The following is a 57,671-nucleotide window of genomic DNA, read 5'->3' on the forward strand; positions in this document are numbered from 1 at the left end:
GCTTTTTTCCTTGCTTGAATCAAAAAACAAACGGCACAGGGCTTTTCCCATGCCGTTTCGCTTTTCATTTTTATTCCCGGTTTTGTCTTGGAGTTTAACTTAATGACATTGACCGGAAACGGCCTCCCTTTTTGTGTCGCTTTGTTTGGGCCAATTGAGCCCGCAGTTCTCAAGGGCCAATCCCGAGCCTTCTTGACTCGCTCGGGATTGAGCCCGCAGCTGTGAAAGGGCCAATCCCGAGCTTCCTTGACTCGCTCGGGATTGAACCCACAGCTCTACAAGGGCCAATCCCGAGCCTTCCCTGACTCGCTTGGGATTGAGCCCACAGCTCTCAAGGGCCAATCGCGAGCGAGTCAGAGAAGCGAGGGATTGAACCCGCAGTTATGCTCTTAGACTAGGTATCGCCCTGATCGGTTAATATAATAGGGCCGTTCTCTGTGATCGCCACGGTGTGTTCGTACTGGGCGCACAAGCTGCCATCGATCGTCCGGACCGTCCAGCCATCGTCTTCGATTCGGCCTTGATAGGATCCCAGCGTTAACATAGGTTCAATCGTTATGACCATGCCTGGTTTCAGGCGCACTCCTTTGCCAGGGATACCGTAATGCAAGACGACTGGTTCTTCATGCATCGAGCTGCCTATTCCATGCCCTGTGAAATCACGGACAACTCCGAACCCATGCATCTCTGCATAGGACTGAATGGCGTGCCCCACATCCCCTAAGCGATTACCTGCAACAGCTTGGGCAATACCTAGATACATGCTTTGTTTGGTCACTTGCAGCAGCTTTTTTGCTTGTTCGGACACTTTCCCAACTTCATAGGACCATGCCGAATCGGCTAACCAGCCGTCTTTGTTCACAACCATATCAATGGTTACGATATCCCCGTCCTTCAACTGCTGGGATCCAGGAAAACCATGACAGATGACTTCATTGACGGATGCACAAGTTGCGTAGGGGTATCCGTGGAAGCCTTTTTGTTCAGGGGTTGCGCCATGATTCAGCATGAATTGCTCGGCAAAGCGGTCGATCTCAGCTGTAGTAACTCCAGGACGAATTCGGGAACGCAATTCACGATGGCAAGCGGCCAGAATCTGGCCTGCAACACGCATAGCTTCTATTTGGGCTTTCGATTTCAGTGTGGTCATACAAAACCTCTTTTCAATAGATGTTCCTCTGCTGTTGTAAGGAATAGGCAGAGCGTTTTTTTTACAGTATACTAGTTGCATGCCAAATATGCGAGAGGTAGAAGAATCTTGAGAAAACCGAAACTATTCGAGCTAGACCTAGTCAGAGCTGTAGCCATCGCAGCTGTATTGATTATCCATGGGACGGCATCCGCCACGGTGGATATTCCTGCAACAAGCCGATCTCAGCTACTATACGACATTGTGAACAAGCTAAGCAATTTCGCTGTGCCGCTATTCCTTATTTTGAGCGGTTTGGTACTGTTCTACAGCTACATGGACACTTGGAAGGTCAAGAATATATGGACGTTTTATCGTAAAAGACTGCAGTATATTCTTATTCCTTACTTGATCTGGTCGTTCTTTTATTATGTGTTCTATCCAGCGATTACGCCTGGGTGGGGGATTGAGATCAAGTGGCTTGATTTCCTGGATAAACTCCGTTGGGCGGAGACGAGTTATCACCTCTATTTCATGATAATTATTATGCAGTTCTATGCGTTATTCCCGCTTGTTGTGACATTGGCCAAGTATTGGAAGCTCTTTCGCAACTATTTATGGGTGTTCGGGATTCTGATCCAAGGCGCTGCCTTTGCATACAATCTCTATGTGGAGCCCATCGCTCATCGGGATGCGCACTTCCTGACTTACATAGCCTTGTTCTTTATAGGCGGCTCACTGGGCATTCATTATGCGAAGATCATGGAATGGCTGAATCGCAACATCTGGTGGGTTCCTGCTGCAACAGTAGCTACCGGGTTCCTATTCTTCCTGCTGCTTTTTGCGGCTCGTCAGGGTATTAATTACGGTGCTTACTCGTATGAGGTGTTGTTTAATCTGTACCCTGTAGGGATTGCTCTTAGTTCGATCTGGATTGGACGTCGGTTGTTAACTTCCGCACCTCGGACCAGTCGAATTTTATCTTCAATGGGAGCCGCTTCATTCGGGATCTATTTTATTCATCCCGCGCTATTAGCGTACTGGGCGATGACTATTCAAGCCGGACCGCTCAGCGCTGCCTACCATGGAGAAGTATTCGGCGGACTAATCCTTCTGTTCACAGTGCCCTGGTTAATCGTCCTCGCCTTAAAGAAAGTACCCGGGAATTGGATCTTGTTAGGGAAGTAAGGGAAGTGGATTAAGCTTCTTAACGAGAGCTGGATATGCTGAACGAGAAACAGCCCCTGCATCCACATGATTCATTGTGGTGAAGGGGCTGTTTCTCGTTGGTGCTTGTAAATCAGTTCATTTTGGATTTCAGTTTGACCGTTTGGATCGTTTGTGCCGTAAAGCCCAAGTACAAACCAATTACACCGATAATGAGATGCATAACATTTTCAGCATTCTCCATGTGCATGAGTCCGAGCATATTCGGCACCATGATCCCGATAATCCCTAAAGCTACATACACTAGACCTAACACTTTGGCGAATTTCACCGCAGTATCTTCCGTCCTCATCGCCGCCAATCCAGCTGCTCCAACGACCAAGTGGATAATATTATGGGTGATGTCAAAATGAATCAAACCGAACAGCTCATGCGTAAAAAAGCCAATAATGCCAAGCAACACAAATAATACACCCACCAAACCCGCAAACGGCTTAACCATGTCCCCTACCTCCTCAATGGATTGTCCTTTACACTAGTGCCACTTGTTGTTCTACTCTATCCATATGAACCTGTCCGAGAAAAAAGTACAAGGTTATAAAAGTCCGTCTAAAGCAAGTTTCAAGTAATAAGCACGTAAACTCATTGAGGAGAATAAGCCTTCATAGGGTTCATTACTCTAGATAGGTATTACTGGATGCTTTTATTCAGGATATAATTCACATCTTGCAGCAGCATCTGGACAAATGATGAGTCGATAGCCTTCCCGTCTTGTGCTTTCAGTTGATTTACAAAAGCCTTCAAGGCATTTTCCAGTTTTTCAGCATCGTTCTGCACTTCCACAGCGTGCTGCACCTTGGCAGATAAACTTTGCAAGATCCCATCCTTGCTGATCCAGCCTTTTTCGGCTCCTTCTTTCAGCACCTCCAAAAGGTGGGTTGAGTCTATATCGATGACAAGATGGAATTCCCGAACCGATTCGTTACCGGCGCGGTCAACCGCTGCAACCCGAATGATGTGATCGCCTACTGCAAGTTCCAGTGGTGAAATTGTAAAGGCAGCATCGCGTGAGAGCCCATCCAAGGTGACGCTAAGAGAAGATACACCGGTAATGATATCATCCGCGTAGACGTTCATTGTTACCGTGTCGCTGTGCCACGCTCGAGTTGGACCGCTAAGCGTGATTTGCGGCGCTGTCATATCCACCGTTACGGCGGCCGTAGCCGTAAAACCGCCTTCCTCAGTTACGGCGGTAACCGTCGTACGCCCGTCGCTGACTGCCGTAACCGTGCCGTCTTCATTGACGGAGGCGACGTCCGGATTGGCAGATGTCCAGCGAACCTCTCGGTTCGGCGCAGTGTCCGGAAGCACCCGTGCTGTCAGCTTCATCTCCTGATCAAGGCCGGTTAGCAGGAGCTCAGTGCGATCCAGCTCGATGCCAGTCACCGGAGGGGGGACGGAATCATCGACCCAACGGAACAGTTGATAGCCCATATTGAAGTAGATATTTCCATAGGAGTCTGCAGTAGCGTTCCTGAAATCACTGACGCCATTATACAGTATGGTTACATTTTTCGTAGTTGTATCTATTTTGAAAAGATGGGTTTTAATCGTACCGAATATCGTATTGCTTCCGGCTCTTCCTAAAACTAAGGATCCATCTTTTTCAACAGCAGCTGTCGGTCCATAGCTAACGTTTGCAAATTTTTGAGCATGATATTCGATCGTGTTCGTAGCTGGATTGAAGATGAACAAATATCCTTCCGACAATCCCCAGATTTTATGATCAGTCCCCACGATGAGCGCCGTAATAGCTTGTGAGGATACCGGCATCGTATAGGTCGTGTAAGCACCGGTTGCTACATTTAGTTGGACTAACTTCGCTTCCGTTTCCGATGGAGTCGTATTTTTGCCGCCGGCTATTGATGAGCCCGCATATACATACCCGTTATGGTAAGCGACAGAAATTATGCTTTGATTAGGAACAATATCTCTAAAAACCTGAGTGGTGTCCGTCAAAGTGTCATAAATAGAGAGGGCGCCCTTTGACTGTCCAGACGCAGGTACTGTGCCTATGAATATCTTGTTATCCCCTTGAGCCATCCCGTAGGGGCGTTCCTGTAAATGTGTCGTACCCAAGTCTAGAAACTTAGTCGGTTTCCATGGCTGGGTAAAATCGTTTTTATAGATACCAGCATTAGGGTAGCCCCCCATGTAGAGATGGTTGCCTTGTGAGACCATGCCTTCTATTTGGGGAACGCCGTACAGCATCTTGTTTTGATCACTGCGCATGGTTGTATATTCGGCCAGATTACCTGAAAGAAAGCCGCCAGCATAAATTTTCTCATTGGGCCCCGTCCCCATTGAATTAATGTCCGTAGGAACGCCTTGAAGACCGGATATTAGCATGCTGCTGAAATTTTTCGTCGTTGGATTGTATTTAGACAGCATGATAGTGCCTGAAGCGTGGCTGACGAAGACAAGCGATTCTCCCGGATAATTGACTTGATCGTCCAAGGTGGCGAATCCCCACGCATAGCCGTTTGAAGAGCTAGGTACTGGATTGTTGTCCGGACCGAGGACAGCTTCAATCGTCTTCGTATTCACATCGTATGACTTTAAGCCTTGGTAGGAATGGTAAACTTTTCCATCTTTAATAGGTGACACTCCGAACGAATGCATAGGGAATTCCGCATCCACAATAGTCGTGATGGTGCCGTCCGGATTATCTGACACGTCTAACACAATTCCTTTATTTTGCGGGACGACCCGGGCAAACACTTTACCGCCCTCGTAGTTCAACTTATCGACGGCAGTATTAGCATCTGCGATGGTGGAAGGAAGCAGGTTGTCGTTGCGCTGTCCCCCAACGTTTTCAAGTCTTGTAATTTGAGCTTTTACACCCCCGGTCCCTGCGTAGAGTACGTTGTTGGGAGCGTCGAATGCAACGGAGTATGTATATTCGGATCCGGCAAAGAACGGCTTAGGTGCAAATGTGAAGAAACCCGCACCGGGTTCATATTTGAACACACCGGACTTCGGAAATGTACCGCCGTATACTTTACCCGCTTGATCGCTTGCGGCAAGCCCGAGAATATAAGTGGCGTCTGGTATCGCCCTGCCCAGCAAGATAGGCGCTGCTGTACCAGGCGTGTATTGATACAAATATCCTTTCGGATATGTACCCATATAAACTTTGTTATCAATAGTTGTAGCGGCAGAATGCGCATAAGTCCCCCCCGGCATATCCATGAGCTTCTGAACGGTCCCCATGTTGATGTCCACTTCCGCCATCTTGGAAGTAATGCCAGTAGATCCGCTTACCCCTAAGTAAAAGGCAGGCTTCCCATTGCCATCCAACGCCAGAGTCGCACTTCGTATTGCCGTATTATAGACGACAGGTCCCACATTTGTAAGACGATCTGAGACCAAGATATCATCCCAGTAAACCGTGCCCATGTTGCCTGCGTTACTATAGAGCAAGACCGCTACATAAGCTGTTCCAGCCGGTGCAACCCCTCCGGTTTGCAGGTAGGACCACTTATTAGTAGGAGAACTCTTGCTGACAAATGTAGAAGTGAGCAGTGTTTTCGAGCTGTTGTAAAAGCGAAGATACAAGTCAGCACTTCCGCTGGAAATATATGCCCACGAATAGGAATAATAGCTTCTACCTGCAGTAGCAGGCAAGTAGTCGCTTTGAATTCCGAACGAACCCGTAATTGAAGTGTCCTCAATCTTGATGCTTTTATTACCTGTATGACTCTGTTCTGTAGAGACAGTAATTCCGCCAGCACCTATGTTTTGTGTCCAATTCGCCTTATCGGACTCGAAACTGTAGTTTGGTATGAGCATATCTGCGGCTTGCGCTGGAAGAAGGGGTACAAAGGTAACAAGTAAAAATATAATGCAAAGTATTTTCTTGAGCATTAAACTAATCCTCCTCTTGATTAATAGGCATGCACAGCATGGAACCAAAAATAAGTGATCTCTTCTCCTTTCTGTTGAAAACGTTTTCATAACAAGGTAAATTATACCAATGCAAAGCCGAGGAAGTGAGTCAATATTTAAAATATATAGGCCATTTCGTTACCGGCGCTTCAGATAACACGATACGCAAAGCACAGACATCACTTAACAGTAGGACATGAAGACGGATTTTCCGCTTTAGAGCACCGCCATGCAGCGGTTCGCGGGCTGTAGCGCGGAATTTCCGCTTTAGAGCACCGCCATGCAGCGGTTCGCGAGCTGTAGCGCGGAATTTCCGCTTTAGAGCACCACCAAGCAGCGGTTCGCGGGCTGTAGCGCGGAATTTCCGCTTTAGAGCACCGCCGAGCAGCGTTTCGCGAGTTGTATAGCGGATTTTCCGCAAAAAAAACCTGGCCGGATGGTTCTACGGTCAGGTCCTGGAGGTTGAAGACGGAATATTCCGTTCCAATCTAATCTCGACTCTGGATAACTAAAAGGAGGCCCTCGCTCACTTCGATTCGTCCAATAGGCTCTTGCAGGATGTTGCTGATGCCAAGCGATTGTCCAATCGAAAGTGTTGCTTTTAACAATGGATACTGAAAACCAATCAAGGTGATACCGAAAACTTCGAGCGTTAGCGGCAGCAAAGAAATATGGGTGAAGTCGCCGCGCTGAATAGTAGAGGAGCCTCTGCCGATGATCCGCACTTCATTGTTGGCATCCACGATGCGGCAAGGAATTCTCCGATCCAGGCCTTTGCGAAGCAAATGAACATTCGCCAGCGAATGATCGAACCTGCTTCCCAGGGCACCGAATATAACAATCTCTAACGGAGGTTTCGATTCTGGAAACCAGTCTAGCGCTCGTGAGAACGCCATCTCGGTATCGGTCCAATCCTTCATAACCGGATCGCAATCTTCGAAGCTGCTGCTCGCTCCACGAACAAGCTCGAGCTCCTCAGCTGTGACCGAATCGAAATCCCCTAGCGCGAGATCCGGCGTAAATCCGTTTTGAACCAGGAACAGCGCTCCGCGATCTGCTCCGATCAGAATATCTTCGGACCTAACTTCGCTTAACGCCCACTCCCCGAGTGTACCGCCTGTAAAAATCAGAATGCGTTTATAATCACTCGCTGATGGAACCCCGGCACGGACTGCCGCACCTTGGCTAACAGAAACCGAGCCCATCCCATGTACACCCAGACTGCTCCGCCCAGATACTGATCCTGACACTCCACCGGACCCTATCTGCTCCTTATCACCCTCAACAACTGCTTCAGGATGTGATCGGGTCGTCCTTGACTCTGCCACAGCTACACAATCCCGGACATTAGCTTGCAACGTCCTGACTTCCTCGTTCTTCATCTTCTCCTGGCCACTGAATAGATCCAGCCCTTCTTCGACCTCGACCCATCCATTACTCGACAGCCGGCTTTTGCTCATGGTCGACATATCGCGCTTCCCCCCATTCAAGGTTCGCTTGACCTTGGGTCAAGTCCGTCATCCACGCTGTGAAGCGATCACGCTCCGCATACAACGGCAAACAGACCAGCGTCACCTTATCGGTGAACTGCGTGTCGCCCATCAGCATTTGCCGATTGCGCAGCTCGTTCTCTATCTTGCCTAGCCAAGTGTAATCGACCGCTACAAGCACCTCTTGATGCAGCACCCGATAGATCGGCTCACCCGAGACAAGCCCTTCCACCGTTGCGTCTGTATAGGCCCGAACCAATCCGCCAGCGCCAAGCATGATTCCCCCAAAATAACGAGTCACAACAACGACCACATTTTTCATCTGTTGATGCTTCATCACTTCCAAGATGGGTTTGCCTGCTGTTCCGCTAGGCTCTCCATCATCAGATGCTTTCTGGAATTGGTCCTTGTCGCCGATCAAATAAGCTGAACAGTTATGGGAAGCGGACCAGTGCTCCTTCTTGATCCGCTCGATGAATGCTACGGCCTCATCCTCTGACTCTACCGGCATGACATGCCCGATAAAACGAGACTTCTTAATGACGATCTCCGCCGAATTAGGGCGTTTAATCGTGCGATAAAGCTCCAACATCGGCGTAACACCGCCCTTTCTATCCCATGCTAACTGCTCTATTTGCCATCGCCTAGTCTTGCTTCCAGCTCCGCTTTTTCCTTCTCGAAGCCGGGTTTGCCTAGCAGTGCGAACATGTTCTTTTTATACGCTTCTACACCAGGTTGATCGAATGGATTAACACCTAACAGGTAGCCGCTGATGCCGCAAGCTTTTTCGAAGAAATAAACCATATATCCGAATGAATACGGCGACATATCCGCAATGGTAACGATTAGGTTCGGCACGCCTCCGTCCGTATGGGCAAGCATGGTGCCTTGGAACGCTTTTTTGTTCACGTAATCCATCGTTTTTCCTGCCAAGAAGTTGAGCCCATCCAGGTTATCCGCGTCTGTACCAATCTCGATCTGCTCTGACACTTCCGCCACCTGAATGATCGTCTCGAACAAGTTGCGTGCGCCTTCCTGCACGAACTGACCCATGGAATGCAGGTCTGCTGAGAAGTCTACAGCTGCCGGGAACAAGCCTTTGTTGTCTTTCCCTTCGCTCTCGCCATATAGCTGCTTCCACCATTCCGATACATAATGAAGGGAAGGCTCGTAATTAACCAGGATCTCAATCGCTTTACCTTTGCGGTGAAGGGCATTACGAACAGCTGCATACTGATAGCATTCATTCTTGCTGAGATCAGGCTCAGAATAAGCCTCAGCCGCGTCTTGCGCCCCTTGCATCATCGAGGCGATGTCAATGCCTGCCGTAGCGATAGGCAACAGACCTACTGCTGTAAGCACGGAATACCGCCCGCCCACATCATCGGGGATAACGAAGGTTTCATAACCTTCTGCATCTGCAAGCTTTTTCAAAGCGCCCTTGGCACGGTCGGTTGTGGCATAAATTCTGCTGCGTACACCTTCCTTACCATATTTCTTCTCGAGCAAATCACGGAAAATTCTGAAGGCTACAGCCGGCTCGGTAGTCGTCCCAGATTTGGAAATGACATTGACGGAGAAGTCTTTACCTTCAATGAGCTGAAGCAGATGAGTTACGTATGTAGAGCTGATATTGTTACCTACGAAATAAACAGCAGGGGTAGTCCTTTGCTCAGGTGAGAGCATATTATAAAAGGAATGGGTCAGCATTTCCAAAGCAGCGCGAGCCCCCAAATAAGAGCCCCCGATCCCAATCACGATCAGAACTTCAGAATCTGCTTGGATCCGCTTGGCCGCGTTACCAATTCTAGCAAATTCTTCCTTGTCGTAAGCAGTCGGCAAATCGATCCAGCCCAAGTAGTCGGAGCCAGCGCCCGTCCCCTTGTGAAGCTGCTCGTGAGCCAATCGAACCGGTCCTGCGAAATAGTCTATTTCGTGCTGCTGTACGAAGTCCAGTGCCTTGCTGTAGTCAAAATGAAGCTTCTGCGTCATATAAAATCCCCTTTCGATTTTTTCAAAACTAGCATACTTGAATTAACGGGCCAAAACAAGTAAAGTGAAAGGATTCACACGGTGTAGTGGAAATGCTACAATAGTGACTGGAAAACTTATTAGATCGTGAAGACGCTTCACAAGTATATTAGAGGTGAGCGAGATGAAGAAAATTGGCTTTATCGGCCTTGGGACGATGGGAGCTCCAATGGCAGCAAATTTGCTGAGAAAAGGATATTCCATAACCGTATATAACCGTTCACTGGAAAAAGCAGAAGAGCTAGTCGGTCTAGGCGCTTCAGTAGCAGGAACCCCAGCAGATGCGGCACGTAACGCGGATGTTCTTATTACCATGTTGACCAATGATAACGCAATCCGTCAAGTTTTCTATGATGCATACGGGATCCTGGAAGGACTCCGATCAGGGATGACGATCATCGACTGCAGCACGATCTCTCCCCACACCAGCAAAACCTTATACGCAGAGTTGGCTGAGAACGGAGTGCGGTTCCTTGATGCCCCTGTAACCGGGAGCAAGCCTGCGGCGATTAGCGGTTCGCTTGTGTTCATGGTTGGCGGCGACGAAGAAGTGTTAGAAGAGCAGACGGACGTATTTGAAGCAATGGGCAGTAAAATCATTTATATGGGCTCAGCAGGATCAGGCTCTTACGCCAAGCTGGCTCATAATACAATTGTAGGCATTAATGCCATTGGATTTATTGAAGGTCTGTCGCTTGCAGCAAAGGCCAATATCCATCTCGACAAATTCTTGGATATCGTTCTGGCTGGAGCCGCATCCAGCAGACAAGCTGAATTGAAAGGTCCTAAGATTCTAGCAAGAGATTTCGACGTGCAGTTCTCCATGCAGTTGATGCACAAGGATCTGCGTATTGCAACCCAATTGACTGATCAACTGCAACTGACAACTCCTATGCTCGGCATGGCCAAGAACGTATTCGAGATGGGGCTCAGCAAAGGATTAGGAGACAAGGATCTATGCGCAGTCGCACAGCTCTATGAGGAATGGATGGGAGCCGCAATACAGCGTCAGGAAGCTCCTGCCTCGGAAGCGATTCTGCAAGCTGAGAAACCTTTCGTAGAGCGTCGTAAAAGCATTCGTCTGCCCATGGAGATCCCTTTATTGTTATCCGTCTATCAATGGGAGCAAGAAGGCGCATTCTCCGGTCAGAACATTGAAGGCTACTTATTCGATCTATCCGAGAATGGACTGCAGATTGCGAGCACGTTCCCGCTTGCACAGGATATGTTCGTAGTCATCCATTTCCCGCAGCAAGCTGATCTACCGCCGATAACGGGCCGGATCATCCGTATTTTCGCCGAGGGTGACATCTTCCATTACGGATGCCTCTTGTCAGGACTTCCCCCTTCTACCAGAATCAAGCTCGAGGAATACATCCAGAGCCAGCTTCAGCACCAAGAAGAGGAAGGTTCGGAGGGAGAGCGGGAACAATAATCGTGTTATACAAGTCCAGCGATGGCCTTGTGGACGGAAGGAATTCCGATCTGCAAGGCTATCGCTGGTTTTCATGCGTTCATGAAATTGGAGCACTAATCTGCGAACTTCCCTTCTAGCCGAAAGAACAACAGTAATCCGTAACGGTCTTCACATCAAGCTTGAACGTGGTATTAGCTGCTACCTCGAACTGAGTACCTGCTCCGTAGGACTTCCACTCGCTATCACCTGGCAATAACACAAGAAGCTCACCTGAATAAAATTCCATGATTTCTTTTGAATCCGTGGAGAACTGGAATTGGCCGGGCAGCATAACTCCAAGTGTTTTCTTCGACCCATCCGGGAATATAAGAGTACGGCTTGTTACTTTTCCATCAAAATACACATTTGCTTTGTGCAACACCGTTACATTGTCAAATTGAGACATGAGGACGATTCTCCTTTAATAGATATAGGCTGGGTTAGAATCATATATAAGACACCTTCGAATAAAGGCCGCTGCTTACAGCAGCGCCTTTACCTTGGAAACTACATTATCTACAGTGAAACCATATTCAGCGATGATCTTGTCGCCAGGCGCGGAAGCCCCGAAGGTATTGATTCCAAGTATAGCACCGCCATCGCCTACATAGCGCTCCCAACCAAGCGGATACGCCATCTCTACTGCCAGACGAGGCTTGACCTCAGGCAGAATGACGGAATCTTTGTATTCTTGCGATTGCTTCTCGAACAGCTCCCAGCTCGGCATGCTGACTACGCGGACTTGGATGCCCTCAGCGGCAAGCTTCTTCTGTGCACCAATCGCTAATTGAACCTCAGAGCCGGTAGCCAGAATCTGCGCTTGCGGCTTGCCGTTCTCGGCATCCGACAGCACATAAGCGCCGCGATGGAGGTTCGCATATGCCAGCTCGTCTGTACCTGGCAGAACCGGCAAGTTCTGACGCGTCAACACGAGCGCGAACGGTGTGTCATTGTGGCTAATCGCATAATGCCACGCTGCTGATGTCTCGTTCGCATCACCAGGACGAAGCACGGTCATACCTGGAATAACGCGCAATGCAGGCAATTGCTCGATCGGCTCATGCGTCGGTCCATCTTCGCCAACTCCAATGGAATCATGCGTCAAGACGAAGATTGCAGGCAGCTTCATCAGAGCAGCGAGACGAACAGCAGGGCGCAGGTAGTCAGAGAATACGAAGAAAGTACCGCCGAATGCGCGCAATCCGCCATGAAGCATCATTCCGTTAAGTGCGCAGCCCATGGCGAACTCTCGAACACCGAACCAGATATTGCGACCGCTGTAGTTCGCAGCGCTGTAGTTGCCGCCGTCTTTGATCATGGTATTGTTGGAGCTGGCCAAGTCAGCCGATCCGCCGACCAACTGCGGAAGACGCTTAGCGATTGCATTCAAGGCATTACCCGAGGAAGCGCGAGTCGCAAGAGGCTTGTCTGCTGGCGTATACTTCGGCAGGTCTGCGTCCCATCCTTCTGGCAATCGACCGTTAACAGCATCGTCGAACTGCTTCGCAAGCTCAGGATAAGCCGCGCTATATTCAGCAACCAGCTGCTTCCAAGCTGCTTCAGCCTGCTCTCCGTTGCTCTTCACTTTGCCGTATTGCGCATATACTTCATCCGGCACCAGGAAATCTGGCGATTCCGGCCAGCCATAGAATTGCTTCGTTAACAGGGTCTCTTCTTTACCAAGCGGGGAGCCGTGAGGTCCGACGTGGCCACCCTTACCGCCTTTATTCGGGCTTCCGAAACCAATTGTTGTCTTAACTTCAATTAATGTAGGGCGAGTAGTATCCGCTTTGGCTTCGCTAATCGCACGATCTATGGCAACCAGATCATTCTGCTCTTCAACACGAATCACCTGCCAGCCATATGACTCGAAGCGCTGTTGGACATTCTCGGAAAAAGACATATTGAGATCGCCATCCAGCGAGATATCATTGGAATCGTACAATACGATCAACTTGCCTAACTTCAGATGTCCCGCAAGAGACACAGCTTCGGAGCTTACGCCTTCCATCATATCGCCATCGCCGCAAATAACATATGTGCAGTGGTCGATTACTTTATATTGATCCCGATTGTAGGTCTCCGCTAAATGAGCCTCTGCCATCGCCATCCCTACAGCCATACCCATACCTTGTCCCAGAGGACCTGTCGTAGCATCAACACCCGCTGTGTGGCCGAATTCCGGATGACCTGGCGTGCGGCTACCCCATTGGCGGAAGCTCTTCAGATCGTCAATCGTAACATCGTACCCGCACAAGTGCAAAAGACTGTACAAGAGCATGGAGCCATGACCTGCCGACAGAACAAACCGATCACGATTGATCCAGCTAGGGTTGGAAGGATTGTGATTCATTTGCTGTGTCCACAGCACATAAGCCATAGGGGCCGCGCCCATAACGATTCCCGGATGTCCGGAGTTCGCTTTCTCGATAGCATCGATCGCAAGCGTGCGTATCGTGTTGACCGACAGTTGATCGATCGTTGAATTAATTGGTGACATGATTTGTCCTCCTATAATTTATTGCTGTATGGCTTTTCTTGCTGCCCAGCCTCCGGGCCGTAACGATCGAATCCGCCCGTGGGTGCTTGCATTATTGTAACATTTGCTTTCTCGCTTTGCTACTGTACATCCGTGAAATTATCAACTCGATTCCGCTTGCAGCTTCACAGCACATCCTGCATGTGCTGCAGCCATTGCGATTGACGATAAACTCCAGGGCTTACCCCAATCCTTTCGCGAAACATTCTTATAAAATAGTTGTCATCTGAATAGCCTACTCGAGCGCCAATTTCACCTACTGTGAGCCCTGATTGACGCAGTAATCGCTTCGCTTCTTCTATTCGCAGGTAATGCTGATATTTCAGAGGGCTCATCCCCGTATGGCGCTTCAGACATCTAGCTGCGTAATCGAGATTATAGTGGAGGGTGTGCTCAAGCGCTTGCGCATCAAAAGGCTCGGTGTAAGTACGCTGCAAGGCCACTTTCATCTCTTCACAGATTCTCATGGAGCGGGAAACCTTCTCATGCTTCAGGCCGACTTGAAGTCTTACCAACATCTCAGCCAGCTTCGCTTGCAGATAAGCGGCATTCTCCTGACACAACGTCCTGTGCAAAGCAACCATTTCATCCAAAAGCGGTCGAATACTGATCAAGTCGATACTCGCATACTTAGGCAAATACAAGTGCTGCTCGGTCGGGGCAATGTCCTGATCTGTCCCTTGCGGCAGGATCGCTGACCATGGGATCGAATTGGAATCGATGGATCGGCAGGGCAGGCTATGTTTGAGATGCACCCAGTAGACCTCCGTCAGCTCCTTGCAGGGATGATGCCCCCAATGCTGCAGCCCAGGCTCAAGCAGCAATAATTCCCCCGGCTTCACTTCATAAGGTTGTCCTTCCTCTGTCATGTACAGGGTACCTTTTACCACAATAAGCAGATCAAATACTTCAAAAGCGCGTCTGAAATGTTGACTGCCAGGCCTCCATATACTATGCCCCACAGTCAGTAAAGAAGGAAACGGGGGGATGAATAGCTCCAATACTTGCATGCAAACCTCCAAAAGTTATGAAGTGCGATGTTAGATTTAGGTCGATAATGTGCTATTAGTAGTCGGTTTATTCCCTATTGTAGCAAGTTCAACCCCTTTATTGTAGACACATAAGTAAAAATAAAAGGTACAAGGAGCGATCAACGAAATGCGTTTTCGCCAAGTCCATCTCGACTTCCACACATCAGAGGCTATCCCAGGAATCGGTCAGCATTTCTCCAAACAACAGTTTCAGGACATGCTTCAGCAAGCCGCAGTGGATTCCATAACCGTATTCTCCAAATGCCATCATGGTTGGGCTTATCATCCTTCGGAAGCCAATGAGCAGCACCCGCACTTATCCATAGATTTGTTGGGGGAGATGATTGCTGCAGCCCATGAGATTGATGTCAAAACACCCGTGTATTTATCAGCAGGCCTTGATGAGAAATTAGCTCGACGCCATCCGGAATGGCTGATCCGAAGTGCCGATGACCGTACACGCTGGGTGGATAGCTTCATGAAGCCGGGGTATCACGAGTTCTGCCTGAACTCCCCTTACCTCGATTTGCTCATTAACCAGGTAGAAGAGGTCGTAACGAACTATGATGCAGATGGGATCTTCCTCGATATCGTAGGCGTGCGAGAGTGTTATTGCCATACTTGTGTAGCTCAGCTGCGGGCAGAAGGGTTCGATCCTCGCGATAAAGCAGCTTCGCGGCTTCTCCATGAGCGGACTTATTCCAATTACACCGCACGTGTTCGTGAAGCTATTGACCGCATTAAGCCGGGCCTCCCCGTGTTCCATAATGGCGGGCATATCCGCTGTGGACGCCGTGATCTAGCAGCAATGAACACACATCTCGAGCTGGAATCGCTGCCGACTGGGGGCTGGGGGTATGATCACTTTCCTTTCTCTGCTCGATACGCGCAGGGACTAGGCATGCCTTTCCTCGGTATGACGGGCAAGTTCCATACTACATGGGGCGAATTCGGAGGGTTCAAACACCCGAATGCCCTAAAGTATGAAACCGCCTTGAGTATCGCTAACGGCGCTCGCTGCTCCATCGGGGATCAATTGCATCCTTCCGGAATAATGGATGAGACGACCTATCGGCTGATTGGTGCGGCATACCGCGAAGTCGAAAGGAAGGAAGAATGGTGCTCTGATGTCACATCGGTCGCCGATATTGGGCTATTGGGTATTGAAGCCTTGCAATCATCAATCGGGAATGAAGCAAGCCGAGTGGGCATGTCAGATGCTGGCGCAGTGCGGATGCTGCTCGAGGGCAAATTCCTGTTCGACGTACTCGATTGGAAGAGTGATCTTGAACGATACAAGGTGTTGATCCTGCCGGACTACATTACGATCACGGCTGCTCTTCGTGATAGGCTTAATCGCTATCTCGCTGCTGGGGGCAAGGTGTTGGCGACAGGGCAATCCGGGATGTATTCGGAGGATGTCACACATAGTGACAGAAGTGGAAGTGGCTTCGCCATCGACCTCGGTGTGGAATGGAAAGGTATTAATCCTTATCAGCCGGATTATTTCCAGCCTCATTTCTCCTTGCCTAGTCTTGGTGAAGGCTCGTTCATCTTCTACTCACCAGGTCAGCAAGTATCGCTCACGAATGACGGTGTCGAGTTAGGTATTCGGCACAACCCTTACTTCAACAGAGAGGTATTCACCTTCTCTTCGCATCAGCACACGCCAAGTGCTATGCGTAACGATGGTCCCGGCATGGTTGAGCATCCCAATGGGATTTATATCGCCTGGAATGTGTTCGAGGATTATGCGACCAAAGGCAGTCTGCCACTGAAGGAAACCGTCCACTATGCGCTGAATCGGTTGTTACCCAAACGCACCCTTCAGACCAATTTGCCGGCACAAGGGGTCGTAACATTAATGCATCAGGCATCCGAGCATCGTTATGTGAACCACCTGCTCTATGCTTCTCCCGTTAAACGCGGTAAAGATATCGAAGTCATCGAGGATATTGTTCCGCTATTCGATATTACTGTAAGTGTCTTACTCCCAACTGCGCCCAAGCGGGTTTATCTCGCTCCAGAACGGCGAGAGTTGGCCTTTGACTGGGATGGCAGCCGCGCTTCTTATACCGTGCCCAGACTTGAATGCCACCAGATGGTTGTGCTGGACGTCTAGTTTGAGTTCTTCACGTACTTTGAGCCAGCGTAAAGAATGGTTATCCGTGTTAAATGGGTATGTTTGCACGCACAGCAGATTTAACACGGATTATCCTTGTTACTTCGCTCAGCTTGCACGCAAATCCAGACTTAACACGGGTTTTCCTTGTTATTTTGTTCAGCTTGCTCACATACCCAGATTTAACACGGGCCTTCCTTGTTACTTCGCTCAGCTTGCTTACATACCCAGATTTAACACGGGTTTTCCTTGTTACTTCGCTCAGCTTGCTCACAAACCCAGATTTAACACGGGTTTTCCTTGTTACTTCGCTCAGCTTGCTCACAAACCCAGATTTAACACGGGTTTTCCTTGTTACTTCGCTCAGCTTGCTCACATACCCAGATTTAACACGGGTCTTCCTTGTTAAATCGTCGCCCTGTCCCTAACCGTCCTTATAAATAGTTCGAAGCTTGCTCCACTATAATAAATTCATGATGACGTTGCTTAGTTTGCCGAAGTGGTTGGATCAGGCCGAGGTCCATTAACTGTCTCAGCACGAATCGACTTGCATCTGGCCCCTTCTGCAAACAGTAGCACACATCATTCAGTCGAAACGGACGATTCAATCTCCGAGCATACCGAAGCACTTCCCTCTCATTCACGGTCAACTCTCTATTCACCAGCCCTTGCCCACCTGCTGTTCGCCCAAGCATTTCATATACCATCCGACGGCAAGCCTCCGGGTTTTTATCAAGCTCGTCCCAAGTAAAAGGAACATATTTGTATCCATACATCGCCATCGTGCGCACACGCATACGTTCGAAATTGAACCGGTCCCTTGTAATTTTTTCTGCATGTGCTACAAAGCCTTCACTTTCAAATCCAATCTCGAGCGGCACATAAAAAGTATCAATAAACATTCTGACCCCAGATAAGCTCACCATTTCATATTCCAATATGAACCCTTCAAATGATTTAAGTACCGGCCATAGCACTTCACTGAATAATTTCTTTTCGCCGACTAACTCCTTTTGCAAATGCTCTAATCGCAGTCCACTCGCTGTCCGTTGCTGCTCCTCCAGAAACTTCTTAAACTCACGCTCGAACAAAAATATCCCCTCCCCCACCAGTTCACTTTGTAATAATAAGCAAATAAAAAACGCCGCCTGCTCCCGAAGGAGACAAACGACGTGTACTTCACGAAGTTTAATCCATAGTTCTACGTACTGTCTTACGAATGGAATACCACGGTCTTGTTGCCGTGTACGAGCACCCGGTCCTCAACGTGCCAGGACACGGCCCTGGCAAGCACGGTCCGCTCGATATGGCGCCCGATCCGCTTCAGATCCTCCACGCTATGGCGATGGCTGACCCGTTGAACGTCCTGCTCAATGATCGGACCGCCATCCAACTCAGCCGTTACATAGTGAGCCGTAGCCCCAATGATCTTGACCCCTCTGTCGTAAGCTTGCGCATACGGCTTGCCGCCCACGAATGCAGGAAGAAAGGAATGATGAATGTTAATGATGCGATCCTGATACAGGTCGATAAAAACTGGTGAGATGATCTGCATATAACGTGCAAGTACAACAACATCGATTTCACCTTCTGCAACAAGCTCAATCTGACGTTGTTCCGCTGCAGCTTTCGTATCAGCAGTTACAGGTACATGGTGATAAGGAATCCCGAAGGACTCCACCGTTTCCCGCATATCGGGATGATTACTTACCACAAGCGCGATATCCGCATCGAGATCACCTGATCTCCATTGCCATAATAGCTCAAGGAGGCAATGATCCTCCTTGGACACGAACAGAGCGAGTTTCTTGCGCCTGCTTGCTTCGGTAATTCTCCAGGTCATAGAGAACCGATTGGCCACTTCAGCGAATTCTTCCTCCAATGCTCCTATGCGGTTCTTCAAATCATGCAGATCGAATTCGATCCGGATGAAGAACAGCCCCCCTTCAGGATGCATCGTGTATTGATCAGATTGCACGATATTCGCCTCATGCTTGGCCAGAAAATGCGATACCGCCGCAACAATGCCTGGCCGATCCGGGCAAGAGATAAGCATCCGGGCGCGATCGTGATTGCGTCCAGAGGATTGCGTTAACAATGATTGATTCAAGCTCATGCTTCACTTACTCCTCTTATCCTGCTAAGCGGTCTGGAATACTTCTTTGCCAGCAAGCCATCCCGTTAGACGATGATTAATCTGCTCCTCCGACAGCTCAGGGAACAGACGATTCTCGAATACCATATCGTACAACCGCTCCAACGGCTCGCGAGCGTCCGCCTTCTTGGCTTTGGCATCGTTCTTAAGCAAATCCCAAATCTGCAGCACATACTCTCTCGAATCTATGGATTCCTTGGTGAAGAAATGGCTCAATCTCTCCAGATCCTCGAAGAATTGATCACCGAAGCGTCCGCCGGCATCACCGCGAAGAAGCGCCATTTCAGCTTCGTACATAGGCCGTTGAGTTTTATCATCTTTACCAATCCAAGGCGTCTCTAAGATCATTGGCAAATGCTGCAGGCTAGGATGATGAACGATATATTGCATCGCTTTGAATCCGATCAAGCCGGAGCCTATCGGAGCATGACGGTCCTTGCCTGCGCCTCGAAAGTTCTTGCTGTCATTCAAGTGAATAACGCCAAGTCTATTAATCCCAACGATGCGGTCGAACGAATCTAACACGCCGTCGAAGTCTTCCACAATATTATAACCAGCATCGTGTACGTGACATGTGTCCATACAGACAGCGAGACGACTGTTGTCTTCTACCTTCTCCATAATCGCTGCGATTTCCTCGAAGCTTCGACCGATTTCTGTTCCTTTTCCAGCCATCGTCTCTAGCGCAATATTAACATTAGTATCTTTCGTGCCGCTCAGCACTTCGTTCAAGCCTTCGGCTATCCGAGCAATACCATATTCAGCGTCTTTCTCGGTATAAGCGCCAGGATGCAGCACAATGTTACGCACACCAAGAAAATCTGTCCGGCGCATCTCATCTTGCAGGAACCTAACAGCCAGTTCAAAGGTGTCTTCTTTATAAGAGCCCAAGTTGATAATATACGGAGCATGCACTACAATTTCACCGATTCCATGCTTGTCCATTACTTCTCTGCCTTCGGCGATAAATTGGTCTTCTATCGGCTTTCTGCGCGTATTCTGAGGAGCACCTGTGTAGATCATGAAAGTACTAGAACCGTAAGACACAGCTTCATTTGCCGCATTCAACAATCCTTTATCAGAAAAAGAAACATGAGATCCTATCTTTAACATTAGCTTTTCACTCCTTCTTGGTTCACTCCCACCTATTTTAATACGAAACTACAAATAAATCTACGAATGGGGTATAATTCTATTTATATCGGCTTCTCAATATCTACTTCAATCCGAGGTGTTCCCTATGCCTTCCCAAACCTTTATGATCGCCATGATCTTCTGGGCCTTCATCTTATTATTCTTCATGTCCGTCGGCGGGTATTTCATGTTCCGCAAATTTATGAAAGTATTACCCAAGGCAGACGGCAAGTCCAAGCTTGATTGGCAAAATTATTATGTCGATACATCCCGCCATATGTGGACGGATTCCTCTAAGAACTTCCTGGAGCTGCTTGTCTCTCCCGTTCCTAGCCCTTTCCGCGACATCGCGCGTCACTCGATTGCAGCACGAATCGCTCAGGTGGCTTTGGAGGCGAATGCTACGGAAGTGACTCAGCAGCATTGTATTGAAGGTTACATTCTCGCTACACCCAAAAGAGATTATCCCAGCTTGGTCAAGTTTCTGGAAAAGCAAGACATTGACTATACGCCTTACAAACATTTGATGGTATAGATTGGCTGGATATTGGGTTGAGTGAATGAGGAATGAGTGAATGAGCAAGCCTTTGCGGGCTTGCTTTTTTAATTGCTTTTAGAGATGTTGGAAGAAAAAGAACTTTGACAACAATAGTTGTCTTAAATATAATTGTTATACTAACTATATACGTGGAGGGATAAATGATGTCACTGGAATCCAAACCATCTAATGTGTTTCATCATTCGGCCGGATTCAATCTAGGCGTAACCTATCGCAAAATATCCCAGCTGTTCACGCTCAGACTGAAGTCCCACGACATTACACCTGAGCAGTGGATCGTTCTTTATTGCATTGGCGAGAATGACGGAATGATACAGAAGGAAATTGCTGAGCTTGCCGGCAAAGACAGACCAACAACGACTCGCATCCTGGATGCTTTGGAAGCAAAGGGATTCATAATAAGGAAAAAGGGATTAACAGACCGCAGGTCTTTTCTGATCGGGATGACTGAGAAAGGACAGGAGCTGATCAGACAAACGATTCCTATTGAAAGACAAACCGTAGAGGACGCCACTCAAGGCATTACATCCGAGGAGTATGATCAATTATTGCGAATATTGAAACGGATCGGCGAGAATGTCGATCGACTTAGCGAGAAAGAATAGGAGATGAATCGCAGTTCCATGTCACAGCAACGAGATCTACAACAACTAACTCCGCCCCTATGGACGAAATCATTCGTCATCTTGACGTTATGTTACTTTCTGCTGTTCCTTAGTGTGCAGATGCTGCTTTCTCCTTTTCCGAGTTATGTAAAAGATCAGTTTCAGGCTGGAGATGTCACTGTAGGCCTGGTCACAAGCTTATTTGCTTTGTCGGCCATAGCCTCTCGCTTCCTGACTGCAGCCTTGATGAAAAAAGTACATCGGAACGTTCTGCTATTGATCGGAATTGGAATTGCAACCATTACTTCGATCGCATATCCTTTAGCGCATTCGGTGACGGTCCTGCTGCTGATCCGCGTCGGCTTCGGCGTTGGGTTCGGGATGACTAGCACCATCATGCCTACACTGGTTTCTCAGATCATCCCGCGCAGTCGAATCGGGGAAGGAATTGGTTATTTTGGCCTCTCGACGAGCCTAGCGATGTCGTTCGGACCCATTATCGGGTTATCGATGATGGATGAGTATGGGTTCACTTCATTGAGCATCCTGGGTGCCATTGTAATTGCTGTTATGGTGCCGCTGCTTCTTGGCACGCGATCTGTTCCAGCACCGCTTGGGGCATCAGCGGATGCAGGGAATCCGAAGCCGATTGGCGAGACAGACAAGCTCGCTGTTGCAGCCCATTCAGGTCGGTCGGACGCAGTGGATCAAGGTAATAATCATCCATTAACTAGTCGTTCTTTCCGTACCAGCCAACTGGTCTTGCCGGCCATACTAAATATGTTCATCGGGATTACTTACGGGGGGCTGCTAAGCTTTATCGCCCTGTTTGGCAAGGAAGTGCAGATTGAGAACATCGGCTTATTTTTCCTCTTTAATGCTGCAAGTATTCTTATTATTCGTCCCATATCCGGTAAAATATTCGATAGGAAGGGCCATGCTGCTGTCGTCATTCCAGGTGCGCTGTTGCTCTTTGCAGGGTTGACTGTGCTGTCATTTGCGGGCAGCTTACCGGTACTGATTGCGGCTTCTCTGCTGTACGGACTTGGCTTCGGCGCGATTCAGCCGACTCTCCAAGCCTGGATGCTGCGGGATTCGCCTCGTGAGAGGCATGGCACAGCGAACAGCTTATATTACAACGCCACCGACTTAGGTATCGCTTGCGGTTCCATGCTGCTAGGGGCCGTTGCCTCGGCGTCCAGCTACGCTACTATGTACCGTTACTCAGCCTTTGTAATGATCATTTTGCTCGCTGTATACGTGATTTTTATGAAGGTTCAAGCAAGGAAGGCCAAAAGTCTCGCGAGGTATGCAGCAGGTACCACAATTTAAGGAATAGTGAAGTTTTTTCTTGAGGATCTGGCCGTTACATAGGTCAGGTTCTTTTTTATTGAAGCTTGATCGGACTATGTTTCAGAAAAATAATCGAGGGACAAGAAAAAACGCCGACCAAGAAAGGCAGCCGTAAGGCGCTCTCTTATCCGCGTTTGGAGTGGATATTGTCGATTAGTGTGAAAGAGGGAATGAATGGACAACGAAGTTCAGCATCCCGGTTACGAGTTTCTCCTGATACTCATCCGTCGATAACAGCTCATCTTCTTCCGGATTGGTCATGAACCCCATCTCCAATAAGACAGACGGCACATTCGACCAATTGAGTCCTGTTAAGTCGTTACGCGGGATGATCCCTCTGGATTTGCCTTTGGTCGTGTAAATCAGCTCCTCCAGCAGCTTGGCCGCCAACTTCTTGCTCGCAGCTGATTGCGCACCGGTTGACGGATACAGCACGGAAATGCCTCTGGCACTCGAAGACTCGAAACCATCCGCATGAATGCGCAGGGCAACATCTGACTTTGCCTCGTTGCATAATAGCGCTCGCTCTTTATTACTAATGTCGACATCATGATGATCACGCACCATGACAACTCTGTAACCCGCTTCTTGCAATTTATCTCTCAGCTTCAAAGAAACCTCAAGCGTCAATTCATATTCCGGCTTGCGCGTGGCTACTCCCTTCGTCCCATACGACACCTTGGTCTTCATGTCTTCCGAGTCAGGCCCAGCAGGCTCCTTATCATGGTTACCAATTCGCTGGTGTCCGGGATCGACGCACACCAACGGCGCAAGCTTGGCGTCTGCCGCAGCAACCCCAGCGGACGCTGTCACTGTGCTGGCGCCAGCAACGGCGCTGACCAGTTGCGGCGCTGTAGTCGTCGCACCGCCGCCTGCGGCGCCAACCGCGCCGGGCGTTGCCGCCGGCGCATCGTCAGCGTGCGCTTCGCCGCCCGACGCAAGCTGCAAAGCGTCGGGCTGCACGAGGCTGCAGCCCGTAAGGCCCGCGACTGCCAGGCTAGCCGCTAGCAACAATCGCGCCGCGATTACTCTCGCGCTAAGCGCAGCGTTCATCGCGCCTCATTCACGCATATTCGCGCTCCTGCAGCCAGCGGAAGCTCTCCGCTACGCTGTCGAGCGAATTCTGACTGCAACGGTCCTGCTCAACGATCAGCCAATCGACCTCGGCTGAACGAGCAGCGGCTATGACAGCAGGGATATCGAGATCGCCTTTGCCGATCTCCACCGTATCAATAGCTCCACCGTCTGCGGCTTGGCGGAAATCTTTCAAGTGAAGGAGCGGCAGCCTTCCTTGATATTTCGCAATATAAGCGAGCGGGGATAATCCTGCATATTGCACCCAGCCCAGATCCAGCTCCACCTGCAACGCACTCGGAGAAGTCTGGGAGAAAAGAGCATCGAACAAATAATCTTCCCCAAGCCTGGATTCAAACTCAAATGCATGATTATGATAAGCAAACACCATTCCGTTCTCTTGAATGATGCGGCCTATTTGATCTAATTTAGGAATAATAAGAGCGAAGGCTTCACTGCTGCGATCACTTTCTAACAAATAAGGGCAAATGATATATTTACTCCCCAGCGTCAGATTATAAGCAATTTCTTCTTCCAGATTGTCGGTAAGCCGCTGCAGGTTAACATGACTGCCAATCGAAATCAGTCCCAGCTCATCCAGAAGTTCTCTCAAATCCTCAGCAGCCATCCCGCCGTATCCAGCAAACTCCACCCCGTGATAACCGATTTCTGCAACACGGCGAAGCGCCCCTTGGAAGTCACGAGCTGTTTCCTCACGTACGGTATACAGTTGTAGTCCTATTTGATCTTGTTTCAATGTAATCCCTCCATTAATATACTTGAGCTACTCCGCACCGATTATACAGAAGTCACCCAAGCTATCCAATGAACCCATCCCGCCAAACTTTACTTATCTGGCTATTTTTTTCTGAATCCATTATTCCATCATCCCCTGGCGATTCAACCAACGTTCACATAATTCAGTCCATACTTGAACATCCGGGATCTCATTAAGAATCCCTAGACCATGCCTGCCGTGCTCGAAGATGTGCATCTCATGTGGAACTTTTTTGGCTAGAAGCGCCATGGCAAGAATCAGACTATTCTCAGCTACAACGCCTCTGTCATCTGCAGTATGCCATATAAAAGCAGGAGGAGTGTTCTCGGTAATCTGTTTCTCACTGGATAAAAGCTGTATTAATGCTTCATCAGGCTCTTCCCCAAGCAAATTAAGCCTAGACCCCTTGTGACTGTAATCTCCATCAAACGTAATAACCGGATAGCACAATACCTGAAGATTCGGCTTGCTGCTGTATTGTTCAATCGGATCTGCAGCATTCTCTTGACCATCATCATAATGTACAGAAACGCTGGACGCCAGATGTCCGCCTGCAGAGAAGCCCAGTACTCCAATCCGGTTAGCATCTATATTCCAGGCTTCCGCCTGATGGCGCACATACCGAATCGCCCTTTGAGCATCAAGCAGCGGACAGGGATGCTGGTACGGTTTGACCCGATAACGAAGGACCACAGCACTAACCCCTATCGAATTCAACCATTGCGCAATAGGATCTGATTCGTGGGCAGCACGTCCTGCGTAGCCCCCGCCCGGACATACTACAATACAAGCAGAAGGGTTTCCATCCGGACGATTCAGTATATAAGGTTTCACTGCAGGTCTATCCTCAGGCCCAGTCCCCTTAGTATAAGGTGCGCCTTCTTGCCACAATTCAATCCATTCCACATCTGTGCTTAACTCTGACACGGCCATAGCCTGCCTACACCACCCAATTCTTTATATCGAAGCATCGTTTCATCCCTAACTAATTCGCTTCTTACTTAAATTTTCCTTTTTATTAATCGCGTGCATATAAGGAAACAATAAGAGGAGTCCTGCAACGTATAAACCAAATGCAAAGTATGCAGGGAGCAAGTGAATGAAGTCCGTATATCCAATCGCCATGTGCACGCTAAACCCAGCTATGAATCCAGGTAATCCGCCAAAAAGAAACGTCCACCATAACCATCGCTGTCCCTGCTGGATGCCCCATAAGGATGCCGCAAGAAGGGCTATTGCATTGGAGAATAAAGCACCCCCGAATCCAGCTCGATCATGAGCGATTAACGATAATAAATTAGAATTCGCATCATGAAGCTCGCCTGGGTGTGTGTGTAAAAAGGTTAAATCCTGGGGCACAAACACATGTGTAATACCGACGAATGAGATTGTAAGCCCGCCTGCAGCCAATGAGAACCCGAGCAGCACCATCATCAACTGTCCCCATTGGGCACGATACCAATCCTTATTATTAACCACATTAGGCTGGCGTTGACACAAGGGACGATTATCTTTTCCTCCGCGCATTCCCATAACAAACATCGGAAGCAGAAGAACTGAAACTGCCGCGTGCAGAGGATCGAAATATCCGTATCCCAAGTACAGGAAAAAGCTGCAAAACCCAATCAAGGCTGAGGCTAACAGCGCCGTACGCGCCCAATGCAACTGATATCTTTGGCCATAACGCGCAAATTGGGCATAGAGTATACCAATCGAGATCATCGTGCCAGCTAATGTAATGCGATCATGCGACATGAACGGCAGCAGATTGTCATTGTGTGAAGACAGCAAGTCCCTGCCTATCCCCAGATATTGCTCATCATAAGGGAGCAGAACCGTGGTAGCCGCAATAATCCAAGCTATAATTCCGCCCAGTATCATACTTAAACCGAATAGAAACATCCAACCCCAGTTGCTCCAAAATGACGGCGGTTGGGGTTCCGAAGCTTGTTCGTTCAATCGTTTATGTAAAATAGCTTCATTAATACGCTTGGGTAATCCTGGACCTGTATAGACTAATCCGCTATGTAATTGGACCAGATCCGCTCCTGCGTCCATCAATTCAAGCGCATCCTGCGGTTGATGGATCCCCCCGGCGGCAATGATCGCTATTCGCTGACTATAGCGGCTGCGGAACCATGCGACTTTGTCGAGACAAAGCTCTAATCCTCCCTTACCAACGGACACGCCCGCTTCAGTTGCGACCCCATCCCCTATCACAATTCCCTCTACATGTTGCTCTAAGGGTAACTCCTCCAGAAGTGCAGCTAATTGTTGAACTGGATAATCCAGCGGCACGTAAAGAAATAAGGGCTTATTGCCGATAACGGACCTCGCCACAGCTACAACCCGTAGTACATGAGCAACGGTTTGTTCCACTGGCCATTCATGATCAATCGTATCGAGATAGAAACCTGCTGCATATGGATTCAAGCTCTTCAGCAGTTGAAGCTGCTGCTCAATCGCTTCTTCAGTCGTGCTGCCAGGCATATGCCGAGTCCGGAACATGAGCGGCAACGCCTTCTTCTTGCTGCTAACGCTTGGTTCCAACTGCTGTACATGCTTATCCAAGCCGTCATTGACGTTAGAATCCGGATAAATAATCGCTTCTTTGTCCAATTCTCGTATAATGGGCTGTTCACTTGTGATTTCTTTTACCGTGACAGGCCCTACTTCGATGAATCCGAAGCCAATCTGCGATAATGCCTTTCTTCCAATCCCATGCACATCCAACCCGCCGCTTAACCCCACGGGGTATTTGAAACGCACATCCCACTTGGTCTGATCCAGGATAGGAAAAAGCTCCATATGTCCGAATGTGCGGATAACTAACGTGCCGCCAGGCAGCTTACATAAATTTCCCATAGCCCGCAAAGTAACATCCCTCGCAAGCTTAGCTGGCAATCGGAACAGGATGGGTCGGAATAAAGGATGATAAGACCAATCCGGCATAGCTGCAGCCTCATTTCCGCCTATAGTCAAAATTGCTTTGTTACATCTATTATACTTGATAATAGGCTAACCCCGACACTACTCGTTTCCACGCGATAAACTAATATTTCTTGTCTCTCAACAATAACAACCGCTTCACAAGGAAGCGGCGCTATACACTATAATGACCAGGTACACACATTCAACTTCCTTTTCCTTACAAAAACATATGCAATCTTGCTGTATTGTCACACACTTTTAGTCAATTGATCCGCCAACTGATGCAAGTTATTCAGGCTGATCTGCAGGCTGTCCATCGGATTGCTAGGACATTGATCCTGTTCAACCGCGTACCATTCCACTCCGTTCGCTTCTCCCCACTGCAGGATAGGAGCAAAATCGATAAGACCTGTGCCGACCTCTGCAAAAGTCTGACGCTCATCCGCGGTCATGTCCTTCAAGTGAATGATCGGCATCCGGCCGGAATAAGGCTGTATGAACGACAGCGGATCGTAGCCGCCTTTCTTCACCCAGTACACATCAATTTCTGCCAGCAATGCATTATCCGCAGAAGGCTCTAGCAAGTATTCAAGCGCATTAACGCTGCCGACCTGCTCCTCCAGCTCAAACGCGTGATTATGGTAGCTCAAGCGGAACCCTTGTGGAGCAATAGCTGCCGCAATACGGTTCAATTCTTCCCGCACAGCCTGATAGCCTTCCGTATTGCGCAACTCTGGCGCCAGATAAGGGCATACTACATCCCGAGTATGGAACAACCGGGCTTCCTCAAGCACAATATCCAACTCGTCACGCAATCTCTCCAGGCTAACGTGAATCCCGGCCGTACCGAGCCCTGTTTCTTTCAAAACATCGGCAATTTCTTGCGCAGTATATCCGCGAAGACCAGATATTTGGACACCAGCCCAGCCCATCTTCTTCAGTTCTCGAAGAACACCTGGGAAATCCTGCTCCAGTTCATTGCGCAGCGTGTAGAGCTGTGCGGCGAATTTATGCTTCATCTTGTATCGCACTCCTCTTGTTTTATTCAGCTTGCTCTATTCCCTCCAAGCTTGCCCGCCCCATTGTATCATTGCCGCCTTCTGCCTACTAAGCCGCGGTTGTCCAATTCACGCTGCCCATTTATATATGGTTGTTGTATTATGCTCCATTTGTGCGGAACTCGCTTGCAGAAACACCCGTGAATTTCTTGAACAATCTGGAGAAGTACAGAGGGTCCTCGTATTTCATTTCACGAGATATCTCTTTTACCGTAAGGTCGGTTGTCAGGAGCAGCTTTTTCGCCTCGGCCATCTTCAACCGGTGCACATACTCGTGAAGTGAATATCCGGTATATTTGCTTACCAAACGACGCAAGGTTGGTACTGAGATATGATTGTGTTCCGCTAACGAATCCGCATCTATCGGCTCGTACAAGCAGCCCATAATATCGTCGAGCACTTTGTAGGCTGTGCCCGACCGTGTGATACTACTTGTTGAGCCATTAGCTGTACGCGCCTGCGCAAACTCCAATAGCAACGACTCCAGAAGCAGGGATGCTCGATCCGCATGGTCAGCGATCCCGCTCTCCATCAGCATAAGAATGGTCTCGATCTTCTGCTCGTACCCCTCTCCTGCGTCCAACTGCACAGCTAATCCCCTGGAAACCATTCCGCTCTCGATCCATTCCTCTACACGCGGACCCGTGAATCGAATGTAATACTCCTCCCACGTACCGCCCTCAACTGGTCCATATGTGAACACCGACCCGGGATATACGAAGAAGAGTGAGCCTTTACCGACCTCCTGCACAGGTCCGCCATCTATCTGCAATGTTCCCTTACCGCCAGCTAAGTAGGCAAAAGCCCAACAATCGAACGTTACGCCGCTGCGTCTAAGCTTACGTCCTGGCAGATGGCCGATCTGCGGAATGTGCAGACTTGTGATTTGCAGCCGCGAAGGATCGACCATTAAATCAACTATCCGCAAGGGGAGTGAACTGATCGTATAGTCCATCAATTTGGTCATCGAATGCATTTCCTCCCTCGTTGTTCCCTGATATAGTTTCATTATGAAGCTTTTCTTACAAATGATAAAGTCCATATTCATAAGGAGGTACAATGTATGAATACCCTTAGTTCAGCTGAATGGCAAGTTATCTTCCGTGACGTCAACACCGCAAGCGAAATGATGCGCCGTTACTACCGGATTGTCAAGGAATCCATGAGGGCCATGGCTGGTTATCTGGTGAAGATGCAATCATGGCCAGGCAAGAAAATGTTAGCCAAGCATATTTGGCTGGATGCGGCTCATGCGGATTGGTTGCGCGCCCGTGCGCTCGAGCTGCGTTACCCTCGCGTCGATGTGGATGAAGATTCTGACCGCAATCTGATCCTAGTGCTGGAGAAGTTGCCTACTGCTGCATCGGATGCGATATTTCTGACCTATATCTATGAGGTAATCAAACCCGCTCTGCTGCAATCGTTCCAAACGTATTTATCAGAGAGCGATCCGCTTGATGATGCTCCTTCTCATACTTATTTGAACCGGATCGTTCCAGAGCTGCAGCTCGAGCTTGCCGAGTATCAGGCTGTTCGGAATCAAAGCCAGTCCGAGAATCTAATTCCACTTGAGCCTTCGGCGGAAGCCGTCTCCTTCTTAGCAGACATCATGGCAGCTTGCGGGGGCATTGAAGGACCCGATCGTCATCCGAACGGCAGCAACCACACCGCTTATCTCTCACAGCCTGATTATGAGCTGCCTACTGAAGGCGGGCGTGAGCCCTCGTGGGAGCCTGCTGTTATGCAGGTGCCGCCTCGCAGTCCGCAGAATGAGATTGAGCATCGTGTGTGGTTGGCTATCGATCATGCGAATGAGGTGTGGGCATCGGAGACTCCAGCTGCTTTGATGTGGGTTCACAAAGGGTTGCCGTGGCCGCTTTATTTCAACGCGGCACGCTGGTGTTATGATGAGATGCGCCACGCTATGATGGGGGAACAACGCTTGAAGGCGATGGGCTTCAGGATTGGCATCGACTTCCCGATGGTTCCTGACCATTGGCGAACCTTTTACAACGAGCAGGGACTGGGCAGCCTCCTGCTTCTGCTTCATGGATTAGAACAAAGAGGCCCATTGTTCAAAGCCAAGATGAAGCAAGAGCTTGCGGAGCAGAACGATTATGAGGGCTCCCAGGACTGTGATTACGATTGGGCGGACGAATCCGGCCATATCTCGTTCGGTCTTGCATGGATTAAAGCCGTCTATCCGGATTGGTCAAAGGAACGTATTATGTCCGAGACACAGGTTCTCGTGGAAGAATGGTGGGCCTGGATGAAACGTTATAAGGACGAAGGCCTTCATCAATATGACAAATTTATGGAGCGTATTGAAGAACGAGTACAAGCGTACGCCACTCGAAGTAATTAATCCTACTATTAAGAAGTAAGATTAATTTATTCTCTCTCGATCCTGGGTGATCCTCGCAACAGTCTTTGTGACTTTTGCAGGGGCTCACTCAGGATTTTTCCATCTATACCTAGCAAACTGAGCATTGCGATTCAACTTTTAACTGCAAAAGCTGCAGGTAATTTTCCGAGATCTAGGCATTTTACCCAAATACCTGCATTTCCTACCGTTAATTCTTTGAAATCCGGCTCATTCCGGTAAAGGTCTGATGATTAGATGCAGGTTCTACAGTAAAAATTCAAATTGCTACCCTTTGAGAGAAATTAGCTGCAGGTTTTGCAGTAACTTCTAAGCACCTGCCACCTGCCACCTGCCTCCTGCCTCCACTTCTCCCTTCTATCCGCTAAATCCCGCAGTAACGCCTAACTTATCTAATAGTAACACCCAATTGGTACTATTTCGTCCAAAGGAGATTCAGTTAGCCAGTGCTAGTATAGGTTATATGGGCGGAAAAGACAGGTTTTTCTAGGATAGCCAACTTTACTACTGGTTATTGGCCGGGGTTTGAGGAAAACCGTGTAACAATGAGGAAATAGAGGATAGTCAGATTGGCTATTTAATGACTGAGCAATGAAATGGCCCAAATAGACAGTAGTAACATGGCTTATCTGAAGCGGCGTGCCACTACAATCCAAACTGACCACTATCCTGCTCCACTCATCCTCCCCGCCTCCTTATCCTCTCCTCCTTAGTTCCTAAGGTTCTCCCTTTAAGCTCGATCCCCCACTAAGAGTCATTCAATATATTGAATGACTCTTTGACTTTCCCTCATCCCCCACCTCATCCACCCTCATTTTACCAGTAGCATCTTCTCGTCTTTTTCGAACTAGCAGCAGAACAAAATCAATTGACAAGTTGAAGGAAATCACTTTAAATTATTATAAGTGCTGTTCAATATGTTGAATGAAAGTTTGTTTATACTTCAAGTCTATTTCCTAATTAACTGTCAAAGGAGGGTCCGATCCGCATGGCTCAAGGCACTAAAGATTACACGGTCCCCGCTTTGGAGAAATCGATTCTGATTCTGAACGCATTATCGGATAAAGACTTATCCATCAGCGACCTTCATTCCCAGTTAAAGCTACCCAAGACGACTACTTTTGTGATCCTCAATACGCTGGAGCAGTACGGGATCATCCGCAAAACACCTGATGGGAAGTACCGGCTTGGGCCGGGCGTGCTTCCTTGGGGAAATAGCTACATGAATTCCATGGATATGGTCCAGACCGCCAGGCCGCATCTTGCCAAGCTAGTAGAAGGGACTCCTTATACCGCACATCTCGCTGTGTTGATCAACGGGCAACCTGTCTACTGCGATAAAGTCGAAGGCAGCGGCTTCGTGCGATTCGCAACGTCGATCGGCCAAAGCCAGCCGTTATATCAATCCAGCGTCGGGAAGGCTCTTGCAGCTGGAATGTCCGAAGAAGAGCTGCGTCAGGCACTTCCGGAGGAAATGACCGGAACGACTGCCAAAAGTGTGCGTTCACTGGACAAATTTCTTGAGGATGTCGCATTTGTGAAGGAACATGGATTTTCCATAGAGGATGAGGAATTCGAGGAAAGCGTTCGTTGTATTGGCGCTCCAATCTTCGATTATTCCGGCAAGATTGCAGCATCCATGAGTATAACCGCACTAAGCAAAGATTTGCCGGCCGTCAAATTTATGGCAATTGGCAAGCATGTCAGAGATACGGCTTTACTGATCTCAAGGGATTTGGGGTACACCGTTCAGCAGGACACTCCCCTTCAGGAAGGAATCGAATAATATGACGATGAAATTACGCAGTGAAGAATGGTTCAGCGGAGCCATAGATCACTCCTTTCAGCACCGTTCAGCCATGAGAGCAATGGGGCATGTTCCTGAATCTTTTGTCGGCAAACCGATGATCGGGATCTTCAATTCGTGGAATGATCTCAATAGCTGCAATTATCCGCACAAAGAACTTGTAGAGTATGTCAAAAAAGGCGTTCTTCTCGCAGGCGGCTATCCCATTGAGCTTCACACGATAACAACTCCAGCGGATTTCATGAAACCCTCTGACCTTCCATACCGCAATCTGATGGCTATGGACGTCGAGGAATCGATCCGTTCTTTGCCAATAGATGGTGTAGTACTACTATGTGAATGTGACAAAACAACCCCTGCTCAATTGATGGGTGCGGCGAGCTGCGACTTGCCAACTTTACAGCTAGCTGCTGGTCATCGCACTCCGGGTGTTTTCCGCGGGAAAACCGTTAACTACGGAACCGATACATGGAAGTATATCGATGATTACAAAGCCGGCCTGCTCACGGATGAGGAATGGAATGAACTGGAGAAATGCATCTCCTGCAGTCTTGGGGGTTGCCCGGTGATGGGCACAGCCTCGACGATGAAAAGCGTCTCCGAGATGTTGGGCATGATGCTTCCAGGGACCGCCAGCATCCCAGCCACTCATTCAGGCCGCAAAGCAGCAGCCGAAGCAACAGGAGCGCGCATCGTTGAGATGGTGCGTGAGAATTTGACACCATCCAAACTCATCACGGAGAAATCGATTGTGAATGTAATGAAGCTTCTATCTGCACTAGGCGGATCGACTAATGCCATTATTCATTTAACAGCGATTGCTGGAAGACTAGGGATTCACATCGATATGAACGAGTATGCCGCTCATTCCGAAGGGGTGCCGCTGCTTGTGAACATGCAGCCTAGCGGCGAGTTCAATATGGATGATTATTTCCATGCCGGCGGCCTCAGTGTAGTGATCCGCGAGCTGCTCCCCATCTTGAACGGAGACTGCCTAGGTGCAACAGGCCAAACGATTACAGAAATCTACAGCAAGGTTCAAGCTGAAGTGTCCGAGGTAATTCACCCGCTAACAGAACCTGTGATGGAGCAGTCTGGTATTGCAATCGTCAAAGGCAATATTAGTCCCTTAGGAGGGATTCTGAAATTATCCGCATGTTCAGAACACCTCCTTACACACCAGGGACCAGCTGTTGTGTTCGATAGCTACGAGGAGATGCTGCAGCGTATTGATGACGAAGATCTGGATGTAGACGCCAATTCGGTGCTAATCCTCAGAAATTGCGGCCCGATTGCCGAGGGCATGCCTGAGTGGGGAGCGATTCCCATTCCACGCAAGCTGCTGCGGCAAGGGATCCGGGATATGGTTCGTCTGAGCGATGCCAGAATGAGCGGAACCAGTTATGGCACGATCGTACTTCATGTAGCTCCTGAAGCTGCCGCAGGCGGTCCGCTCGCGATCGTCCGCACCGGCGACATCATTGAGCTGAATGTGCCGGAAGGCCGTATTCAAGTATTGCTGGAGCAATCCGAGATCAAGGCGCGTATGGACGCATGGGTTCGGCCTACTCCCAAGCATGTGCGCGGCTACCCTAAGCTATACGCCGACCATGTCCTTCAAGCATCCGAAGGCTGCGACTTCGATTTCTTAAGAGCGAAAAACAAGGAAGAGGCGAAGTTCGTGCCTCCGATTGTGGGTAGAGGTTAGTTCTCATCAGTAGCTACTAATAATCCTAAGGAGATGGATTCTTTTGATTAAGATCGGGGTTGCCAAAAAAGATATTAATCCTTCGTTAGATGTGCCTCATGCTGGTTGGGGTGCACAGACGCATATTTTTGCAAGCGGAATTGAGTCCGACCTCTTCACTACAGCTCTATATATGACGGATGGCCAGACACATTCATTCATCGTTGATATCGATGCTTGTCTGTTCCTGATCGACCAATCGAATGAGGTCCGCGAAGCAGTAGCCGAAGCAACAGGAATTGAAGTAGAACACATACGCTTATCTGTCACACATACGCATGCCGGTCCTATTTTCTGGAGTGATTATTACAAATCGGGAGCAGAAGCCAGGAAGACGTATTTCCAATATATGCTCACGCAAACTGTGGATGCCGCGCTTGAAGCCAAGAGGAATATGGTTGAGGTTACGGTAGAAGCCGGATTAGGCGCCTGTTCGATAGGCAAAAACCGCCGTCAGGCCTTGGATAATGGACGGGTCATTACAGGATATAACGAGCACGGCATCACAGATTCAACCGTTGGTGTAGTGCGCTTCGAGGATGAGGAAGGCCAAGTTGTAGCAACACTCGTTCACTATTCTTGCCATCCAACTACATTAGGATATACTTACAAATTGCATAGCCCAGACTACCCTGGCGTTACCAAAAAAGTAGTAGAGCAGCACTCTGGCGGCATCTGCCTGTTCCTGCAAGGCGCAACCGGTAATATAGGGCCCGGCCCGGAAGGGTTCCTGGATAACTTCCCGGCTACCAAGCGAATCGGAACTATTCTAGGTGCAGAAGCTGTCAAAGTCTCACTCGAGCTAGGTGCAAATGCCCTGCACCATGAGTTCGAAGGCGTGACGGAATCTGGAGCGTCGCTAGGTATATTCCGAACGACCAAACCGATGACAGCTCAATCGATTCAAGCCTATAACACAACCATCTCCTTGCCATTGAAGAAGCTTACTCCTCTAGCTGAAGCGGAAGCGCATTATACAAAAGTTTCAGAGGAATTAACTCGACTGCAAACAGGCGAAGGAAGCAAGGAAGAGATCAGTCAAATTTCGTTTCAAGTGAAACGCGCCTTCCTGGCCTGGGACACCGCACGCAAATACAACGGAATGACGCACACGAATATCGAAGTGCAATTCCTTCGCATCGGCGATATTGTGTTGATCAGCACACCGCTCGAGCCTTTTGCCGAGATCGGCCTGCACATCAAAGCCCATTCACCGTTCCGTGTGACTCTATTCAGCGGTTATTCGAACGGGCACCTTGGTTACTTGCCAATCGCCGAAGCTTATCCGCAGGGCGGCTATGAAGTGGAGACCTCTCCATTCGCACAGGGGGCTGCCGAGTATTTCATGGATGAGATTACGGCCATGTTAGCCAAATTGTAGAGAGTTAATATGGATCACGAGAAACCGTCCAGCATTCACCGGACGGTTTCTCGCATTGGATTGCAGTTTAGAACGCCTTACAAACTACTCGAATAAATCACTGTTGTCGCGCTCCTTGGGTCGGGTTCTTGTGCGACTTCTTCACTTTATATGCCCTACTATGCGTTCAGCGCCCGATGGAGCAGCGCTATGGAATCACAGCCGTCCTGAAGCGTTGCTTCTTCAATATCCCGATTATGCTCGAGGGCTTGCAGGAAATAATGCAGCTCGTTGTAATAGCCGCCAAGGCTTGAAATGTTCCCAGCCTGGTCCATGTCGCCGATATCAACCCCTGAATCGACGTCAGGCTCCAAAATACGACCATCCCTCTCATAGATTCGAAGAGTAGGAGCAGTGCTTGAACTGAATACCGCTACGGCTTGCTCGAATTGAACCCTATAGGACATCTCGAACGGAAAGTTTGCAGGGAAATCCCATCCACCTTCTACCGCGATTACTGCATCCCCATATCGGTACAAGCTATGGATGTGCACGTTAGCCTCTTGTTGTCGAACGATCTCCGTTTGAATTCGATCAGGCTCACCCAGGATAGACCGTACGAAGTCAACGTCATGAATGTGAAGATCCATGGCGGCTGAACCGCTCCTGGCAGGATCATGCAACCACTCGTCCCATGCCCAGTCCGGCCTCGGACTAATTCGACGGAACAGGCCCGCTTGCAGCTTACCGTAAATCTGACTCTGAATGAGCTCCTTTAGATGTTTATACTCCGGCCAGAAGCGGATGCACTGACCTACCATTACTTTGCTGTTTGTCTGCCTTTGTTTGAGAAGGAGCCGTTCAGCATCTGCTGCAGTCATACAGACCGGTTTTTCTATAAACACATGATAGCCCAGATCCATGGCCTTTAGTGCTGTTTCGGCATGCAGAAAAGTAGGCAGACAAATATCCACCGTGTTGATGTCACCTGATTGGAGCATGTCCTCTGTAGAGGAGTACACTTGAGCTCCGAATAGCTCAGCCAGCTTAGCCGCCTTATCGGGATCGAAATCTGTAACCGATGTCACTTGAAAATTGGCCGATCCCGCCAATGCCTTGTAGCATTGCGCATGCATGCTGCCCATAAATCCCGCTCCCGCAAGTCCGATCTTAATCATGTTAAGCCTGCACCTCCTTCGAATTCCGTCCAAGAATGGCGTCCATTGCCCTGAAAGTATTGAACACGATCTGCTCCGCATGATGAGCATAGGGAGGGATCATCTCTGCAATGACATAATCGTCATAACCTATCGCATGTAATTGTTGGACGACCGATGGATAATCCACATCCCCCGCCAGCAAATCCACAAAGCCATGAAGTCCTCCAGCCTGACGTCTGTAGTCTTTGAAGTGAACCTTGCGAATTCTCTTGTTAAGAATGGCAATCCAATGCTCCGGATAACCGTTCGCGATTACATTCCCGACATCCAAGTAAGCTCCAACATAAGGGCTGCCAACGGAATCTATAAAATTCCGGAACTCTAGCGGCGACAGCAGGAATTTATTCCACACATTTTCAAGCCCAATATGAATTCTGTGCTGTGCTGCAACCTCTGCTAATCGACTAATTCCTTCGAGCGCATAGTCGTATGCAGCATCATAGGGCACTACCTCTGACCCAGGGATAAAATCAACCCCTACAGCACCAGGGATAATCAATACGGTGTCTACACCAAGCCAAGCCGCAACCTCAATCTGCTTAGTAGCGATAGAATAAGCCTTCTCACGCTTCTCCTCCATTGCTGACGTGAAGGAATACGTCCAGTATAAGCCGCTCGCAAGACTTGTCAGCTCCAGACCGCAATCCTCCGCTCTATGCTTGATAGCGGCAATCTCTTTCTCGCTGCTGTTCAGCCGGATCTCTCCATCCTCGCTCAGAGCAAGCTCAATCCCATCGAAACCAGCCTGCTTCGCCAGCTTCATGCATTCACTAACCGTTTTGTCACCCGCAAACGACCAGCAATTAATCCCCTTCTTCATGCGCTCACCTTCCTTGTCTGCTTTCAGTGAGATCATTGTATCCCGCTTCTTATGAATTAGGCTTTATCAAAAAGTCTGTTGTATGTTTCATTAATTCGTATATTCATCCCATTCCAGGCTGCATGAGCTATAATAGTCGTAACAAGATTGAGAGGAGCGTTCTAATGGCAACCGAGCCTTTCGCAAGGACCAAGCTGCAAGAGCATCTTACCGTCAAAGAGCTCATTTCCTTTCACTATTTTGAATTCTCGAAGGACTACATTTTCGAAGGGGAGAAGCATAATTTCTGGGAGATTCTATATGTAGATAAAGGAGAAATGGAAGTATTCGCGGATACCGAGGGATACCGTTTGAAACAGGGCGATATTCTTTTCCATAAACCCAATGAGTTCCACAGCATATGGGCCAATAAGCGAATTGCGCCGAATGTAATCGTTCTTTCCTTTGTTTGTCGATCGAGGGCCATGAATTTCTTCAAGGATAAGCTATTCCATCTAAGCGAGTTTCAGCAGGGGCATTTAGCTCAGATTATGAAATACGGCTTTGCCGCCTTTCTCCCGCCCTACGATGACCCCAAAAACCATACGCTCGTTAGACGTAAAGGAGTTGCACACGGCACAGAGCAGCTGCTTAAGCTGCATTTGGAGCTGCTGCTGATTGAGCTGCTTCATTCGGGTGATCCTGCCCGGAAGGAACAGCGCATATCAGGCGCAACCAAATCACGCAGCGAGGAAGATCTGGTGAAACGGATGTGCCAGTACATGGAGCTCCATCTGTACAGCAGCATTCAGCTGGAGCAGATTTACAAGACGTTCAACCTGAGCCGAAGCCACACTTTAAAGCTTTTCAAAGATCGAACGGGCCAGCCTCTTATGAAGTATTATAGGAACCTCAAAATCGATCAGGCCAAACGAATGATTCGGGAGCAGCAGCATAATTTCACTGAGATCGCGGAAAAGCTCCATTACAGCAGTGTCCACAATTTCTCGCGGCATTTCAAATCCGCAACGGATATGTCCCCGTCTGAATATGCACGTTCTGTCATGGCCAAATTATAAGGGCAACACCTGTAAACGACGATTTGCCGTCCCAAGTGCTGCCCTAAACCGATCTATTGCGATTGCGATTGCGATCCAGACTCAACTACTTGCTTAATATCTCGTAAAGCAACCGGGGCCGTAGCACCGCCAATATGCGTTACATTGATAGAACCGCAGGCATTTCCATACAGGATCGACTCCCGTAACCCGTATCCATTCAGAAAACCATATATGAACCCGGCATTAAAAGAGTCACCCGCTCCCGTTGTATCGACCGGCTCTACCTTGAAGCCCGCTTGCTGCACGAATTCCTCACCGCTCCTGCCGACAGCCCCGTCTGCTCCACATTTGACTATTACCCGTTTCGCATGTTGAGCAAGCTCTTGCAGTGCCTCTGGCACATTATCCTTCTGTGCAACACGAACGGCCTCGGATTCATTCGGCATAAAAATATCTGTATACTGGAGCACATCTGCTATTCCGTAATCCCAATTGTTCGTATCATCCCAGCCTGCATCCAACGAAGTTGTCACCCCCCGTCTATGCGCCTCTCGAAATAATTGAGGGATGCCCGCGCGAAGTTGTGTTTGAAGAAAATACGATCCCACATGGATATGCTTCGTCTGGTCTAATAAAGAGAAATCGATATCCTCAACCGTCAAAGCCTCAATTGACCCCATATGCGTCACCATCGCTCTGTCCTCTGGGGTACTTAGAGATACCGTCAACCCCGTCTTGATGCTCTCATCTATGATGACATGGGATGTATCGATCCGGTTAGCCTGCAGCCCCTCCATGACAACATCTGCGAAGGAGTCCTTCCCGATTTTCCCGATAAAACCAACCTTCAGCCCTAGCTTGGCCAACCAACTCGCGGTAATAGCCGTAGAGCTTCCCAGCACCAAGGAGCTGCTTTCTGCAATAATCTCTCTCCCAGCAATAGGCATACTTTTTAACCCGCTAATCATAAGATCTACATTTAATTCCCCAATAGTCAGAACGTCGTATTTCTTCATCATGGACCTTCCTTTTCTTTATGCTGTTTACTACTATTCACTCCCAACGTAGATCATAGGAATATTGTAACACAACAGGGTTTAACAGGAGATTCTCAAAAAATTATACGCATTATTATGTCTTCTTCGGAATCCATGTTAGGAGACTGGTGGTTAATCCGACTGCCAGAATCGTGACGGAAGACAGCACTAAGGTTTCTTTGGAGAACAGCAATCCACTTGTACTTATAACAATAGCGTCAATAATAAAAATTGCTATTCCTACGTTAATGGAAAAGATCTTTGAGAAGAACTGAGCCAATAAATCAGTACCTCCAGTACTCGTCTCATGACGCAGCATCAGTCCGATGCCAGCCCCAACTAGAATCCCCCCGCAGACAGCGCTAGAAAAGGGACCCATTTTCACGATGGAAGTAAAATAAACACGGTAAGGATATACAATATCGACCATAAAGGAAGAAATCAGCATACCGTGCAAGCTATTATAAAAAAAATGACGATAATGAAACCATGAAAGAATAAAAATCGGAATACTGATCAATATGATCACAAGCCCCGTTTTGACATCCCATATGTAATTGATGATTAGTGCAATCCCGATGATTCCACCATCTAGAAGTTTATAAGGTACAAGAAAAAAGTTGATTCCCACCGCAAAAAGTAAACTCCCTATAATGATTGCAATCATTTTTCGCAACAAATATACCAGCTCCAACGCTTGGACATGTCTGATATATATGCAAAAAAGAAGGAAAGCCATACCAAGTGACCTCACTTCTTTTTCCAAGATGCGCCCCGACCACCGTCACTGTCTGGATTCAGTTCGGTTCACGATACTTTATGTATCCAGTCCGCCTTTGCTGTTACAAAACAAAAGAAGCCTTGCTACGCAAGGCTTCCGAGCTATTACTATGATGCGGTCGGCGGGATTTGAACCCGCACACCCTATGGGCACTACCCCCTCAAGATAGCGTGTCTGCCGTTCCACCACGACCGCATGTTACGAGGAATGAATAATTTCCGCTGTCAGAAAGCGAAAATGGTGAGCCATGTAGGACTCGAACCTACGACACCCTGATTAAAAGTCAGGTGCTCTACCAACTGAGCTAATGGCTCTTAGTGTTAGATGCCCACGTAAAGAAACGGAATCAACACCAGAGCTTCTCGTCACTTGTGGGGATAATATGACCCGTAGGGGATTCGAACCCCTGTTACCTCCGTGAAAGGGAGGTGTCTTAACCGCTTGACCAACGGGCCTTATTAAATGCCGTTTTTAGCGACAAGTGTTATTATAGCGGATAATGGTGCAGAAGACAAGTTCTTTCTTCGTGGAAATATGTAACTATCCTTGTTTGATTACGTTAATCCTATTAAAGCTCATAGAGTAACAAAGAGACGAAGCGACAATAATAGAAGAATCACAGCATTATCATTTGTTAGCACCGTTTTAACAGCATCCGTTTCCAAAACTTTTTCCATATTCCTCCTTATTTATGGTATATTTGAACTATTAAACCATACTGGGGGGATATAATGAACCATTATTTTCAAAGCGATCAACAACAAGATTTAAGCCTTATTACCTATTCTTCTGCACCCGAATACACGAACTCAATTAGGCATTTCACGACAACCAAAAGAGCGATCGCCGCGTCCAAGCATATTTACTACAAAGACTTAGGCGCACTGACCATTGAGGACTACGTCATCTTCTCAAGACTGCCCGAGCATCCGCTCTGGAGTCATATGGAGAGATCCATTGACTTCTCTTTCGCGGACGAGCTCTTCTCCAACCTCTACACTCCTTACAGCAAACGGCCTTATGCTCCTTCTCTATTACTCAAAATTCATCTGGTGAAAACATTAGAACAATTGACCGATTCCGAAATGGAAACGATTCTGATGTTTGACATGGCAATCAGGCGATTCGTCGGCGTACCCATGTCATTCAATGGCTTAGCGCCTGCCACTTCCGGGTTTGAGCAAGAACGTTCTTGTGCTTATTTATTCCACGCTTGTTTCGATCATATTCTGACTCAAGCTTATCAACACAAACTATGGGGAAAACGCGGGGAATGTTGGCTGTCGGAAGCCATCCAACCTTACTCCAATAAAGGACAAGTTGAGCAGCACAGGCAAGTCCTGCAAGCATGGTTAGCCTTTATTCAGCATTTGAAAAAATATCAGCACCCGATGTTCCAGCAAGCGATGCTAGCCTTGAAATTAGGTAACTGGTATAAGCGGACAAATGTGAATGCTGGACCAGAGGGGCAAGCTGCAGCCTATAGTAAGCTTATCGCCTGCGCTTACGCTTTTCTCTTCTGGTTCGAGCGGGAATCTGCTCGCTGCATCAGTTCCTGGCAAGATCCTGAACAGGATCAGCATTCGTCGGAGCTGCAGGAAAGGCTATACAGTCTTTTGGGTAAGACGGTGGGTGTATATAACAGAATAGAGTCACATCCATTACGCGGAGAAATCGGAAAACAATTGGCTGTCGAGGTCAGTTTAGGGGTAATAGTGGGGTAGGCAACAAAACGTATACCGTTTTATCCGAAGCAAAAAAGCCGCATAAGAATGCGGCTTTTCCATTAGATACGGAGAGAAAGGGATTCGAACCCTTGCGGCTGTTACACCCTAACGCTTTAGCAAAGCGCCCCCTTCGGCCTCTTGGGTATCTCTCCATGTAGAGTGGCTCCCCGAACAGGACTCGAACCTGTGACAACTCGATTAACAGTCGAGTGCTCTACCAACTGAGCTATCAGGGAAAGTAGTTCAAATTTATCAAAATAATGAGCAATAGTCAAGCTCACGCAATCAAGAAAATAACGTTACAAAATGATATCATTCTCTCTGTGATTACTCGTGAGCAACACTCGAAAAAAGCAGGAAGTCACCTTTGAAAGAACAGTTCCTTGACCTTCTGGATATCCATCTCGTTCTGGAAAATTCGCGCAGCCATAAACTTATGCTCCGTGTTATTATTCCGCAGCTCGTCCATCACTTCATCGAATCGCTGGTCAATTTGTTGGAAACGTTGGTCGATTTGGTCAAATCGTCGATTCACTTGTTCGAACTGGTGCTGATTCTCTTCCCTGTGTTCCTCAATAACCGCTTTAATCGTACCTACAGATAAAATCAAATCACTTAGCATACGCTCCATCTGGTTGAGTTGTTCTTTGGACATGGACCCCACCACCAATGCGAATATTTGTTCTTATATTATATCATTTTGTGATTGTTTAAGCAATCGGATCAACCGCTACAAAGCAATTAACTTCAGCTTCCCTCTGCATGTTCCACAAGCATATTTAGACGGATCCATCTTGCGCTTCCGCAAATAATGCATCCCGCATTTACTGCATTCCAGCTTGTACCGAAAAGGTGCAGCCTTACGAGGTGCAATAGCTTTGCAGAAGCGAGTCCCGCCTACTTTTGCCAGCAATAGCTTGAAATCCGGATCACTGTGCTTGTATCCTCGCCGCTGAAGATGCAGATGATAATGACATAGCTCGTGCTTGATAATTTTCTCAACTTCCTCAGGTCCGAAGATCTCATACTGCGACCAACTAATATCTATGTTATGGGACTTGGTGAAATAGCGCCCGCCTGTGGAGCGAAGTCTGCGATTAAAAGTCGCTTTGTGACGGAAGGGCCAACCAAACGACTCCATTGAAATGCGTTCGATCCACAGCTGCAGTTGTCGGTCGTCCAAGTTCATCCCCTCCTTATGCTCACGAAAAGCAAAATCCTCTTCCTTAACACTAAAAGAATATCCCAATCCAGGCCTGCTTCACTTGAATTTGTACCTTATTCTAAGCTACACTGTCAAGTAGAAATCGTTATTAACGAAGCGTCAGGATGTTGGCGCAGCTAATCAGGAGAGGAGCTTTGCGACTACTATGTCAAAAATGAATTATGCTTTATTGCAGCTCGGCGCCAAGGTGGAATTCGTGGAGATGCCCGCTTCCCATGTGTACCAATTAACGGCACTCAATCGCAGGTTGCACAAAGAGTTGGACAAGCTTACGGCCGGCAATGTGCCTCAACTAGGTCATATTATTGCAGAATGTGAGCAGGTTGAGGTGGTAGCCGAGCAATGTCAGATTCTGCATGGCATGACTTACATGAATGAGCTGGAGCAATCTTTTGCCTCCATTCAGGAGAAATCATACCCGCTTATATCTTTGTTGACGGAGATTCGCGCCCTCCAAGCTCAATTAGAGCAATGGTACGAGGATGAAATGGATTGAGGCAGAAGCGGACCTGCACCTAAGCCCCCTGTTCCCCATATGCTAGTAGGAGCTCAAAAATACGTGCGTATGGTCGATACGAACGGCCTACAAGTCAGGGAAGGGGATGTGACAATGCCGCAGTGGCTTTGCCATCAATTAGAACGTGCATTTATGAAAAAAGATCGCCGACAAATCCGGTTACTGAACGACTGCTGGTACTTCTATCGCACTAAGCAAACTCCCGATTCGCAAGAATCCGTTCCTATATCGCATCCTTAAGTATTTGCCGAGCAAATGTACCACAGAAGCACATGCTTAATATTTGGAAGCAGATGTACTTCATCAACGAAGCTCCATTACCCCATACCAAACCCAGACAGCCCGACTCTGTATGAACTCCATACAAGTCGGGCTGTTCTAGTTGCTCGATTGTCAATTTGTCTGAAAATGAGTGCTGCTGCGTCTTATTATTAGGATTGCTGCTTCGGGGATTTCATCGTCAGACTGACGCGCCCCTTCTTCTCATCAACCCCCATCACCCATACAGTGACCGTGTCTCCTACGGATACAACATCCATAGGATGCTTGACGAAGCGGTCGCTTAGCTGAGAGATGTGGACGAGCCCATCGTTCTTGATCCCGATATCCACGAAAGCGCCAAAATCAATAACGTTACGAACCGTACCTTGAAGCTGCATACCAGGAGTTAAATCCTCCATTTGCAATACATCCGTACGGAATATCGGCAATGGCAACTCCTCTCGAGGATCGCGCCCAGGTCGCTGCAAGCTCTCCAGAATATCACGGAGCGTCGGAACCCCTACATCGAGCTGCACAGCAAGCTGCTCCGGATCATGCTGGTGCAGCTTATCCTTCAAATCTTGCGTCCCAATTCCGCTCTTTGCCAGCTTCAGCTCTTTGAACAGCTTGTCCACCGCTTCGTATGACTCGGGATGAATCGGTGTGTTATCCAGCGGATTCTCTCCGCCGCCAATCCGCATGAAACCAATGCATTGTTCATAGGTCTTGGCGCCAAGGCGAGGCACCTTCTGAAGCTGCTTGCGGTTCTTGAACTTCCCGTTCTCTTCGCGGTATTTCACAATGTTTTTGGCAATCGTCGCGTTCACCCCGGATACATAGGACAGGAGCGACGGAGAAGCCGTATTCAGATCCACACCGACGTGGTTAACCGCTGACTCCACCACAACCTTCAGACTCTCCTCGAGCCGCTTCTGAGCGACGTCGTGCTGGTATTGCCCAACGCCGATCGCCTTCGGCTCGATCTTGACGAGCTCCGCGAGCGGATCCTGCATCCGCCTCGCAATCGAGATCGCGCTCCGTTCCGCCACGTCGAGCTCAGGGAATTCCTCCTGCGCGAGCTTGGAGGCGGAATACACGCTCGCGCCGGCCTCGCTCACGATCATATACTGCAGCGATCGGCTGCCGCGCAGCTTCTTGATCAAGTCGGCAATGAACTGCTCCGTCTCTCTTGAAGCGGTCCCGTTGCCGATCACAATCAACTCGACGCCATGCTTCTCGATCATCGCCTTGATCTTGCTCTCCGCCTCCACAACCTTGTTGTTAGGAGGCGTCGGATAGACAACGGCGATCTCCAGCGTCTTACCCGTCTCGTCCACAAGAGCCAGCTTACAGCCTGTCCGGTAAGCCGGATCAACACCCAGCACTACCTTGCCCTTCACCGGAGGCTGAAGCAGCAAGTTGCGCAAATTCTCAGCGAAGATCGCAATCGCCTGCTCTTCTCCCTTATCTGTCAGCTCATTGCGAATCTCCCGTTCAATGGACGGGGCGATTAATCGCTTATAGGCATCCTCAATCGTCAGACGCAGCGTCTCCTTCACAATCGATTCGCCGCGGATCACTTGTCTGGCCATATACTCATGTATTTTGTCCACCGGTACATCCAAGGACACCTTCAATATTTCTTCGCGCTCCCCGCGGTTAATCGCTAGCGTCCGATGAGGAGGAAGCTTGCGGATCGGCTCGCGATAGTCATAGTACATCTCGTATACAGACTCCGCCTTAGCATCCTTGGCTTCGGTAACGATCCCGCCCTGATCACGCGTGTAACCCCTCACCCATGCACGAATTTTTGGATCATCGGCTATATTCTCGGCCATAATATCCATAGCGCCTTGCAAAGCTTCCTCCACCGTGTTAACTTGCTTCTCTTCATCTATGTATTTAGCTGCTTCTTGCTCCACCGAGCCTTGTCGAGGCTGTGTCATGATCCATACGGCCAGGGGCTCAAGCCCGCGTTCTTTGGCGACACTGGCACGTGTCTTTCTTTTTTGTCTGTATGGTCGGTATAGATCTTCCACCTCTTGCAATTTCCCAGCTCGCTCAATCGACTGTCTGAGCTCATCCGTTAGCTTGCCTTGCTCATCTATGAGCCGAACTACCTCGAGCTTACGATCCTCTAAATTACGAATATAGTTCAACCGTTCTTCTATATCACGAAGCTGCACTTCATCCAGCTCTCCGGTCATCTCTTTGCGATAACGAGCGATAAAAGGAATCGTATTGCCATCATCCAACAGCTCAATGGTCACTTTCACTTTCGATTGAGGAAGTCCTAGCTCGGTTGTGATTTGTTTAAGAATGCGTGCTTGCATCTCAATTCTCTGCTGTTCATCCAGTTTGACCTTTTCTACTTTCTCTTCTGTACTCATTCAAGAACCACCTTTTGCTAGAATTATAGTAAAAGTATGCACACCCAGAAAAACCAAAAAACGAGGGAGTCACCCCGCCTCGTCTTCAAGCTGCAACCAATTAGAATTCAATAAGCCCCACGCTGATCTGCAACGAATCATCGACCTTGCGCATCGTTTCATCGTCCAAATGCGTGATTTTGTCGGTCAACCGCTGCTTGTCGATCGTCCGGATCTGCTCCATCAGAATAACGGAATCCCGGTCAAAGCCGTGAGTCTCGGCATCAATTTCTACATGAGTCGGAAGCTTAGCCTTCTGAATCTGTGCAGTAATCGCTGCTACAATAACAGTCGGACTGAACCGATTGCCAATATCGTTCTGAATAATTAGTACCGGCCTCACGCCGCCCTGCTCGGATCCAACCACAGGAGATAAATCTGCAAAAAACACATCGCCACGTTTTACAATCAAGCTCTACACCCCGCTAACTAAGCGATCGAGGGTACTATCCGCGTCTTCCTCCGCCTGAAATGCCTCCGCTGCCATGTGAAGATTAATCTTGGCCATCTCCATGTACCCGCGCTGCATCATTTCGCGAAGATGCCGCTTCTTGCGTTCCAAGAGGTACAGCTTCATTGCTTGACGGATGAACTCACTGCGGTTAGAATTCTCCTTCTCCACAATCCCGTCCACCTCTTGCAACAAATGATCCGGCAAACTAATCATAATTCGTTTGGTGTTATGCACATTGGCCACCGATTTCGCACCCCCAAAACATTCCCAAACCCATATTACCATTATGTCGTCAACGAAACCATTTTATACAAAATCAAATATATGCTTCCGATGTAGCAATTATGCTATATCGACTCACAAACGAAACTCGAGCCTATTCCTTATTCAATTCGCTAGACCCTTGCAGAACTCCTGCTTCAGAATACTTTTATTTCATTGGCAAGTGTTTCCTTGTGATTAGCGGGTTAGACACTTTTACTCGAGCACCGTCTCTCACATATACACGTGGTACCCGATGGTCGATCATGCAAGTGATTTCGTAATTAATCGTGCCTAGCCATTCAGCCAATTCTTCAACAGATACACATGCTGTACCTTGTCGACCAAAAAGGACAACCTCATCCTCCACCGTCAATGGTTCCGTCACATCGGTCACATTAATCATACACTGATCCATACAGATGCGTCCCACTACAGGCACCCTGGTCCCTTTCACAAGGACTTCTGCACGACCCGACAGCATTCGGCTGTAGCCATCTCCATAACCGATCGGAAGCGTAGCAATCCTCTCTTCTCCTTGTGTCCGGTATGTCACACCATAACTGATCCCTGTGTCCGCCGGTACCGTCTTAATCAGAACAGGTTTAGTAATCAGGCTCATCACGGGGTGAAGCTCGATCCGATCCTTCCGAACCTCATTCGAAGGGTACAACCCATACATGCTGATCCCAAGCCGCACCATATTGTAGGATAACTCAGGACAATCTATCGCCGCTGCGCTGTTGCCAGTGTGTACATATCGGAAGTGCACGTTCTGATGAGTAAAATGGCGAATTACCTCGTCGAATCGACTATGCTGCATTAGCGTATAGCTTTTGTCACGTTCATCGGAGCTAGCAAAATGAGTAAACACACCCTCAACTTCTACACACTCCATATCACGAGCTTCTTCTATAAAAGAAATCGACTCTTCCGCGCTCGTAATCCCGATTCGCCCCATCCCCGTATCCAGCTTAATATGAATCTTCAGCTTGCGATCCGATGTGGCGTACAGAGGGATGGATTGCAGCGCATCTCGACTGAACACCGTCAACGTGACGTCATGCTGTATGGCCGCTTCAATGGCATCCGGGGGCGTGTACCCCATCACCAGAATGGGCAGCTTCACACCTGCTTGACGCAGTTCAATCGCTTCATCCAGGAAGGCCACTCCCGCATAACCTGCGCCTGCTTCAATGGCTTCTCGTATAACCTCAACGGCCCCATGTCCATACGCATCTGCCTTCACCACCGCCATTATGCTCATCGTCTGAGGCAGCAGCTTGCGGAACTCTTCCACATTGTGACGCAATGCATCGAGAGACACCTCTACCCAAGTAGAGCGATAAAACGTGTCCATCTGATTCACCTTCTCTTCTTAGAAACGCACGAGTTTTGTAGACACATATAGATATGTTAAACGCTACCCGTTCAGACTGTCAAATGGGAATGGTTCCATATCGTACATCCGACGGTAATCTCATGACCACTACAGTGTTCGCGAGCTTGAAATATTCACAGAACAGCAAAAAGAGCCGCACTGAATGCGACTCTTGGATTTATGCGTGCCGAACTAACAAGAAGATCATACCCCTTACATCATTTGCCCAACTGGCCTTGGACCGACTGGGCGATCAGAATCATCTCAGTCTGCGGCAGATCGCTCGTAGCCAAGCGGAACTCCATACCATCGTAAGTCCATGTTAAAGTCCTTAGACCGTTCTTCTCGCCTGTTACAACACCAAGTGTGTATCCTAGATCAAGAATGTCGCCTGGAAGCGAAGTAACCGTAACCGTCTTAGGCTGAGACTCCGTTAATGTATAGTTGTACTTACCATGATAGCGGAATAGAATGGCTTGATCTTCGCCTACTTTGACTTGCTTCACATCAAGCTTCGCCACATTCTGAGGCGTGTACTCAGGCTCTACAATGCCTAGCAGCTGCTGTATGGCTTCGTTGTGTGTGGCTGCTGCACCGGCTGTTGGTTGCGTAGCTCCTGAAGGCTGAGTACCAGTGGATTGCGAACCAGTAGGTTGCTTGCTGCCGGTTGCTGCCGACGAAGTCGTGCCTGCTTTTGAGTCTGTTGGTTTTGTGTCGGTTGCCTTGGTGTCTGTTGCTTTTGTGTCAGTTGCTTTTGTTTCGGTTGCCTTTGTGTCAGTTGCTTTGGTGTCAGTTGCCTTTGCGTCAGTTGCTTTTGTTTCGGTTGCTTTTTTTGTGTCGGTCGAAGTTGCTGCTCCCGATTTTGCTGCATCCGTTGTAGTTGTTGTACCCGCCTTCGCCGCATCAGGCGCCGTCGACTTCGTATTCGTGCTTGTGCCACCCGTTGCCGTAGTAGGCAAGGATTGCAGGTTCCAGCTGGTCATATTGCGCTGCATGTCAAAAGAATCCTTCTCGAACTTTTTCCCGAACTCGAATTGCGTGAAATCCACAACCACCATTATATTGTTCTTCTCATCCGAAACTTCCACCTTCTGAGGGGCTAGACTCTTCTTGTTCAACCAGATCTTCTGGCGCGCTAGAAGGCCGTTCTGGTAGTTAGCTGCTACGTCGAAGACATAGGCATCCTTTTCGGTTGCAAACTGTCTCTCCGTGTCTGTCACGATGCTTTGGACAAGGGACTGATACAAGTAGACTTGTCCGGAATTTTCCGGCCAGTCACTCTGGAACCGGAACATCTTATTCAAATGCGGGGTGAGTACGAACACGCCCTCATCATTACGCAGCACAATTTGAGTCACATCCTTGGCCTCGTTCGTCAGAGAAATCCGGTAGAAATGCGGATTCTGATACCAGACCTCCACATCATACTTCTGCGGTTGCTGACCGGTCTGCAGAATCATCTGCCCCGTTCCCTGATAACTGTCCAACTTGCTGACCACATGATCCAAATCGTTTACAATTTGCTCTGCGTTCCTTGTTCCACATCCAGCTGCAACCATTGCTATGCCCATCACGATGGCCAATATCCATGTGATCCTACGCATTGCTTCATCCCCTCTTCACGTGATAATGAACTACTTGTACATGTGTATGAGGGGGGTTGGACTATTATGCGGACTAGTTTAGGTGAGTTGTTTAAAAGGAAAAGACCGCCAAGCACAAAGCATGCTTAAGCGGTCTAACAGACTACGAAGTATAATAAGTAAGACTAACTAACATTACTAACTGCTGCTTCCTCTTCAATTACATCAACATCATCGTCAGCAGCGGTTTGACGAAGGATAGGCTTCTTGAGATCGACAACTAACAGTCCTTGCTCCTCATCCCACTCTGCTGCAAACCGAGTGGTATGCTCCAGATCAAGCTCAGGACATTTCATCTCCAAATAATTCATTAACTCTTTGCTGCTTACTCGAGTCTGGCCATTTTTCTGCTCGCGTTCAGCGTACGGGAAACTGAACTTTTCAAGCTCTGTGTCCGTCTCATTCAGCGGTTTCACAAAAAGGATACTCTTCTTCACATCGAGCCCGATCTGCACTCTCTTAGGATTTCCCATCTCGTCAGAAGCTACCTTATTAAAAGTAACACCGTAACTGGCGATGGAAACATATGATACACCTGCATTCGGGTTATACCACTGGATATTATAATTCGACATTATTTCACCCCCATTTCTGGTAAATGTTTCTATCATGCAGAACTAGTATATTTGATAGAAGGATATATTGTCAAATTATGTATTTTGTATTAGAGCAATAATTTATGAATGGATTCGTTATCGTTCTTTGATTCTTCGAAAAGTCTGGCAAGCTATGGCCATACCTTGCCAATTTACCTGTGGCCCTGCGCATTGCTTCATCCCCACGCCACTTAATAAATAACTACTTGTTAATGAGTATGAGAGGGCCTAGTTTGACAAGTTGTTATCAGAAAAAAGACTGTCACGCAAAAATTGCATGTACAGTCTCAAAATGATTAAATATTCTTCTTAAAGTGATGAAAGTCTAACGACAATATCTCTCCAGACACTCTTGAATAACTTTGTCTTGACTAAAACCAATTTCTTCGGATAAATATCGGTCCGTTGGAATCCACTTAAAGTTCAAAGCTTCCCCTCGAGGTTTAATCTCCCCCCTAATTTCTATGCAAAATGTCAGGCCAATTGCGTGTTTCCTAGGATCAGCTGCATCAAAACCAGACTGCACATTTGACTCTGGAGCATACTGAGCTACATAAACGGGTTGAGTATTATCTAAATGAACGAATTCAATTTTTTCACCTAAAGTTGAAATTAATTGTCTCTTTATCCCGTCACTAATACTTTCAGAATACAACAACCTTCCACCCACCGTACACCACTTTTGATTTTCGTGAGGTGTATCACGCAATATTAAACCGATATGAGATATTTTTCCGTCACATATTTTCACCGGCAAAATATCTACACATATAATTGGAATAACAAGTTGTATTCGTTCCCATTCTGCATTATCAATCCATGTATTTATTAGTATTCCCTCCATTTACACAGCAAAACTAGTAGGCGCCGTCTCCTTTAATCACTGCTGGCAATGTTCTCAATAATATTTTGATATCTAGTGATATTGCCCAATTTTCAATATAGTAAATATCTAGATTAACCCATTCCTCAAACGAAAGATCACTTCTTCCACTTACTTGCCACAATCCGGTAATGCCAGGTCGTATATCAAGTCTCCTCCAGTGGTGATCGGTATATTGCTCTACTTCTTTTGGGAGTGGTGGTCTTGGGCCAATTAAACTCATGTCTCCCTTTAATACATTCACTAATTGAGGTAATTCATCGATAGAATATTTTCTGATAATTTTACCGACTTTTGTAATTCTAGGGTCATTTTTGATCTTAAATACAGGCCCATGAGCTTCATTCATAGATTCTAGTTTTTTGATTTGTATCTCCGCATCGACAACCATCGATCGGAATTTGTACATGTGAAAAGGCACTCCATTTTTACCTATTCTTTTTTGCTTAAATATAATGGGTCCCTTTGAATCCAGTTTAATAAGAAGTGCAGTCAAAACTAATAAAGGAGAAATAATGACAATGCCTAAACTAGTAGCGATAATATCTACAAAGCGTTTCATTATGAGATTGAAATTCCTTAACGGAGTCTTTACAATCTCCAAAAGCGGATAGCCATCTGATGAATCGAAATTGACAGTAGTGCTAACATAGCTATATAGCTCTGGGACAATTTTAATACTAATATCATATTTTTGGATATTTGTTAAAATTTTATGAACAAGTGGTCTTTCTGACGGGATCGTTATAAACACTTCATTTATTTTATTTAATTGAATTAATTTCTCTAAATCATCGATGTTACCAAGGATTGAACTTCCCTGCTTATAATCATCCAAGAAACCTAAGACGTTATATCCATTGGTATGATTAGCATTTAACAGGTCGGAAATCTTAATACCAACCTTCCCAGCACCAATGATGAGAACATTTTTAGTATATAGATTTTTCCTCTTTAGCACTCGTATCAATTTAGCTTTAACAAAACGAAGCAGAATGCCAGTACTAACTAAAAGAACAAAAAAGATTATAATAAATACCCTTGAATAAATAATACTAATTTTCAAAAAAAACAATAGTCCAAAGGATAAAAGAAAAGCAATCATACTTGAACTTACTAGGTTGAATGAATCATCTATGAAGGAGGTTTGACGATAAAACTTAAAAAGCCCTTTCTTCGCAAGTAATATTGTGTAGCTTATAAGAATCATAACTAACAGAAATGCGTAATCATCTAGTACTCCAATCGTTTTATTCCACTCTGATGGTTCGAAGAAACTAAACCCTGGAAAGTCAGGAACGATCTTAATTTGAAATAATATAAAGAACAAAAGAATATATAAGGTATATTCAATACTAATAATTATAGTGTTCATGGATCGTTCCATTTTTTGAATTCGCATTCTGTTCCTAGCTACAACTTCTGTTGAATCGATCCTCCTAGCAGTCATGTGTTCTTTAGATGTATTAACTTGAACTGATGGCTGCATAAAATTCATCTCCATTTATAGACTCCAAAGCGCTATCACAACATGCTACTATACGTTCCCACTCAGTATGTGTTCTAACAGTGTCATCCTCAGTAATCTCGGTTCCCGATTGTACTTCAATTAATTCTAAATCAGTCATTGCTCTGATGCTATGCTTCGTATTCAGAGGTATTCTTACAACATCTCCTACTTTCAGAGTATACAGCCGATCATCTAGAACATAATGACCTTCGCCTTTTAGAACCGTCCAAACTTCGCTTCTCTTAGCATGGACTTGATAGCTATTGTTTTTTCCTGCTTTCACACAAATACGCCTAGTCAATACTTCATATGAATCATATTGTGTGAAGTCCAAAACTCGATACCATCCCCATCGTCTCTCTTCGTACATAAGTCTGTGGTCATAGTCCTTCATAAGTTCCTTAATTCTTGGACTGGAGGATTTGTCGGCTACAAGTATACCGTCTGGACTTACAGCGACTACAATGTTCGATAACCCTAATACTGTAACCGGGATATCAAGCTCATTTACAATATGGGAATTCTTCGAATCCGAACTAAACATTCCTCTACCCAAAAGATTTGAATCCATCTCTTCTGTTAATGTGTTCCAAGTTCCTAGATCTTTCCAGTAACCTTCATAAGGTAAAACTTTAATATTTCTAGACTTCTCAACAACTTCATAATCAAAGCTATTTTTTACCAAGTTATTATATTCTTTATATAATTCCACATATTCTATTGGATGATTTAATTCAACGAGCAAATCTAGAAGGTACCCCAGTTTAAAAGCAAACACTCCACAGTTCCAAAGAGCATTCTCATTTATAAGTAGAACAGCATTTTCTTCAGACGGTTTTTCTACGAACCTGTTAACGTTATAACAACCGAATTCCATAGATTTGTCATGCGGAACAATATAGCCGTACTTAGCAGAGGGATACGTTGGTTTTACACCGATTAGCGCTAAATCTGCATCTGTATTTATTAGAACGTTCTCCAACACATTTACCTGTTCAAAAAATTGATCCTCAACATAAGGATCAACAGGAAGAATGGTAACAACTTCATCCCGGCTAACATTTAATTCAGAATAAAGATACACAGCAGCCAGTGCTATTGCAGGAAAAGTATCTCTTCTCTCAGGCTCTACTATAACGGGAGTATCATATCCAAGCTGACTGTGTAACATATCAAGCTGGGATTTACAAGTGGTTATGAATGATTTACCAACTAAGTTTGCCTGATTAAGTTGCCTCCAAACACGTTGAACCATAGATTCTACTTCATTATCTGTATTTTTAAGAACCTTTAGGAACTGTTTTGATCTAGAGTCATTCGAAAGCGGCCATAATCTTTTACCAGAACCTCCAGATAGCAAAATCAATTTCATATAAATTCTCCTTATACCATATTTAATAGATCTCTGTATTTATTTATTGACGATTGCTTTCTTAGGTGTTCTTCCAAATAAACTCTTCCATTTTTACCCATATTCACTAGTTTGTTTTTATCCATATAATAAAGTTTGAAAATTGCTTCCGTTATCTCTTCATAATTATTGGGTTCCACTAACAATCCACTGTTACTCTCTTGAATAAGAAAATGTGCCTCACTACCTTTTTCAAGAATTCCCAACATAGGTTTTCCTACTGCAAGTACTCCATACACTTTGCTAGGAACAGATACTCCTTTTATACCCCTCTGATTCACTACAAGATGAACATCTGCAGCATTCAAAGAATATTTTATGTATTCCTTAGGCTGATAGGGAAGGAAAATAACGTTGGTTATTTCTTTTTCTTTTATATAATTCTCCATAGGTTGTTTAACTGCACCTTCACCAATAAATACAAATACTATATCTAATACATCCTTGAATTTATATGTAACAGAAATAATATTTTCTAAATCATAATAAAGTCCCAGATTCCCCGAATACATAACTATAAACTTATTTTCCAATTTGTTATCATATAAAAATTTTTCAACTATTATATTATCTTTAGACAACGGCACTATTTCTCTCTCATCTGTCCAATTATTAATTACTGAATTATTAGGAACCTTCTTACCAACAAACCTTTTAATTAAAGTGTCTTGCATATCTCTACCCACTGTTACTATATGATCTGAATATGCGCAATTTACTTTATCCACAATCTTAGCAAATTTAAACAACCATTTATTGTTTATATAATTAATGGCTTCTGCTTGTTCCGGATTAAAATCTTGAATATTATAAATATGTTTACATCTCTTTAATAATTTTCCAAGCGTACCAATTAACCCACCAAGGATAGGCGGTTGAGAAATTGTATAAATGACATGAATGTTTTTCTGCTTCAATAAAGCAAAAAGTGCCAGTGTAAAGTAAGTTATCACAAACTTAATTCTGCTAACTTTATTTTTCTTATCTACTACTGGTGTCTTAATCCTAATAATATTTATATTTTCAAGTCTATCTTTTTGAAATATAGTACCCGCACTTCTCTCGTTCTCTGCTTGGATAGCAATGACTGTAATATTAAAGTCATTTTGAAGTTCTAAACATAGTTCTGTCATTAATTGTCCAGTCGATGCGTAATCAGGATGAAAATAATTTATTACAAATAATACGTTTTTTTTCATATTGATACCTCAGTATTAAACCGATTTTTCAGAAACTTAATGGGGTTACCTGCAAAAACTTGATTACTTGGTATATCCGTATTGACAGTGCTACGAGCGGCAATTACGGCCATCTCATTAATAGTAACACCTGGGTAAACAAAAACGTCACTTGCAATCCAAACTCCATCTTTAATAACTATTGGTTTTGTGATTAAACCAAAGCATGGATCATAAATATTATGACTACCTGTACATAGATAAGATTTCTGAGAAACAACGCAATGTTTCCCGATATAGATTTGATCTAAACTATAAAGGCATACATCATCACCTATCCAAGAGTAATCGTCTATTGTAACTTTCCAGGGATAGGTGATTTTCACAGTGGCTCTAATTCTTACTTCTTTCCCCAATTTTGCACCAAATAGTTGTAATATCCATCTCCTCCATCTATACATATTATGAAAGGAAAAACGAAAAATGGTTCCTTGAATGAACCACCACAAAATAATAATAAAACTACTCTTCCCACGGGAATACCAATCTTGATTGTATTTATTTAAGGTAATTATATTTTTCATTGTTGTTTGCCTCACTTAATACATTTTCCTTGACAAACATAAGATAATCTAAGTAGCTATCATTTGCTTGAGTGATATCACTTTTTTTATTGATTGTTTGGGGATAGGTTTGCGTAAACTCTTTCAAAACCTTAATGATTGAAAGTAGATCTCGAGGATTAAAATACAACGCTCCCTCTGAACAGATTTCACGTGCATATGGTAAATCTGCTGCTATGACTTGTATGCCGCATGCTTTAGCTTCTAATAATGGGAGTCCTAGTGTTTCAGTAAGGGAGGGAAAGATAAGTGCATCTACATTCGTATACAAATAATAAATCGAACTATAGGGGATTTTGCCTAAGTATCTTATATACTCTGAGTTTACTCCATCTATAGTTAAATATAATACTATTTTTATATTATTGATTTGATTATATTTGTTAACAGCATCAATCAGAATTCTATTATTCTTATATTTTTCGGAACTAGTAACGTAAACTAGTTTCAATTCAGATCTATCTAATTCAGTTATTAAGCTAGTTGCAATATCTGTATTATCCATTGCCAAAGTTGAAATTGGTGGCGTAATAACTTTAATAGGTCCTTTATATTGATATTTAGTTATGATTGCTTCCTTCATCCAGCTTGTTTGAACAATAATCCCATTGACCTTATTAAGATGCCGATTATAAATATTACTTAAAATTATTTTGTATTTAAGAAAATTAACAAACTCTAATTCATTTATTAACAGGTCACTAAATGGAATTGGTTGATGTATTAACACGAATTGTGGTATTTTACACTTATTATTTCCGATGTTCTGCAAAGAAATAAATGCATCAAATATCCCACTATTTATTTTTTGAGGTAG

General features: G+C 46.8%; 51 protein-coding genes and 5 tRNA genes (1 of these 56 running past the window's edge). 14 read left to right on the forward strand and 42 right to left on the reverse strand.

Going from position 1 to position 57,671, the window contains the following annotated elements:
• Positions 1–394: 394 nt before the first annotated feature.
• Positions 395–1,150 carry a type I methionyl aminopeptidase gene (map, locus tag AC58QD_RS27040; protein ID WP_497338153.1) on the reverse strand — a complete coding sequence of 252 codons (756 nt, stop codon included), beginning with the start codon at positions 1,148–1,150 and terminating at the stop codon, positions 395–397.
• A 108-nt stretch (positions 1,151–1,258) separates the two neighbouring features.
• Here map and AC58QD_RS27045 point away from each other — a divergent pair, with 108 nt between their 5' ends.
• Complete coding sequence (locus AC58QD_RS27045) at positions 1,259–2,317, forward strand: acyltransferase (protein ID WP_497338154.1); 1,059 nt, start codon at positions 1,259–1,261, stop codon at positions 2,315–2,317.
• 112 nt (positions 2,318–2,429) lie between these two features.
• On the opposite strand, the gene AC58QD_RS27050 is transcribed toward AC58QD_RS27045, so the two are convergent.
• The 6 genes from AC58QD_RS27050 to AC58QD_RS27075 all read right to left on the reverse strand — a co-directional run bounded on the left by AC58QD_RS27050 (position 2,430) and on the right by AC58QD_RS27075 (position 9,726).
• Complete coding sequence (locus AC58QD_RS27050; RefSeq protein WP_497338155.1) at positions 2,430–2,798, reverse strand: DUF4383 domain-containing protein; 369 nt, start codon at positions 2,796–2,798, stop codon at positions 2,430–2,432.
• 188 nt (positions 2,799–2,986) lie between these two features.
• Complete coding sequence (locus AC58QD_RS27055) at positions 2,987–6,223, reverse strand: Ig-like domain-containing protein (protein WP_497338156.1); 3,237 nt, start codon at positions 6,221–6,223, stop codon at positions 2,987–2,989.
• A 130-nt stretch (positions 6,224–6,353) separates the two neighbouring features.
• On the reverse strand, positions 6,354–6,665 hold the full coding sequence (locus tag AC58QD_RS27060) for a hypothetical protein (RefSeq protein WP_497338157.1): 312 nt from the start codon (positions 6,663–6,665) through the stop codon (positions 6,354–6,356).
• Positions 6,666–6,732: 67 nt separating this feature from the next.
• Entirely contained in the window at positions 6,733–7,377 is a 645-nt protein-coding gene (locus AC58QD_RS27065; protein ID WP_497338252.1) for a thiamine diphosphokinase, read from the reverse strand.
• A gap of 301 nt (positions 7,378–7,678) precedes the next feature.
• Complete coding sequence (locus AC58QD_RS27070) at positions 7,679–8,326, reverse strand: YigZ family protein (protein WP_497338158.1); 648 nt, start codon at positions 8,324–8,326, stop codon at positions 7,679–7,681.
• A 38-nt stretch (positions 8,327–8,364) separates the two neighbouring features.
• On the reverse strand, positions 8,365–9,726 hold the full coding sequence (locus AC58QD_RS27075) for a glucose-6-phosphate isomerase (RefSeq protein ID WP_497338160.1): 1,362 nt from the start codon (positions 9,724–9,726) through the stop codon (positions 8,365–8,367).
• Between the two features lie 154 nt (positions 9,727–9,880).
• Here AC58QD_RS27075 and AC58QD_RS27080 point away from each other — a divergent pair, with 154 nt between their 5' ends.
• The gene (locus AC58QD_RS27080; RefSeq protein ID WP_497338161.1) at positions 9,881–11,200 is read left to right on the forward strand and encodes an NAD(P)-binding domain-containing protein; all 1,320 of its coding nucleotides are present in this window, start codon (positions 9,881–9,883) and stop codon (positions 11,198–11,200) included.
• Between the two features lie 115 nt (positions 11,201–11,315).
• Here AC58QD_RS27080 and ppnP read toward each other — a convergent pair whose 3' ends face one another.
• The 3 genes from ppnP to AC58QD_RS27095 form a co-directional block, all read right to left on the reverse strand.
• Entirely contained in the window at positions 11,316–11,627 is a 312-nt protein-coding gene (gene ppnP, locus AC58QD_RS27085; protein WP_497338162.1) for a pyrimidine/purine nucleoside phosphorylase, read from the reverse strand.
• A 75-nt stretch (positions 11,628–11,702) separates the two neighbouring features.
• Positions 11,703–13,721, reverse strand: coding sequence for a transketolase (gene tkt / locus AC58QD_RS27090; protein WP_497338163.1), 2,019 nt, complete (start codon positions 13,719–13,721; stop codon positions 11,703–11,705).
• Between the two features lie 164 nt (positions 13,722–13,885).
• Positions 13,886–14,770 carry a helix-turn-helix transcriptional regulator gene (locus AC58QD_RS27095; protein WP_497338164.1) on the reverse strand — a complete coding sequence of 295 codons (885 nt, stop codon included), beginning with the start codon at positions 14,768–14,770 and terminating at the stop codon, positions 13,886–13,888.
• Between the two features lie 148 nt (positions 14,771–14,918).
• Here AC58QD_RS27095 and AC58QD_RS27100 point away from each other — a divergent pair, with 148 nt between their 5' ends.
• The gene (locus tag AC58QD_RS27100) at positions 14,919–16,913 is read left to right on the forward strand and encodes a beta-galactosidase trimerization domain-containing protein (RefSeq protein WP_497338165.1); all 1,995 of its coding nucleotides are present in this window, start codon (positions 14,919–14,921) and stop codon (positions 16,911–16,913) included.
• Positions 16,914–17,347: 434 nt separating this feature from the next.
• Here AC58QD_RS27100 and AC58QD_RS27105 read toward each other — a convergent pair whose 3' ends face one another.
• The 3 genes from AC58QD_RS27105 to AC58QD_RS27115 all read right to left on the reverse strand — a co-directional run bounded on the left by AC58QD_RS27105 (position 17,348) and on the right by AC58QD_RS27115 (position 20,181).
• Positions 17,348–18,004 (reverse strand): hypothetical protein, encoded by a 657-nt coding sequence (locus AC58QD_RS27105; RefSeq protein ID WP_497338166.1) that lies wholly within the window; start codon positions 18,002–18,004, stop codon positions 17,348–17,350.
• Between the two features lie 122 nt (positions 18,005–18,126).
• Positions 18,127–19,029 (reverse strand): formyltetrahydrofolate deformylase, encoded by a 903-nt coding sequence (gene purU, locus AC58QD_RS27110; RefSeq protein ID WP_497338167.1) that lies wholly within the window; start codon positions 19,027–19,029, stop codon positions 18,127–18,129.
• Between the two features lie 24 nt (positions 19,030–19,053).
• Positions 19,054–20,181 (reverse strand): deoxyribonuclease IV, encoded by a 1,128-nt coding sequence (locus tag AC58QD_RS27115; protein WP_497338168.1) that lies wholly within the window; start codon positions 20,179–20,181, stop codon positions 19,054–19,056.
• A 127-nt stretch (positions 20,182–20,308) separates the two neighbouring features.
• On the opposite strand from AC58QD_RS27115, the gene AC58QD_RS27120 reads away from it, so the two are divergent.
• From AC58QD_RS27120 to AC58QD_RS27130, 3 genes are all read left to right on the forward strand, one after another.
• Positions 20,309–20,737: a DUF2621 family protein gene (locus tag AC58QD_RS27120; protein ID WP_497338169.1), complete on the forward strand. Its 429-nt coding sequence runs from the start codon at positions 20,309–20,311 to the stop codon at positions 20,735–20,737.
• Between the two features lie 164 nt (positions 20,738–20,901).
• Positions 20,902–21,366 carry a MarR family winged helix-turn-helix transcriptional regulator gene (locus AC58QD_RS27125; protein WP_497338170.1) on the forward strand — a complete coding sequence of 155 codons (465 nt, stop codon included), beginning with the start codon at positions 20,902–20,904 and terminating at the stop codon, positions 21,364–21,366.
• 18 nt (positions 21,367–21,384) lie between these two features.
• Positions 21,385–22,698 (forward strand): MFS transporter, encoded by a 1,314-nt coding sequence (locus AC58QD_RS27130; protein WP_497338171.1) that lies wholly within the window; start codon positions 21,385–21,387, stop codon positions 22,696–22,698.
• Positions 22,699–22,872: 174 nt separating this feature from the next.
• On the opposite strand, the gene AC58QD_RS27135 is transcribed toward AC58QD_RS27130, so the two are convergent.
• The 6 genes from AC58QD_RS27135 to AC58QD_RS27160 form a co-directional block, all read right to left on the reverse strand.
• A complete protein-coding gene (locus AC58QD_RS27135; protein WP_497338172.1) occupies positions 22,873–23,772 on the reverse strand; it encodes an N-acetylmuramoyl-L-alanine amidase family protein in 900 nt (299 codons plus the stop codon).
• Between the two features lie 10 nt (positions 23,773–23,782).
• Positions 23,783–24,550, reverse strand: coding sequence for a sugar phosphate isomerase/epimerase family protein (locus AC58QD_RS27140; RefSeq protein ID WP_497338173.1), 768 nt, complete (start codon positions 24,548–24,550; stop codon positions 23,783–23,785).
• A 120-nt stretch (positions 24,551–24,670) separates the two neighbouring features.
• Positions 24,671–25,498 (reverse strand): alpha/beta hydrolase, encoded by an 828-nt coding sequence (locus tag AC58QD_RS27145; protein ID WP_497338174.1) that lies wholly within the window; start codon positions 25,496–25,498, stop codon positions 24,671–24,673.
• Between the two features lie 54 nt (positions 25,499–25,552).
• Positions 25,553–27,523, reverse strand: coding sequence for a dihydroorotate dehydrogenase (locus tag AC58QD_RS27150; RefSeq protein ID WP_497338175.1), 1,971 nt, complete (start codon positions 27,521–27,523; stop codon positions 25,553–25,555).
• 227 nt (positions 27,524–27,750) lie between these two features.
• On the reverse strand, positions 27,751–28,521 hold the full coding sequence (locus AC58QD_RS27155; protein ID WP_497338176.1) for a sugar phosphate isomerase/epimerase family protein: 771 nt from the start codon (positions 28,519–28,521) through the stop codon (positions 27,751–27,753).
• Between the two features lie 139 nt (positions 28,522–28,660).
• Positions 28,661–29,527 carry an AraC family transcriptional regulator gene (locus tag AC58QD_RS27160; RefSeq protein WP_497338177.1) on the reverse strand — a complete coding sequence of 289 codons (867 nt, stop codon included), beginning with the start codon at positions 29,525–29,527 and terminating at the stop codon, positions 28,661–28,663.
• A 96-nt stretch (positions 29,528–29,623) separates the two neighbouring features.
• Between AC58QD_RS27160 and AC58QD_RS27165 the strand changes: the two genes are divergently transcribed.
• The 4 genes from AC58QD_RS27165 (at position 29,624) to AC58QD_RS27180 (ending at position 35,878) form a co-directional block, all read left to right on the forward strand.
• Positions 29,624–30,925 (forward strand): hypothetical protein, encoded by a 1,302-nt coding sequence (locus AC58QD_RS27165; RefSeq protein WP_497338178.1) that lies wholly within the window; start codon positions 29,624–29,626, stop codon positions 30,923–30,925.
• A gap of 1,006 nt (positions 30,926–31,931) precedes the next feature.
• On the forward strand, positions 31,932–32,729 hold the full coding sequence (locus AC58QD_RS27170; protein WP_497338179.1) for an IclR family transcriptional regulator: 798 nt from the start codon (positions 31,932–31,934) through the stop codon (positions 32,727–32,729).
• Between the two features lies 1 nt (position 32,730).
• Positions 32,731–34,458: a dihydroxy-acid dehydratase gene (locus AC58QD_RS27175; protein WP_497338180.1), complete on the forward strand. Its 1,728-nt coding sequence runs from the start codon at positions 32,731–32,733 to the stop codon at positions 34,456–34,458.
• Positions 34,459–34,501: 43 nt separating this feature from the next.
• Positions 34,502–35,878, forward strand: coding sequence for a neutral/alkaline non-lysosomal ceramidase N-terminal domain-containing protein (locus AC58QD_RS27180; RefSeq protein ID WP_497338181.1), 1,377 nt, complete (start codon positions 34,502–34,504; stop codon positions 35,876–35,878).
• A 158-nt stretch (positions 35,879–36,036) separates the two neighbouring features.
• Here AC58QD_RS27180 and AC58QD_RS27185 read toward each other — a convergent pair whose 3' ends face one another.
• Together AC58QD_RS27185 and AC58QD_RS27190 are read right to left on the reverse strand one after the other, a co-directional pair.
• Positions 36,037–37,035 (reverse strand): Gfo/Idh/MocA family protein, encoded by a 999-nt coding sequence (locus AC58QD_RS27185; RefSeq protein WP_497338182.1) that lies wholly within the window; start codon positions 37,033–37,035, stop codon positions 36,037–36,039.
• A 1-nt stretch (position 37,036) separates the two neighbouring features.
• The gene (locus AC58QD_RS27190; protein ID WP_497338183.1) at positions 37,037–37,933 is read right to left on the reverse strand and encodes a sugar phosphate isomerase/epimerase family protein; all 897 of its coding nucleotides are present in this window, start codon (positions 37,931–37,933) and stop codon (positions 37,037–37,039) included.
• A gap of 128 nt (positions 37,934–38,061) precedes the next feature.
• On the opposite strand from AC58QD_RS27190, the gene AC58QD_RS27195 reads away from it, so the two are divergent.
• The gene (locus tag AC58QD_RS27195; protein ID WP_497338184.1) at positions 38,062–38,955 is read left to right on the forward strand and encodes an AraC family transcriptional regulator; all 894 of its coding nucleotides are present in this window, start codon (positions 38,062–38,064) and stop codon (positions 38,953–38,955) included.
• A gap of 53 nt (positions 38,956–39,008) precedes the next feature.
• Here AC58QD_RS27195 and AC58QD_RS27200 read toward each other — a convergent pair whose 3' ends face one another.
• The 5 genes from AC58QD_RS27200 to AC58QD_RS27220 all read right to left on the reverse strand — a co-directional run bounded on the left by AC58QD_RS27200 (position 39,009) and on the right by AC58QD_RS27220 (position 41,210).
• The gene (locus tag AC58QD_RS27200; protein ID WP_497338185.1) at positions 39,009–39,956 is read right to left on the reverse strand and encodes a carbohydrate kinase family protein; all 948 of its coding nucleotides are present in this window, start codon (positions 39,954–39,956) and stop codon (positions 39,009–39,011) included.
• Positions 39,957–40,068: 112 nt separating this feature from the next.
• Positions 40,069–40,641 (reverse strand): YitT family protein, encoded by a 573-nt coding sequence (locus tag AC58QD_RS27205; RefSeq protein ID WP_497338253.1) that lies wholly within the window; start codon positions 40,639–40,641, stop codon positions 40,069–40,071.
• Between the two features lie 227 nt (positions 40,642–40,868).
• Positions 40,869–40,950, reverse strand: a tRNA-Leu gene (locus AC58QD_RS27210).
• Positions 40,951–40,993: 43 nt separating this feature from the next.
• Positions 40,994–41,069 (reverse strand) — tRNA-Lys (locus tag AC58QD_RS27215).
• A gap of 69 nt (positions 41,070–41,138) precedes the next feature.
• Positions 41,139–41,210 (reverse strand) — tRNA-Glu (locus AC58QD_RS27220).
• A gap of 276 nt (positions 41,211–41,486) precedes the next feature.
• Between AC58QD_RS27220 and AC58QD_RS27225 the strand changes: the two genes are divergently transcribed.
• Positions 41,487–42,479, forward strand: a complete 993-nt coding sequence (locus AC58QD_RS27225; RefSeq protein WP_497338186.1) for a transposase — start codon at positions 41,487–41,489, stop codon at positions 42,477–42,479.
• 69 nt (positions 42,480–42,548) lie between these two features.
• Here AC58QD_RS27225 and AC58QD_RS27230 read toward each other — a convergent pair.
• The 4 genes from AC58QD_RS27230 to AC58QD_RS27245 form a co-directional block, all read right to left on the reverse strand.
• A tRNA-Ser gene (locus tag AC58QD_RS27230) sits at positions 42,549–42,634 on the reverse strand.
• 8 nt (positions 42,635–42,642) lie between these two features.
• Positions 42,643–42,718 (reverse strand) — tRNA-Asn (locus AC58QD_RS27235).
• 125 nt (positions 42,719–42,843) lie between these two features.
• The gene (locus AC58QD_RS27240; protein WP_497338187.1) at positions 42,844–43,137 is read right to left on the reverse strand and encodes a hypothetical protein; all 294 of its coding nucleotides are present in this window, start codon (positions 43,135–43,137) and stop codon (positions 42,844–42,846) included.
• 75 nt (positions 43,138–43,212) lie between these two features.
• The gene (locus AC58QD_RS27245; RefSeq protein ID WP_497338188.1) at positions 43,213–43,665 is read right to left on the reverse strand and encodes a SprT family protein; all 453 of its coding nucleotides are present in this window, start codon (positions 43,663–43,665) and stop codon (positions 43,213–43,215) included.
• Positions 43,666–43,852: 187 nt separating this feature from the next.
• On the opposite strand from AC58QD_RS27245, the gene AC58QD_RS27250 reads away from it, so the two are divergent.
• Positions 43,853–44,203, forward strand: coding sequence for a hydrolase/acyltransferase (locus AC58QD_RS27250; RefSeq protein WP_497338189.1), 351 nt, complete (start codon positions 43,853–43,855; stop codon positions 44,201–44,203).
• A 114-nt stretch (positions 44,204–44,317) separates the two neighbouring features.
• Complete coding sequence (cmpA, locus tag AC58QD_RS27255) at positions 44,318–44,464, forward strand: cortex morphogenetic protein CmpA (protein WP_497338254.1); 147 nt, start codon at positions 44,318–44,320, stop codon at positions 44,462–44,464.
• 191 nt (positions 44,465–44,655) lie between these two features.
• On the opposite strand, the gene AC58QD_RS27260 is transcribed toward cmpA, so the two are convergent.
• The 12 genes from AC58QD_RS27260 to AC58QD_RS27315 form a co-directional block, all read right to left on the reverse strand.
• Positions 44,656–46,875, reverse strand: a complete 2,220-nt coding sequence (locus tag AC58QD_RS27260) for a Tex family protein (protein ID WP_497338190.1) — start codon at positions 46,873–46,875, stop codon at positions 44,656–44,658.
• 100 nt (positions 46,876–46,975) lie between these two features.
• Positions 46,976–47,326 (reverse strand): type II toxin-antitoxin system PemK/MazF family toxin, encoded by a 351-nt coding sequence (locus AC58QD_RS27265; protein ID WP_497338191.1) that lies wholly within the window; start codon positions 47,324–47,326, stop codon positions 46,976–46,978.
• Positions 47,327–47,329: 3 nt separating this feature from the next.
• Positions 47,330–47,611, reverse strand: a complete 282-nt coding sequence (locus AC58QD_RS27270) for a CopG family ribbon-helix-helix protein (RefSeq protein WP_127579915.1) — start codon at positions 47,609–47,611, stop codon at positions 47,330–47,332.
• 187 nt (positions 47,612–47,798) lie between these two features.
• Positions 47,799–48,989, reverse strand: a complete 1,191-nt coding sequence (alr, locus tag AC58QD_RS27275; RefSeq protein WP_497338192.1) for an alanine racemase — start codon at positions 48,987–48,989, stop codon at positions 47,799–47,801.
• A 239-nt stretch (positions 48,990–49,228) separates the two neighbouring features.
• Positions 49,229–50,614, reverse strand: coding sequence for an outer membrane lipoprotein carrier protein LolA (locus AC58QD_RS27280; RefSeq protein ID WP_497338193.1), 1,386 nt, complete (start codon positions 50,612–50,614; stop codon positions 49,229–49,231).
• Between the two features lie 164 nt (positions 50,615–50,778).
• Positions 50,779–51,228 carry a hypothetical protein gene (locus tag AC58QD_RS27285; protein WP_497338194.1) on the reverse strand — a complete coding sequence of 150 codons (450 nt, stop codon included), beginning with the start codon at positions 51,226–51,228 and terminating at the stop codon, positions 50,779–50,781.
• Positions 51,229–51,574: 346 nt separating this feature from the next.
• Positions 51,575–52,093 (reverse strand): DUF4916 domain-containing protein, encoded by a 519-nt coding sequence (locus tag AC58QD_RS27290; protein ID WP_497338195.1) that lies wholly within the window; start codon positions 52,091–52,093, stop codon positions 51,575–51,577.
• Between the two features lie 13 nt (positions 52,094–52,106).
• Positions 52,107–53,621: a sugar transferase gene (locus AC58QD_RS27295; RefSeq protein ID WP_497338196.1), complete on the reverse strand. Its 1,515-nt coding sequence runs from the start codon at positions 53,619–53,621 to the stop codon at positions 52,107–52,109.
• The gene (locus AC58QD_RS27300; protein WP_497338197.1) at positions 53,599–55,014 is read right to left on the reverse strand and encodes a sugar phosphate nucleotidyltransferase; all 1,416 of its coding nucleotides are present in this window, start codon (positions 55,012–55,014) and stop codon (positions 53,599–53,601) included. The genes AC58QD_RS27295 and AC58QD_RS27300 overlap by 23 nt, the downstream gene beginning before the upstream one ends.
• A gap of 11 nt (positions 55,015–55,025) precedes the next feature.
• Positions 55,026–56,252: a glycosyltransferase family 4 protein gene (locus AC58QD_RS27305; protein ID WP_497338198.1), complete on the reverse strand. Its 1,227-nt coding sequence runs from the start codon at positions 56,250–56,252 to the stop codon at positions 55,026–55,028.
• Positions 56,249–56,815, reverse strand: coding sequence for a WcaF family extracellular polysaccharide biosynthesis acetyltransferase (locus AC58QD_RS27310; RefSeq protein ID WP_497338199.1), 567 nt, complete (start codon positions 56,813–56,815; stop codon positions 56,249–56,251). Before AC58QD_RS27310 ends, AC58QD_RS27305 begins: the two co-directional genes overlap by 4 nt.
• On the reverse strand, positions 56,790–57,671 hold the 3' portion of the coding sequence (locus AC58QD_RS27315; RefSeq protein ID WP_497338200.1) for a glycosyltransferase. Its footprint extends 237 nt past the window's final position; only the last 882 of its 1,119 coding nucleotides appear in the window; the start codon falls outside the window, past its right edge — the gene reads right to left on this strand; the stop codon is at positions 56,790–56,792. Before AC58QD_RS27315 ends, AC58QD_RS27310 begins: the two co-directional genes overlap by 26 nt.

Source organism: Paenibacillus sp. J2R1T-4, from assembly GCF_059692235.1.

Coding starts and splice junctions, on each gene's coding strand:
- map (WP_497338153.1), bottom strand. CDS start 1,150: ATGACCACACTGAAATCGAAAGCCCAAATAGAAGCTATGCGTGTTGCA.
- AC58QD_RS27050 (WP_497338155.1), bottom strand. CDS start 2,798: ATGGTTAAGCCGTTTGCGGGTTTGGTGGGTGTATTATTTGTGTTGCTT.
- AC58QD_RS27055 (WP_497338156.1), bottom strand. CDS start 6,223: ATGCTCAAGAAAATACTTTGCATTATATTTTTACTTGTTACCTTTGTA.
- AC58QD_RS27070 (WP_497338158.1), bottom strand. CDS start 8,326: ATGTTGGAGCTTTATCGCACGATTAAACGCCCTAATTCGGCGGAGATC.
- AC58QD_RS27075 (WP_497338160.1), bottom strand. CDS start 9,726: ATGACGCAGAAGCTTCATTTTGACTACAGCAAGGCACTGGACTTCGTA.
- ppnP (WP_497338162.1), bottom strand. CDS start 11,627: ATGTCTCAATTTGACAATGTAACGGTGTTGCACAAAGCAAATGTGTAT.
- tkt (WP_497338163.1), bottom strand. CDS start 13,721: ATGTCACCAATTAATTCAACGATCGATCAACTGTCGGTCAACACGATA.
- AC58QD_RS27095 (WP_497338164.1), bottom strand. CDS start 14,770: ATGCAAGTATTGGAGCTATTCATCCCCCCGTTTCCTTCTTTACTGACT.
- AC58QD_RS27100 (WP_497338165.1), top strand. CDS start 14,919: ATGCGTTTTCGCCAAGTCCATCTCGACTTCCACACATCAGAGGCTATC.
- purU (WP_497338167.1), bottom strand. CDS start 19,029: ATGAGCTTGAATCAATCATTGTTAACGCAATCCTCTGGACGCAATCAC.
- AC58QD_RS27115 (WP_497338168.1), bottom strand. CDS start 20,181: ATGTTAAAGATAGGATCTCATGTTTCTTTTTCTGATAAAGGATTGTTG.
- AC58QD_RS27120 (WP_497338169.1), top strand. CDS start 20,309: ATGCCTTCCCAAACCTTTATGATCGCCATGATCTTCTGGGCCTTCATC.
- AC58QD_RS27125 (WP_497338170.1), top strand. CDS start 20,902: ATGATGTCACTGGAATCCAAACCATCTAATGTGTTTCATCATTCGGCC.
- AC58QD_RS27130 (WP_497338171.1), top strand. CDS start 21,385: ATGTCACAGCAACGAGATCTACAACAACTAACTCCGCCCCTATGGACG.
- AC58QD_RS27135 (WP_497338172.1), bottom strand. CDS start 23,772: ATGAACGCTGCGCTTAGCGCGAGAGTAATCGCGGCGCGATTGTTGCTA.
- AC58QD_RS27150 (WP_497338175.1), bottom strand. CDS start 27,523: ATGCCGGATTGGTCTTATCATCCTTTATTCCGACCCATCCTGTTCCGA.
- AC58QD_RS27155 (WP_497338176.1), bottom strand. CDS start 28,521: ATGAAGCATAAATTCGCCGCACAGCTCTACACGCTGCGCAATGAACTG.
- AC58QD_RS27160 (WP_497338177.1), bottom strand. CDS start 29,527: ATGACCAAATTGATGGACTATACGATCAGTTCACTCCCCTTGCGGATA.
- AC58QD_RS27165 (WP_497338178.1), top strand. CDS start 29,624: ATGAATACCCTTAGTTCAGCTGAATGGCAAGTTATCTTCCGTGACGTC.
- AC58QD_RS27170 (WP_497338179.1), top strand. CDS start 31,932: ATGGCTCAAGGCACTAAAGATTACACGGTCCCCGCTTTGGAGAAATCG.
- AC58QD_RS27175 (WP_497338180.1), top strand. CDS start 32,731: ATGACGATGAAATTACGCAGTGAAGAATGGTTCAGCGGAGCCATAGAT.
- AC58QD_RS27185 (WP_497338182.1), bottom strand. CDS start 37,035: ATGATTAAGATCGGACTTGCGGGAGCGGGATTTATGGGCAGCATGCAT.
- AC58QD_RS27190 (WP_497338183.1), bottom strand. CDS start 37,933: ATGATCTCACTGAAAGCAGACAAGGAAGGTGAGCGCATGAAGAAGGGG.
- AC58QD_RS27195 (WP_497338184.1), top strand. CDS start 38,062: ATGGCAACCGAGCCTTTCGCAAGGACCAAGCTGCAAGAGCATCTTACC.
- AC58QD_RS27200 (WP_497338185.1), bottom strand. CDS start 39,956: ATGATGAAGAAATACGACGTTCTGACTATTGGGGAATTAAATGTAGAT.
- AC58QD_RS27205 (WP_497338253.1), bottom strand. CDS start 40,641: ATGATTGCAATCATTATAGGGAGTTTACTTTTTGCGGTGGGAATCAAC.
- AC58QD_RS27225 (WP_497338186.1), top strand. CDS start 41,487: ATGAACCATTATTTTCAAAGCGATCAACAACAAGATTTAAGCCTTATT.
- AC58QD_RS27240 (WP_497338187.1), bottom strand. CDS start 43,137: ATGTCCAAAGAACAACTCAACCAGATGGAGCGTATGCTAAGTGATTTG.
- AC58QD_RS27250 (WP_497338189.1), top strand. CDS start 43,853: ATGTCAAAAATGAATTATGCTTTATTGCAGCTCGGCGCCAAGGTGGAA.
- cmpA (WP_497338254.1), top strand. CDS start 44,318: ATGCCGCAGTGGCTTTGCCATCAATTAGAACGTGCATTTATGAAAAAA.
- AC58QD_RS27260 (WP_497338190.1), bottom strand. CDS start 46,875: ATGAGTACAGAAGAGAAAGTAGAAAAGGTCAAACTGGATGAACAGCAG.
- alr (WP_497338192.1), bottom strand. CDS start 48,989: ATGGACACGTTTTATCGCTCTACTTGGGTAGAGGTGTCTCTCGATGCA.
- AC58QD_RS27280 (WP_497338193.1), bottom strand. CDS start 50,614: ATGCGTAGGATCACATGGATATTGGCCATCGTGATGGGCATAGCAATG.
- AC58QD_RS27285 (WP_497338194.1), bottom strand. CDS start 51,228: ATGTCGAATTATAATATCCAGTGGTATAACCCGAATGCAGGTGTATCA.
- AC58QD_RS27290 (WP_497338195.1), bottom strand. CDS start 52,093: ATGGAGGGAATACTAATAAATACATGGATTGATAATGCAGAATGGGAA.
- AC58QD_RS27295 (WP_497338196.1), bottom strand. CDS start 53,621: ATGCAGCCATCAGTTCAAGTTAATACATCTAAAGAACACATGACTGCT.
- AC58QD_RS27300 (WP_497338197.1), bottom strand. CDS start 55,014: ATGAAATTGATTTTGCTATCTGGAGGTTCTGGTAAAAGATTATGGCCG.
- AC58QD_RS27305 (WP_497338198.1), bottom strand. CDS start 56,252: ATGAAAAAAAACGTATTATTTGTAATAAATTATTTTCATCCTGATTAC.
- AC58QD_RS27310 (WP_497338199.1), bottom strand. CDS start 56,815: ATGAAAAATATAATTACCTTAAATAAATACAATCAAGATTGGTATTCC.